Raw genomic sequence first — 57,453 nt, forward strand, 5'->3', positions numbered from 1 at the left:
ACCCTTGGCCAGTAGGCTCGTTGGCGATGTGGTCGAGCCGTGACCTCCCGTGGCTTCCGTTGTCAACAGGCAGGATGCGCAGTCCGACCGAGACGGTCCTCCGCCGGCCCATGCGGTTCTGGATGAGGGCTTTCCTCATACTCGTTGGCTCCGCGATCCCGGCATTAATGACGGGCAGCGCGCGCGCGGAATTCACCGTCTGTAACCAGACCCTGGACGTGGTGAACCTCTCCGTGGGCCAGGATGTCGGCGGCACGTTCCAGACCGACGGCTGGTGGACGGTCGGCGCCAATCAGTGCGTCGACGTCATCCGCGAGGAACTGTCGAACCGCTACGTCTATGTCTACGCGACGGACGTCTTCGGCCACGCGATCCTTGAGGGATCGACCGGCATGTGCGTCGAGAAGCGGCGCTTCACGATCCGCGGCGTCGACGACTGCTGGCAGCGCGGCCATATCCTCGCCCGCTTCCTCGAAGTCGACACGCTCGAGCAGATTCGCTGGACGTTCTTCCTGACCGGACGCGATCCGTGAAACACCAGATCGACCCCGGCTTCAGGCAGAGGAAGCAGTCCTTCGCCGCATGGAAGCGTCAGGCGCGCCTGCGCCGGATCTATATGGGTGTCGCCGGCCTCGTTCTCTGCGCGGCCGGGGCGACCGCATATCTTGTTCGTGACAACTGGATGCCGCGTGACGATCTCGACGAAGAACTCCAGGTCACCGAGGGAATCGAGGATCTGCCGTCCGATGCTCAGGTCTACGTGCCGGCCATCGTCGACCTGCCTGGCGATCCGATGTGGATCACGCTGTCACACGACCCGACGGCGGTGGCGCGGAACAGGGTGATCGATCGGCCCGATGCCCTCGCCGAGAGCGGCGTTCCCGCAAAACTCGAAGCTCTGACCGACGAAATGCTGAGTTCGAGCGAACAGTTCATGACGACGATCCCCTCCAATCAGGAGGATTTCGCCTTCTTCCAGGCGCAGCGCTCGGGCGCGACCGTCGCGGTGCAGGAGCAGCAGGACCAGCCGGCCATACCCGCCGGTGAGATGGAGGAAGATGCCGGGACTTCGCCTGACGCCGATCTCGACGCAGGCTGGGACGACTTGCAGCAAGGCGACGGCGAAGCCCTTCCGACCTTCAAGAAGACCGAGATCGAGAACAACACGACGGTCGCAACCGTCGTCCAGGAGGCGCAGCGCTTCGAGGCAACGGAAGACACGTTCGTGCGCATCCTCGGCACCCGCACCCTCGAGAGCGTTGCGCTCGATGCGCGCTTCAGCCGGGAAGACGCCAGCCTCGCCTCGGCGGCGCTCAAGTCGGTCTTCGGCCGCGAACAACTCGAACAGGGCTTCGTGGTCGCGATGCGCGGCTACCGCCCGCGCCGAGACGCGCCGAGCCTCTCGCTGATGCAGGTCTCGGTCTACGCCAGGAACACTTACGTCGGAACGCTGGTGCGCGGGGACTCAGGCGGCTTCGAGGCGGGCGTCGATCCCTGGGTGTCCAACGACCTCTTCAACTATTCCGGGCTCCCCGACCAGGATACGCTGAAGCGCCAGTACCGCCTGCTCGATGCCATCTACTCGACGGCCGTGCGCAACAACGTGCCGCCCCGCGTCATCGGCGAGGCGATCATGCATTTGTCGCGCGGCAACGACCTCAACCTGTTCGCCGACGAGAGCGATCGGCTTGTGCTGATCTATTCGCAGGAGCCGCGCTCGAAGGACAAGATGACCGGACGGGTGCTCTATGTGGCTACATGGCAACAACAGGAACCTCGACTGCTACGTCTATCGGCAGCCGGACGGCGAGTTCACCTGTGCAACCGGCGCCGGTCAGGTCCAGTCCGTGGCCGTCGCGAGCGGCATGGCGACGCCGGTCAACGGAGTTCTCACATCGACGTTCGGGCCGCGCAAGCACCCCATCCTCAAGACGGTGCGGCTGCACAAGGGCGTCGATTGGAAGGCCCCCGTCGGGTCACCGATCTTCGCGGCCTTCGACGGGCAGGTCATCTATCGCGCCGACAGCGGCGGATACGGCAATCTGGTCAAGATCTCTCACGCCGGCGGGCGTGAAACCCGCTATGCTCATATGCAGCGCTTCGCCGACAACGTCGAAGTCGGGACCAGCATCAAGGCCGGCACCGTGATTGGCTACGTCGGCACGACCGGATTGTCGACCGGCCCTCACCTGCACTTCGAAGTCTACCAGGACGGCACAGCGATCGACCCTCTCGGCAATGTGATGGTCGCCGCCAGGTCTCAGCCCAACATTGTCGTTGCGCAGACGAGCACGTCCGACGCCGAAGCTGTGCAGATCCTCACCAATCGCATCATCCATGTCGAAAGCGGCGGCAGCGCCACAGCCAAGAATCCCAACTCCTCGGCGACCGGCCTCGGCCAGTTCATCTCGAAGACCTGGATCCGGATGATGAACACCTACCGGCCCGACCTCGCCCGCTCACTATCCACGACGGAACTGCTGGCGCTCCGGTTCGATCCGACGATCTCGCGCGAGATGGTTGCGAACTTGGCGCGGGAAGGCGAGGCCTACCTTAAACAGCGCGGGCATGCGATCACTGCCGGACGGCTCTATCTGTGTCATTTCCTCGGCATGGAAGGCGCGCATCTGGTCCTCTCGGCGGCGAAGACCGAGCCGCTGATCAACGTCATCGGCGCACAGGCAATCAACGCCAACGGTTTCCTGATGGGGAAGGATGCAGCCTACGTGATCGACTGGGCAGAGCGGAAGATGCGGGGAGCCAAGGCTACAACGCCCGTATCGTCGCCGCAGTCGCCCCCCACCGTAATCGCCGATCGACCCCTGTCGCCCGAATTCGAGAGGTTCAAGACGGCCGTCGGCGAAATCGTCAAGGCCCTGGACGACAGCATCTGACTCCGCCTACTGGCAGTCGTTCTTCGCCCACCTGCTGAGCGCAACCTTGAAGCGGGTGCCCAGCGGATGCTCGAGCCGCAGCACCGATGTATCCGCAGTGACATAGGTCTTGGCTTGTTCGCAGAGCCGCTCCTTGGTCCACTGGTGGCAGGCGCTGCAATGATTGTCCCAGACCTTCTTGTCGAGGCCCTCGACCGGACTGAAGCGCGGCTTGCCCTGTATGAGCATGGCGAAGCTCTTCCCGTCGATGGCCGGATCGCCGAACTGTACGGGGATATCGAAGAAGATGGCGCTGTCGGTGGCGAGGTCGGGGATCTTGGCTCGCAGCGCCTCGATGGCCGCCTGATCCTGAGGTGGCCCGGGCGCTGCGGTCTGCGCTGGGCCGGGCGGCGCGGGCGCTTCTTCGCCCAGGATCAGCGGAGCCTTGAGGTCGACGGCACGAAGCACGACATCGCCATCGAGCGAACTGACGACCAACGGCTTCTGTTTGCCGCCGGTCGCAGCCTCGACATCGGTGGCTGCTTTCCTGACCGCATCGGCGATCGAGATGTTCGCCGTCCCGATTGCGGCCAGCAGCGCGCCGGAGAACGGCGAGTGATCGCCGACGACCTCCTCCACGACCTGATTAGGTCCGCTGGCCGATGCGATCAGCGTGCCGCGGCCACCGGCGGGCGCCTGCACCTCCGCAAGTCCGAGCTCCGCATTCCCACCCGCATTGGACAGCCGGTCGGCAAGTGGATTGGCGAGACTCGCATCCAGGAAAACCAGCCGCGCGCCGGTCTCGCGTGACATCTGGCGCAGGATGAAATCCAGCTGGACCGCCTCGAAATCGAGCGACGTGTCGTCCTTGAGTTCGGCGTTCACCGGGATCAGATAATTGGCATCGGAGAGCTGGAGGGCGTGCCCGGCGTAGTAGAACATAGCTATGTCTGCGCCGCGAACCTGTCTTGCGAACTGGGCTATCCTCGCCTCCGTCTCGGAGGTCGTGAGATCGAGGCCGACGATGACTTCGAAGTCCAGTTCCCGCAGCTTGTTGGCGATCGACTCGGCGTCGCGGACCGGGTTCAGCAGCCTCGGCGTATGATGATAGGCGGCGTTGCCCAGCACCAGGGCAACGCGCCGCTCGGCGCTTGCGACCGACGCGGTCGCGAGACACGCCGCAACGGAAACGAGAAGCCAGCAGATCAGACGTGTCATCAAATGCTGGCAAGTCACCGGCCGCGTCCCTTCCTCAGTTGATGCGCTTGACGACCTGGAATTCGATGCGCCGGTTCAGAGCCTTGTTCTTTCCGGTGTCGTTGGGCGCCACTGGCTTGGCTTCGTCCTTCAGCACCTGAGAACTCTATTCGCACTGATCTGTGCCAGGCAATCCCTTGTTGGCTGCACTGCAGAAGGGGCTGTAGTAGCAATAGCCGTTCTGGGCGCGCCTGGCTCCCGGGGGGCAACCATCGCGAACCGGCGCAACCCGCCTCGTGACCTTAGCCGGCTCGGATGCGCGCACACGTTTCGGCTTCTCGACCTTCGGCGGTATCTTCACGATCTCCTTCCTGGCCGTTACGTCGGCGCATAGGCCTTTCTTCGAGAGCTTCTGACCGGGCGGGCAGGCGATCGCGACGCACTGGCCATCTTCTTCGACTTCTCCAGGACCGCAGGCCAATGGGCAGACACGGCCGTCCTCGCCACGCAGGCGGCCGAGCAAATCCGGTTGGGGCTCCGCCAAAACCAGCTTCAATCCCGTTCGCTGAGCGTAGTCTTTCAGACCGTCTGCGCTGCTCGCGCCCCAATCGCCATCCGCCTTGCCGTCCATGCAGCCGACACGGATTAGTTCCTGCTGCATCGATCGCGCAAGTTCGACGAGTGCGCCGTCGGGCGAGGTTTCGGAATTTCCTGCGGGCATCCCACCGTCGGTTCCCTCCGCCGTTTGGGTTGCGCCGTTGGTCGCCGCCGCGCCCATCCGCTTGATGACCTGAAACTCTATGCGCCGGTTCAGCGCCTTATTCTTCACGGTGTCGTTGGGCGCCACCGGCCTGGCCTCGCCGTATCCAGCCACCGTCAACTGAGCATTCGGAATTCCGCTGGCGACGATAGCCTCGGCGACAGCCCTGGCGCGGCGTTCGGACAGGCGCTGATTGGATTCGTCCGCGCCGTCGGAGTCGGTGTGTCCCGAAACCTCGATCTGAAGGTCGGGGCATTTGCTGACGACATCAACGACCGCGTCGAGCAAAGGCTTGCTCGCGGTGTCGAGCTGCGCGCTTGCTGTGCGGAAGTAGATGGCACCGGTGCGCGAAATGACCTCGAAGCGGTTCACGCATTCTTCCTTGCTGAACGATGCTTTCGAGGCGTCGGTCGCGACCGGTCCGACATCGGCCGTCGGCGGTGCGGCAGCCGCCACCGCCGAGGGTGCTGCCGAGCCTTCGGCATTGAACACGAAGTCGAACGAGACGGATGCCGTCGGGACGATATTGGTGACGTTGGCCGCAGTCTGCAGCTTCTCGATGTTCGGCAGCAGTCCAAAGTCCGCGACGTTCACCGCCACGGGGCTCTCCGAAGCCACGGAGACCATGTCGTTGGTAATCATCGTCACCACGACATTGGCTTCAAGGGTCTTGTCGACGCCGTGCAGATTGAGAACGAAAGGCAGCTTGGATGTCATGCGCCGCTTGGACGGCAGTTCGGCAAAGGCGGCCGGATCGACCTTCGCCGTGACCTCCGCTTTCGGGAATTTGAAGGTTTCGAAGAACAGGAAGCGCATCCGCACATTGCGCAGGTCGATGCCCGTATCGACGGAGTCGAGGTCGAAAACGACTTTCGCCTGTCCGTCCTGCGTGAGCGTCCCGGCGATGTTGCGGATGCTATTGGTTTCGACGACCGTGTTCTTCTTCACCGACTGGTAGGTCAACTTCGACGCAGCGGCGTTGAGGATCCAGTCCTGCGCATTGGCCGTACCGGCGCTTGCAGCGAAGGCCACCACGGCCGCGACGCGCAGCGCGCGAAGAACGGCGCGCGACGAGGGGTTGGAAAGAATGCGCCAGGCTTGCGGCATATTGACCTCCAACGACCAATCCGATGCCGGGTCCCACCGGCATTGCAACAGCAAGGATCGACAGGAGAATAGCTCAATCACTCATGACTGGCGAGCCTTACGTTACGACAACTGCAATTGCGATGTCGCCAGATCAATTGTCGGTTACCTCGCTCTCCTGAACTGCACCCGGTTGTTGGATCCGCGGCAGGCACTTCCGGGTTACGAGGCTCAAGACGGGAGCCGCCGACGAGCCTTTCAAAAGTGATATCGGCGGCCTGTTGCCAATCGCGCTGTGGGGTCGAACGGTGTTGTAGCCCGATGCGTCGCGCCGGTCTCGTTACCTCGGAGTGGGACGGGAAGTTCGTGAATTATCGTCTCGCGGACGACGGCGTGCTTGATGCCTTCGCCGCCATCCGATCCGTTGCGCAAAGACACTCCGCTGAGGTCGAGAGGGTCGTGCGCGGCTGGTTCGACCACCGGGACGACATGGAACCGATCTTGCGCGAGGAACTGGCGGCCCGAATGAGTGACGGCGCGGTCACCGTCATCGACGTCAACCCGCCAGACGAGTACGCGCTCGGACATCTTCCGGGAGCCATCAACGTCTCCCTTCTCAGCTTGAGGCCAGCGCGGAAGGATTCGACCCAGGCGGGAAGTTGTTGCCTATTCCCGAGGGCCTTGGTGCGTAATGTCGTTCGAAACCGTTGCCGCCCTCCGCCGCAAAGGGCTGCACGAGTGCAGGCTGCAGGACGGCCTCCCCGAGTGGAAGGCAGCGGGCCTCGCCGTTGAAGCTAGCGCTTGATCGAATGTCTGCACGGCGCCCTTCCCACCTGAAACCGACTGTCCGGATGCGGCCCACTCCGGTCATAGGCGCCCGAGACGAACGTCAGAGCCGCGCTCCTGGTCCATTTCAGAGGCAGACGAAGCGACCATGGTAACGGATCGTGGGCCATCCCGCCGATCCGCGTTCCGGTGTGCGAAATTGCTTTCTTTCCTTCCGCTTCGGCCAGCGAAGCGCGGCTATGAGGTCCGCAGAGGAGGACCCGGACATGATCGACAGCCGCCCCAGCTTTATGAGCTTCCGCGAACGGTTGCTGGCAAGGCAGCGCCTTATCGGAACGTTCCTCAAGCTGCCCACCACCCAGGTGATCGAAATCCTGGGGCCGATGGGCTACGATTTCGTGATCATCGACCAGGAACATGCGCCGCTGGATCGCGGCGTGACCGACCTGATGATCCTTGCGGCGCGTGCAGTGAACATCGCCCCGATCGTGCGCATTCCGGAATTCACCGAGGCCAACGTGCTGTCGGTCCTGGATTCGGGCGCTGTGGGCATCATGGTTCCGCATGTCGCCTCGGTCGAGAAGGCGCAGGCCATCGCCCGCAGCGCGCGCTACCGGGGCGGCAGCCGCGGCTTCGCTGGCCTGACACGCGCCGGCCAGTGGGGCATCCTCGGCATGACGGATCACATGCGGGCGCAGGATAGCCATGTCGCGGTGATCGCGATGATCGAAGACCAGGACGCCGTCGCGAAAGCCGGCGACATAGCGCGCGTCGAGGGGATCGACGCTCTCTTCGTCGGCCGGGGGGACCTGACCGCATCGTTTGGCGACGATCCGGAAGCGAGACCGAAAGTGGCCGCCATTGCGCGCGATGTCGCCGCCGCTGCACAGGACGCTGGCGTGCCGCTGATGATGCTGCCCAGCGGAAAGGCTGATTTCGACTTTGCCATCAGCCTCGGCGCAACCGCGCTCCCTTTCTCCAGCGATCATGCCTTCATTCGCTCGTCAGCGGCCGCCGTGCTGAAGGAACATCTCGGCTGAGCAGTCGCCGGGCGCGCGGGAAGCCTCGCATTCGGCACAACAGGGAAGCAGCCTCACGCAGGACGAACTACCCAACGACATGGAGGAGCGGGACGTGCAACCAACCGCCCAGGATCGGATGCAGGCCTTCATGGACCGGGAGGATCTGTTCGACCTTGTAAGACGCGAGCGTTTCGCGCGCGACCAGCGCCGGTTCGACGTGATGAGCGAGTGCTTTCACAAGGACGCCTACGTGCGCACGAGCTGGGCATGACGGGCATGGCGGGGACGCCTACGTGGAAGCCACGCGCAAGCTTATGGGCAGGACCGGCGGCGGCAAGCACTGGGTGTTCCCTGCCTTCGCACAGGTGAACCGCGATCGCGCCACGGTCGAGAGCCCGGCGATGATCTTCAGCCGCGCAACGATCGACGGGATCGAGGTCGATTTCTTCGTCTTCTGTCGCTTCTTTTCCCGGGCGGTACGCGAGGAAGGGCGGTGGAAGATCGCGACGTTCGAAGTCCTCTTCGAAAAGGATGTCATGAAGCCGGTTAACCCGGCCGATCCCCTACCGGTGGATCTTGCGCATCTGGCGACGCTGCGTCCCTCATACAAGTTCCTTGCCTATTTCCAGCAGACGCGCGGTGTCAACGTGAACCCGAACCTGCTCGGCGACGACCGCCCTGATGAACTCGATGCCTTCCACGAGGGGGAGAACCGCTGGCTTGCCGCCGGGTAGGCCGCGCGGCCGCGGCCGATAGGAGCGAAACGTGGCAAGGGACGGGCGGCGGGTTCAACCGTCGCCCGCGCCCCGTCACATATTGCAACCGGTCTTGTCCTCCGCGACGAAGGCCTGCTCGCCGGGCACCTTGCCCGTTAGATTGTAGACGTCGAATTGATCGCTGGACTCCGACGGCTTCTTCACCGAGGCGATGTTGAGGTCGTAGATGACCCGGCCGTCCTTGCGGATGCGTCCGCTGAAGTCGAGCACCGAGACCGGCATTGTCTTCATCTGCGCGACCACAGCCTTGCCGTCTGTGTGCGTGTCCATCTGGTCGACCGCCTTGAGATAGTGCTGGACAGCGGCATACATCATGAACTGGTTCTCGGACGGCACCTTCTTCATCTTTTCCTTGAACCGCTTGGTGAAAGCGCGCGTCACCTCCGACTGGTCCCAGTAGACGCTGTTGGCGGCGATCACGCCCTGTCCGATCTCCAGCCCGAGCGCCAAGGCATTCGGAATCTGGAAGGCGGGCGCAACGAACTGCATCGTCTCGTTCAGCCCAAACTCGCGCGCCTGCTTGATGGAGGTAGACATGTCGTTGCCGGAATTGACGAACGCGATCACGTTCGCGCCGAGCGACTGCGCCTGAAGCAGGTAGCTGGAGAAATCCGGACTGCCCAGAGGATGGCGAACCGCCCCCACGACGCTGCCGCCCTCGCCCGTGACGAGGTCGGTCAGCAGCGCCTGCAGCTGGTGTCCAAACGTATAGTCGGTGACAAGCAGGAACCACTTGTTTCCGCCGCGCTCCACCACGACCTTCGGCGCCGCGTTTCCGAAGGCGAAATTGTCCATGCCCCAAACGACCGTGTTCGGCGAACACTTCGAGCCATAGAGATCGGACGTGGCAGGGCCGATCGGGATGCCGACCTTGTTGGCCGTGCGCGTCAACTCCTGCGCGGCCAGTCCGACGGTCGACGTCGTGAACTCCATCGCCATGTCGACGCCGCGCTCGTCGTACCACTGCCGCAGGATGCTGAGCGCGATGTCGGGCTTGTTCTGGTGGTCGGCAAAGATCACCTCGATCGGCTTGCCCTTTGCCTTCCCGCCATAGTCCTCCACCGACATCCGCACGGCCTCGACGCCGCCTGGTCCGTCGATGTCGGCGAAGGGACCGCTCATGTCGGTCAGCACTCCGATCCTTACCGTATTTTCGTCCGCCATCGCCGGCATTGCGACAGCGACAAGAGATGCAAGCAGAAACGTCCTGAACATTTTTTCCTCCCGTTGAACTGAACTGGTTACAGCCGCAGCGCCGCCTCCCGGCCAGGCGATCAGTGGGCGTTGGCCTCGAACGCGTGCCCCGCATCGCCAAACGCGGCCCATCCTCCATCCACGGAAAGGATCGCGCCGGTGATGTAGCGGGCCTTGTCGGAGGCAAGAAACAGGATGGCGTCCGCAACGTCTTCCGGCGTGCCGAGCCGACCCATCGGAATGCGGCGCTCCAGGCGCGCCGCGTCGGCGACGCCGCGTTCGATCAGGCCCTTGACCATCGCGGTGGCGATGTAGCCGGGTGCGACCGCGTTGACGCGAATGCCCTCGCCTGCCCATTCGCTGGCAAGCGCGCGCGTGAGCGAATGCACGCCCGCCTTGGCGGCGCCGTATGCGTTCCGGCGCGGCAGACCGACGAGGCCCGAGATCGAACCGACATTGACGATCGAGCCGTGTCCTTGCGCGGACATCCTGCGATAGGCAGCGCGGGAACACAGAAAGGTGCCGTTGACGATGACCTTCGTGATGCGGTCGAAATAGTCCATGTCCTGACGGATGGAGGGCTCCTGCGAGCCTATGATCCCGGCATTGTTGACGAGCGCGTCGAGCCGACCGAAGCGGCCCGCGATCAGTTCGAAAGCCGCGTCGACCTGCGCGGCATCCGTGACGTCGCATCCGAGGCCCACATGTTCGGCGCCAAGCTCTACCGCGCGGCCGGCGACCGCGGCGGCGTCGACGTCAAGCAGACCAACGGCATAGCCGGCTGCGGCAAAGGCCTGCGCGCAGGCCCATCCGATCCCGTTGGCCGCGCCGGTAACCACCGCGACATTCCGGATGGACGCGTGGAGAGATTTCTCACGCATCGGCCGCATCCTTGGAGGCAGTCCTGCGGCGCTGCTCGAAGAATGCGCCGATCGTGCCGACAATTCCCTGCCGGAACAGAAGGACGCAGGCCATGAAGACCAGGCCGTTGATGACCATCACGGGAAATTCGCTTTCGGCGAAGAACCACTCCAGCGCAACGATCGCCGCCGCACCGACGACAGGTCCGGTCATGGTGCCGATGCCGCCGACCACTGCGGTGATCACGACTTCCGTCGATGCGAGATAGGTCGCGTCGTTGAGCGTGGCGATCTGGAACAGAAGTGCCTTCAGCGAGCCGCCGAGGCCCGCGATCGCTGCTGCAATCACCAGTATCACCAGCTTGTAGCGGTAGATGTCATAGCCAAGCGACGTCGCCCGCGCTTCGTTGTCCCGGATCGCCAGCACGATCTGGCCGAAAGGCGAGTTCACCAACCGGTAGATGACGAGCATCGCCCCGATCGTGAGCGCCAGGATGAAGTAGTACATCGCCACGCCGCTCTGGAGGTCGACAACGCCAAGCAGCGTACCGCGCGGCACATCCTGCAACCCGTCCTCGCCATGGGTGAAGGGCGCCTGCAGGAAGATGAAATAGACGAGCTGCGACAGCGCCAGCGTGATCATCGCGAACTGGATGCCGCGGCGACGTATCGCGATCAGCCCGAAGACCAGTCCGACCGCTGCGGCCGCAACGACACCAACCGCGACGGACACAAGCGGCGGCAGCTCAAGGGACTTCGCCAGGTAGCCGGTGATGTAGCCGGCCGTGCTGATGAACGCCGCATGGCCGAAAGACAGCATGCCGCCATAGCCGAACAGAAGGTTGAAGGATGCAGCCATCAGCGCCATGCACATCAGCTTCATGAGCAGGAACGGATAGAGCAGGAGCGGCGCGACAAGCGCGGCTCCTATGAGCGCGATTGCCGCAAATGCCTGCAGACGCATCCGCCTGCCGCCCCAAGATGCTGCCAGCATGGATCGTTCGAGTGTCTCGGCCATGGCGGCTACTCCTGTCTGCCGAAGAGGCCCTCGGGCCGAAAGACGAGCACTGCTGCCATGATGACGAAGACGGCCATGCCGGCGGCCTGCGGGAACGCGATCTTGGTCAGCGTTTCGGCGATGCCGAGGAGATATGATGCGGCGATGGTGCCCTTCACGGAGCCCATGCCGCCGATGACGACGATCGCGAAGACGACAACCATGATGTGCGAACCCATGAAGGGGCCGACCTGGTAGATCGGCGCGGCCAGCGTTCCGGCGACCGCGGCGAGCGCGGCGCCGAACCCGTAAGTGGCGGTGAGCAGCAGCGGGACATCGACGCCGAACGAGCGCAGCAGGCTCGGGTTCTCGTTGGCGGCGCGCAGATACGAGCCGGCGCGCGTCTTCTCGATCAGCAGCCAGGTGCCGATGCACAGGACGACGGAGGCGAGGACGACGAACAGCCGGTAGCGCGGGAAATACATGAAGCCGAGGTTCACGGCCCCGGACAGGGCTTCCGGCACGGTATAGGCGCGGCCGGCCGATCCGAACCAGTACCGAAACATCCCTTCCAGAACCAATGTCAGGCCGAGCGTGAAGAGCAGTCCGTACATGTGATCGACGTTGTACAGCCGCGAGATCATCGTTCGCTCGACCGCGGCCGAAACGAGCCCGACCACGATCGGGGAGATGAGCAGCGACGGCCAGAAGCCGATGCCGAAATAGACAAGCAGCAGGTAGGAGAGGAACGCGCCGACCATGTACTGCGCGCCATGGACGAAGTTGACGATGCGCAGGAGGCCGAAGATCACTGTCAGGCCAACGCTGAGCAGCGCATAGATCGAGCCGTTCACGAGTCCGAGAAAGATTTGGGCCATCAGTCCCGACAGGGGAATGTCGAACATTCAGACCCCCAGCGTTTCTTCGAGGAGTTCTTGGGAACTGCCGATCTCCGCCGCAGCAAGTTCGGCCGTCACCTTGCCGCCATCGACGAGGTAGAACCTGTCGGCGATACGGGAGGCGAAGTGCAGGTTCTGCTCGGCGATGAGGATCGAGATGCCCTTCTGCTTGAGCAGCCGGACCACCTCGCCGATCTTCTGCACGATGACCGGGGCGAGACCCTCGGTCGGCTCGTCGAGCAGCATCAGCCGGGCGCCGGCGTGCAGGATCCGTGCGATTGCCAGCATCTGCTGCTCGCCGCCCGAGAGCTGGCCGCCGAGGCTGGATCGACGCTCCCTGAGATTGGGGAACAGCTCGAAAAGCTCTTTGATGCTCATGCCGCCCGACGAGAGCACGGGCGGAAGGACGAGATTCTCGTAGACTGTGAGAGAGTGGTAGATGCCGCGCTCTTCCGGCACGTAGCCGAGGCCCAGGCGGGCAATGTTATGAACGCGAATGCCGATCGCGTCCTGCCCCCATATACGGATCACGCCCTCGCGTGTCGGAAGGATGCCGGTGATCGAACGCAGCAGGGTGGTCTTGCCAACGCCGTTGCGTCCGAGCAAGGCAACGGTCTCGCCTTTGCCGACCGTCAGCGAAAGGCCGTGCAAGACATGGCTTTCGCCATACCAGGCATGTAGGTCCTGAACCTCGAGCGCAAGCACGTCAGGCATCGGCGCCTCCGATATACGCTTCGCGAACCATCGGGTTGGTGCTGACCTCGGCATATGAGCCCTGGGCGATGACCTCCCCTCGCGCCAGCACGGAGATGTCGTCGCAGATGGTCGAGACGACCGACAGGTTGTGCTCGATCATGACGATGGAATGGCGGTCCGAGAGCGAGCGGATGAGCTTGCTGACGGCCGCGATGTCCTCCCGGCCCATGCCGGCCATCGGCTCGTCGAGCAGCAAAACCTTCGGTTCGAGCGCGAGCGTCGTTGCGATCTCGAGCGTTCGCTTGCGCCCGTAGGGCAACAGCCGGGCCTCCACGTCCGAATAGCGCTCGAGCTTGACGATGCGCAGAAGCGAGAAGGCCTGCTCTCTCAACTGCTTGAGGACATCGCGCGAGCGCCAGAACTGGCTGGCCAGCCCCGCCTGTCGCTGCAGGGCCACCTCGATGTTCTGAAGGACGGTCAGATTGGGAAAGACAGCCGAGATCTGGAACGAGCGGACGATACCCTTGCGCGCGATGGCGACCGGGCCGAGCGCGGTGATGTCCTCTCCCCTGTAGGCGATGGTGCCAGCGGTGGGCGACAGGAACTTCGTCAGCAGGTTGAAGACCGTCGTCTTGCCCGCGCCATTCGGCCCGATAATGCCGTGGATGTGGTGCTCTCGAACGGCGAGGCTGACATTGTTGACGGCCAGGAAGTGACCGAACCGCTTGGTAAGGCCATTTACCTGCAAGGCATGGTTCTGGCTTGCCGTCTCCACTGCGCCTCCTCCCCTGAAGCGTTGTTTCAGCGCGGCCGCGCATGTCTCCCTGCGGAGACCCCCTCCCACGCTGGCAACGTCAGACGGATGCTAGGAAGCCCCACCATGAAAGAACAATGCTGTTTTGGAGCTTCACCATAACGCCCCGATATGCTGAAACGCCCGGCAGATAGTCCGCCAGGCGCTTCGATACGGGCCGCGATCTATGGCGCTCGGTCAGTCTTCCTCGACGAAGACCTCGTCGCGTCGCCGCCGGATCTGGGGCATGAAGACGATGAGCAGAACCACCAGCGAGGTGACGAGGAGGCCGAGGCTGATCGGACGCTCGACGAACACCATCGGATCGCCGCCGGACAACAGCATCGCGCGCCGCAGATATTCCTCCAGCATCGGACCGAGAACAAAGCCGAGCAGAAGCGGGGCAGGCTCGCAGTCGAGCTTGCTCAGCCCGTAGCCGACGAAGCCGAAGAACGCCATCGCCAGCAGGTCGAAGCTGTTGTTGCCGATGCTGTAGACCCCGATCGCGGAAAAGCCGAGGATCGCCGGAAAGAGGAAGTGGTTGCGGATCGATAGCAGCTTGACCCACAGTCCGACGAGCGGCAGGTTGAGCACGACGAGCATGAGGTTGCCGACCCACATCGACGCGATCACCCCCCAGAAAAGGGCCGGTTGCTCGGCGGCCAGGTTCGGACCCGGCGCGACACCCTGCAGGATGAGTGCTCCGATCATCAGCGCCATGATCGGGTTGGACGGAATCCCGAGCGTCAGCATCGGGATGAAGGACGTCTGCGCGCCCGCATTGTTGGCAGCCTCCGGACCGGCGACGCCTGGCAAAGCCCCGTGTCCGAACTTCTCGGGCGTCTTGGAGAGCTTTTTCTCGATCGTGTAGGAAGCGAAGGACGACAGCATGGCCCCGCCGCCGGGCAGGACACCGAGGACCGATCCGAGCAGGGGTACCGCGAACGACCGGCCCGGTCCCCTCCTTGAAGTCCTCCTTCGTCGGCATCAGGCTAGTGACCTTTGCCCGCGGCGGCGGATTCTCGTGCTCGTCCTCCAGGCCGCGGAGAATCTCGGCGACGGCATAGATGCCTGCGCCAAAGGCGACGATCGGGATCCCATCCGCGAGGTCGAGCGTACCAAGCGTGAAACGCATGCTGCCGGTATAGACATCGGTGCCGACCGTCCCGAGCAGCAGCCCAAAGACGATCATCACAAGTCCTTTGAGGATCGATCCATGGGCCAGCGCAATGGATGCGATGAGACCCAGCACCATCAGCGAGAAATAGTCGGCCGGCCCGAACTTGAGCGCCATGGCGGTCAAAGGCAGGGCGAAGAGAGCGATGACGAGGGTGGCGAACGAGCCAGCGACGAAGGAACCGATCGCGGCGGCGGCGAGCGCAACGCCGGCACGTCCCTGCTGCGCCATGCGGAAGCCATCGATCGCGGTCACGGCCGAGCTGGCCTCACCCGGCAGATTGATCAGGATCGCGGTCGTGGAGCCGCCATACTGCGCGCCGTAGTAGATACCGGCGAGCATGATCAGGGCGGATTCAGGGGAAAAGCCGAACGTCACCGGCAGAAGGATGGCGATCGTGCCCATCGGGCCGATCCCGGGCAGCACGCCGATGGCGGTCCCGAGAAAACAGCCGATGAAGCAGAACAGCAGGTTCTGCGGCTCAAGCACCGTCTGGAAGCCGATCGCAAGGTGCGCGAAAATATCCATCTGTCTGCCCTCAGCCTGTGAACAGCGTGCCCCAGAAGGGGATCGGCATGTTGAGGAGATAACCGAAGATCAGGACGCAGAAGACCGTGAACCCGATCGAAAGGATCGCCGACTGCCGAAACGTCGCAAGGCGGCTCGCGAACGACACGGCGAAGATCGTGATCAGAAGGGCTGGAACCAGGCCGAGCGTTCGGATCGTCGCGGCGAAGATGACCGGCGACAGCAGGATGAGAATGATCGCGCGCGGCCGCGCCAGGCGAAGCGGTTGCCGGTCGGGGGACGGAGTGCTGAAGGCCACGCCGATCGACAGGATGGCCAGCACGATCGACAGCAGGAGCGGGAAGAAGCCCGGTCCCATGTCGTCCAGGGTGCCGAGGTTCATGTTGAGCGCGGCATGGATTCCCATCGCTGCGCCGATCGCGACGAAAATCCCCGCGAAGATGATGTTCTGCGGCACGCCCGTGCCGGAGCCGGGTCTATCAGACATGTTCCCTCCCCTTGTTGCTCTTAACCGCAGGCTCAGCCTGCGTTGGTATCGCCTGTCCTGACGACGGCGAGTATTTCGGGCGGCATGACCGTCGCCGCGACCTCGCCCTTGAACAGGGTGTTGAAGTGCTTGTGCGCGATCCACCAGCGCTGGTCTTCCCAGACCATCGTCTCCGTGACGTCACAGATGAGATTTGGCGCGGATACCGGCAGGACCGGAACGCCATCCATCGCGTAGATCGTCATGATGTAGTCGATCGTCGCGCGGTCGGCACCCGTCATGTGGACGCGCGGATTGGCGACGAGGTGCCGGGCGACGCGTTCGCCGCGGCCGCGGCGCCAGTCATAGAACGCCTTGATCTCGGCGCGGCCCGCAAGCCTCATCCGTTCGGACTCGAACACGCCATCCTGCGTGAACAGCAAATGCGCGCCGGAGCCCCAGTTGGTGTCGACGTCGCGCCAATAGTCGAGGACGAGTTCGAGGACGCGGCCTTTCTGCTCAAGCTCGCCTGGTGCGGGCGATACGCTCACGACGCCAGCTCCATCTGCCGGCCTGCGGCCTGTTCGAGGCATAGCAGCTGCTCGACGTTTTCCTTCATGCAGCGCTGGATTTCTGCCTCATCGAACCCAAGCGACAGCCAGAACCCTACCGCCTGCCGATAGCGCCCCGTCAGCGAAAGCGATCTGGGGGAAGGCCCGACGTCGAGGCCAAGGATCAGCCTGTCCGGCGCAAGTCGCCGAGCGAACCCAATGCCGGCCGCTTCTACCGAGTCCTGTTGCGGAAGGAACTCGACGAACGCGCCGGCTTCCAGGATTTCGCCAAGATCGTCGAGACCCAGCGCGTTACGCCGGAAAGGATCGCTGACCAGCAGACGCGAAACACCCGCGCGCCGCGCCGCGCAGAACAGCGGCAGGATTTCGCTGACATGAAGCGCGCCGGCATCCAGAACGCCATCTCGATCGGCGATGATGTCGAGAACTTCGAGAGCGTCGTCCCGAACGCGGCCGCGGTCGTCAAGGACCGTTATCGCGCGAGGCTTCGGGCCGCGCGAGGCCTGCCGGCGCGGCCATCGCGTCATGCGCAGATGGTTCTGCGACGAGACGGTCGGCATCGATACGATCCTGCCGCCAAGCATCAGGGCGTGTTCGGCAGCGTAGAAATTGAGCCCGCCGGAGATATTGTTGAGCGTCACGCTGCCGGAGAGCGCGATCCCGCCATCACGAAAGCTCGTCTCCATCAGGAGCGATGCGATCGGCGTCGTGCAATAGGCATCATCACGAAAGACAAGTCCGGCGAGGCCCAACGAAGATGCCTCCGCCGAGACCTCGATGTGATCCTGCCCATAGCCTGGTGAAGGATCACAACGGCAGTTCAGATCCCAGGCCCCGCGCAGCAATCTTGCCGCCGTGTCCCTGAAGTCATCCTGCGTCGGGAGTGTCATAGGCCGAACCTCTGCCGTCCCGTATTAAAGGTCTACTGGTTCGAAATGCCGTATTTCTTGATGATGTCGCGCCAGAGCGCCTCTTCCTTCACCACGACGTCATGGAAGCCTTCGGGTGTCGTGTAGGCCGTCTGCTGGCCGATCGCGCCGAACTTGGCTATCGCCTCGGGTTCCTTGAGATACTCGCCGATGGCCGCGTTCACCTTGTCCACGATCTCGCGCGGCGTGCCCTTGGGCGCCATGATGCCCGACCAGGGGGCGGCAACGAGATCGAGACCGCCCTCGCGGAAGGTGGGCACGTCCGGCAGGACTTTTGCCCGCTGCGCGGAGGCGACGGCGATGGGCTTGATGTTGCCCGCCTGCAATTGCTTCATGTACGTATCGCCGAGGAAGTCGACGGTGATGTCGACGCTGCCCGACAGCATGTCGGTGACGATGGCAGGGCTGCCCTTGTAGGGCACGACCTTCATGTCGACGCCCGCCTTTTCGGCTATCGCCAGTTCGATCATGTGGCCATAGGAGCCGATGCCGTTATTGCCCGCACTCACCTTGCCCGGGTTGGCCTTCATGTATTCGATCAGTTCCGGGAGCGTGTTGGCCGGAAAATCCTTGCGAGCCGCCAGGATGATGTCGCCGACCGAGATCTGCGCGATATGCTCGAAGTCCTCGAGCGGCTTGTAGGGCAGGTCCTTCATCGTGTTGGTGAAATTCGCCGCCGGGCCGGGATAGGCCATGATGAGCGTGTAGCCGTCGGGCGCCTGACGGGCGCCGTAACCCGTTCCGGCCGCGCCGCCCGCACCGGGACGGTTCTCGAATACGATCGTCTGCCCCAACCGCTTTTCCAGGTCGCCGGCGACCAGGCGGGCGAGGAAATCGGAACCGGCAGCGAATGGCATGACAAGCGTGATCGGCTTTGCCGTGGGCCATTCGGCAGCAAGCGCGCCCACTGCGCCGGCAGCGGCGAGACAGAGCGCTACCGTCATGGTTTTCAGGACTCTCATCTGCTTCCTCCCAAGCCGGCGCCGCCAACCGCGTGCCGGACAGTCTAGAACCTAGCGACGCTCCTGCCTCTTTTGGTCCGGGCCCCGGAGCGATTTCAAACCACGAAATAGCATGATCCGGCAGGTGCGCGGACAAATCGCAACGGTGGCCCCTTGCCGCACAACCCGAGGCGCGAAAAGGGCCAGCGTCAGCGCTCGCTTACTCGTTGGAGATATTGTGCTTCTTGATGATGTCGCGCCATTTGGCTTCCTCGTCCACCACGATCTGATGGAACTCAGCCGGCGTGGTGAAGGCAGGGCTCTGCCCGAAGGGCTTCATCTTCGCCTCGATGCCGTCGCTTTTGACGAACTCGCCGATTGCAGCGTTGATCTTGTCGACGATCTCTTTCGGCGTTCCCTTGGGCGCCATGATTCCTGCCCACGGAGACGCCGCGAAATTGATGCCCGACTCCTTGAACGTTGGGACATCCGGATAGTCCGGAGCACGCTTCTCGGACACGACCGCAAGCGGACGGATGGAGCCTGACTCGAACTGCTTGATGTATGTCTCGCCAATGTAGTCGATCGACGCATCGACGCTGCCCGAGAGCATGTCGACGACGAGCGGTCCGCTGCCCTGTACGGGATCATCTTGACGTTGATGCCGGCAAGTTCGGTCAATGCCAGCTGGATCATGTGTCCGCGTACGAGCCGATGCCGACATTGCCGAAACTAACCTTGCCGGGGTTTTCCCTGGCGTAGGCGACGAACTCATCGAACGTCTTGGCCGGGAAGTCCTTGCGAACGCTCAACCCCATATAGCCGACGCTGATCTGGGCAATGTGCTCGAAGTCTTCCAGCGGCTTGTAGGGAAGGGATTTGTACGTGTTGGTGTAGTTTGCGGCCGGTCCGGGATAGGCCGTAATCAGCGTGTAGCCATCGGCGGGCTGTCTTGCGCCATAGGCGGTTCCGGTTGCGCCACCGGCGCCCGGGCGGTTTTCGAAGACCACGGTTTGACCGAGTGTCTTCTGCATCGCATCAGCCACCATGCGCTGAAGTGCATCACCGCCCGGTGCGAAAGCATGAATGACGGTGATCGGCTTGTCGTTGGGCCATTCGGCGCGAGCCATGCCGGACATGCCCAGGAGCGGAAGCGAAAGGGCAATAAGCGTCAGAAGTCTGCGCATTGGTAAAGTCCTCCCCATTACCGATATCGATTTCGGTTGGGGGGACGATAAGCCAGAAGCCGCTCCCCTCGATGAGGAGGCTCCATTGTATTTCAACGCGTGAAATCCAAAGGGGCCACCTTGGACGACCGGATGCCCGGACGCTACCGCATGTCGACGCTGTCCGGAAGCGCGCGCAGAATCCGGTTCAGCCGGTTGGGAGCGAGACAGGTGGCAACACTGACGACTGGTAACCGCGAAGCAGCGGTAGAGGGCCTTCTGAATGGGGCAGTCGACCTGCACTGCCATAGCGGGCCGTCCGTGATGAAGCGCAAGATAGACCATCTCGAAGAAATCGCCGAGGCAGAGGCCGCGGGGCTGCGGGCTGTCCTGTTCAAGGACCACTTCTACTCCGCAACGCCGGTGCTCAACCTGATCAACAGGCACCGCAATGCGGCCTCGAACCTCACCCTTCTTTCAGGCGTGCCCCTCAACAACGCGCTCGGCGGCTTCAATCCGCACGCAGTCGCTCACGGCCTGAGCCTCGGTGCCCGGCTCGTCTGGATGCCGACTCTTTGCTCCAGCAACCACCTGCGCACCGCATTCCGTTATGACCTCTCCGGTAAGCTGGGAATGCGCCAGCCGACGGGTCTCTCCGCGTTGACGGACAGCGGCGACGTGAGGGACGACGTGAAGGAGATTCTCGACATCATCGCCGAGCATGATGCAGTGCTGAGCGGCGGCCACCTGCATATCAGCGAAATGTATCCTCTGTTCGAGGAAGCCAGGGCGCGCGGAGTAACGCGACTGATGGTTGCCCATCCGACCTTCTGGATCGAGGCCGACGTCTCCGACCTAAAGGAGCTGGGCCGCATGGGCGTATACATGGAGCACTGCGCCTGCATGCTGGTGGACTGCCCGACGCGCAAGTTCACCGGCGAGGATCTGAGGGAATATGCGGCGGCGGGCGGCATCGAGCATACGATCCTCGGCTCCGATCTCGGCCAGCCGATCAACCCGACACCCGTGGAAGGCTTCAAGGCGGTCATCGAACTCTGCCTCGACAGCGGATTCTCCGTCGAGGACACACGCAGGATGACGTCGCTCAACGCCTGTCGGCTGATGGGTATCCCGCCGGCGCTTCACTAGCTCGACGCGGCCCGCACGTGCGTCTCCAGATCTTTTCCGCCTTGAAGAGCGGTCCCTACCGCGCCGTGGCCCTCGGCAACGCCGTGTCTATGGTTGGCATCTGGATGCAGAAGGTGGCCGTGGGCTGGCTGGCGTGGGAACTGACGCATTCGCCGGCCTGGCTGGGAGCGGTCACGGCAGCCGATCTCCTGCCTGCCGTCCTGCTCAGCTCATTCTCCGGTTCCCTTGCCGACGGGCGCAACAAGGCGCGGATCGTCATGGTCGCGCAGCTTTTCGCGATGGCGCAGGCTATCGTGCTCGGCGTGCTGACATTGGCCGGAACGATCGAGATCTGGTCGCTGTTCTTCCTGACGCTGACGCTCGGCGTCGCCAACAGTATAGACCAGCCATCGCGACTTTCGCTGCTGCGCGAGATCGTGGAGCCGGAACATCTCGGTTCGGCCGTCACGCTCAATTCCCTGAGCTATCATGTGGCCCGCTTCGTCGCGCCGATCATCGCGGGCTTCCTGATCGTGCAGGTGCATACGGGAGCGACGATCCTCATCTCAGCCGGGACACTCGGCTTCTTCGCGGCATGCCTCGTACGTGTTCCCGCCCCGTCCGCGACGACAGGACAGCCGCGCCAGCGGATGCTGGCCGCGACGGGCGACGGCTACCGCTATGTCTTCTCAAACAGACCCGTGCAGCGTGCCCTGCTCACAATGGTGACATTCGGCGTCGGCGTCGGAGGCGTGAACCAGGTTCTGCCCGCGCTTGCCGATCGGCTGTTCGGACGCGGTGTCGACGGATTCGTCGATCTCGCCGCTTCCTCGGCGCTTGGAGCGATGGCAGCAACGGTACTGCTGCTCGTCTCGCCGTCAAAGGCGCTGGCGCGGGGCTGGATCGTGACATGCCTGCTCCTCGCGGCGATTTCACTGGTCACCTTCACCACGACCCAGAACTATGCGCTGGGTCTTGCGGCTCTCTTTCTTGCCTCGCTCGCCTCGACATTCGCGGGCGTCGGCACGCAAACGGTGCTCAACATCGAAAGCAGGCCGGAGATGCTCGGCCGGGTGATGGGCGTCTACAGCGCGCTGGTGCGCGGCGCGCCGGCTGCCGGCGGGATGCTCATCGGCTTTCTTGCGCCATTGATCGGCTTCGCCGGGGTCATCGGCGCCTGTGCATTCTGGGCCGGTCTCTACGGTCTCCACCTCGCGGTGTCGCGTCGGCCGTGACCGCGATGTCATATTTCATTGTCTGAAACGGCTGTGCTTCCGGCAGTGCTTCCCGCGCTGAGAAGCGTATCGTCCTCCCTGTCGGTGCTGTCGGACCGACATTTCGGTGGGAGGACCGGATATGCTGCTCGACAAGACGACATTGCCCGCGCCCGCTTCGGAGTGGCGCAATGCACCCCTGCCGCGCTGCCGGGCGAACTCTGTTCGAGGCTCGACGGAGATGGCCAACGCATCGTACGAGCCGATCAAGGCCGTGCGGCGCGCGTTTGCAGTGCTGCGCGCGCTTAATGACCTGCGGTTCGCATCGGTTGGCGATCTCCACCGCGAGACCGGGATTTCCAAGCCGACGATCGTGCGCATGCTGGAGACCCTGATCAGCGAGGGATACGTTGCTCGCGACAATCTGTTCGGGGGTTATCGCGTCACCTCGAACGTGCAGAACCTGTCATCCGGCTTCAACGGCACCTCGATCCTGATCGAAGCCGCGCGCGCTTGGACCGTGACGCTGACACGCGACATCAAATGGCCGATCAGCCTGGGCACTGCCTCCGGCAGCGAGATTTTCGTCGACTTCACGACCTCGCCGATCAGCCCTTGGTCCTACCCCTTCGCTGTCCTTCACACCCGCCTGCCGATGCTTCGTACTGCGATGGGGCGTTGCTATCTTGCCTTCTGCACCGACGACGAAAGGGCTGAACTGGCGGATCGGCTTCGCGGCGGCGCGGCAGACGAACTGGACCGCGCCCTGCGCGCCGTCGACCGCATCCGCACGAGCGGCTTCGCCTATCCCGACCCGCAGACCACATCGCGGCGCTTCCAGTTCGTCGCGGTACCGATCATCGAGGGAGGCCGCTGCGTTGCCGCCATGGGCCTCGGTTTCTACCGTCGCGCAGTTCCATCGAACCAGATCATCGAGCGCCTGGTAGCGCCGATGCGCGAGACGGCGCGGCGTATCGAACACGACATCCGCAACATCCGCGCCTGTGTCCACGACAGCGCGGCCGCAGCCTGAACAGCACGAGAGGACATATGAAACGCAAGGTCATCATAACCTGTGCCGTCACCGGTGGTTCGGAATACGGCAAGAACAGCATCTACGTGCCGAAGACACCCAGGCATATCGCCGAGGAAGCCGTCGCGGCTGCGCGCGCCGGCGCGGCCTCCGTCCATATCCATGTGCGCGATCCGGACACCGGCGCGCCGTCGATGAAGTTCGACCATTACAAGGAAGTGGTCGAGCGCATCCGCGACAGCGGCGTCGACGTATTGATCAACCTGACGACGGGCATGGGCGCACGGCACGATCCACCGGTCCAAGAGGGCGACGACACCACCATCTTCGTCAAGCCGCCTCTTGAACGCACCCAGCATGTAATCGCGCTGAAGCCCGACATATGCACGCTCGACGTCGCAACGATGAACTTCGGCTCGAATGCCGTCGTCAACACGCCGCGCCATCTCAAGGCAATGTCGCGGATGATCCAGGACGCGGGAACCAAACCCGAGCTCGAGGTCTTCGATCTGGGACAGATCGGCATCGCGCTGGGTTTGATTGCAAGCGGCGACCTGCCCAAGCCACCCTTCTTCCAGTTCTGCCTGGGGATTCCGGGCGGCGCACCCGCCACCCCCGAGGCCATGCTGATGATGCGCTCGCTGCTGCCAGCCGGCACGCTCTGGGGAGCATTCGGCATCGCGAGAGGACAGATGCCGATGGTTGCACAATCCGTGATCCTCGGCGGCCATTGCCGGGTCGGCCTCGAGGACAATCTCTTCATCGAGCAGGGCGTGCTTGCGAAAGGCAATGCACAGCTGGTCGAGCGCGCGGTGGCGATCGTCGAATCGCTCGGCGAGGCAGTCGCATCGCCGGACGAGGCGCGTGAGATCTTGTCCATCGAAACGCGTCAGGCTGCCTATGCAGCCTGAGCCTATCATCACCGGCAGCCCGACCGCGTTCAACCTGGCCGCGGAAGGCTGGGTGGCGGATACCCGCAGGACATTCCTGTCTTCGCTGACGACCGTATGGCGGCGCGAGGTCGACGGTCTTCCCTGCGTGGGGATATTTTGCGAGCCGGCCCACGACAATGGATCCGGCAAGATGCACGGAGGCATCCTGATGACGCTTGCCGATGTCGGCCTCGGCGCGGTTGTGGGCCATATGCGCAACAAGGATCGGCGGCCGGAGGATGGCCGGATCTACAGCCCGACGGCGCAGCTCGACATGCACTTCATCGACGCGGTCGAAATCGGCGACTTCGTCTACAGCCGTGCCGAACCGCTTCGGCTGACCAAATCGCTCACCTTCGTGCGCGGCACGCTTCAGGTCGGGGAGAAGATCGTCGCGTCTTCGCAAGGTGTGTTCAAGGCGCTGAGGCCGGGCTGACAGCCGGCAATTTCAATCAGCGAAAAGGCCGCCCGAGGCGGCCTCAAAGGGAACGGGGCGAGCCTATCGTCCCGGCAAGCGAGCCTGGCGAGATCCCGTCCACTAGCGGTATGCGGTTCGGGCACGCCTCAATGCATTCGGGAGGCAGACAGATGTATGCAGCAGGAGACCCGCGGGCGAGCATGGCGCCGGCCGCGCCCAGAGCGCAGGTGAGTTCCTTCAAGCAGGCGGAATATGCCCGCTTCTACGAGGAGGCGCCGCAGGAGAGCCGGGACGGCAGCCGCACATGGTATGCCAGGGGCCAGAACATGGTCGTAGCCTACACAGACGGTAGGGCCGGTCTCGAACTCTCGCGGGAAACACAGCCGGACGAATATGTCGTGCTCGTTCCGGCGCGGGGGACCCGCGTGACCGTCACCGTCGCGGGCAAGGCGACCGAGGTGCCGGGACATTCGCTTGTGGTCGTGCCCGCCGGCGCCAGCACCGTAAGGCTGGAGACGGACGGCGTCGTCGTGCGCCTGGTCACGACACGGTCGAAAGACTTGGCCGCGATGTGCAGCAATGCAGCCTCATATGACAGCCGCGATCCGAACGTGCCGGAGTTCGAGCCATGGCCAACGGCCGCGGACGGAGACAGGGTCCGGGTCTACAGTCTGGACGTGCCGGACGAGCCTGGCCGTTTCGGACGCATCTTCCGCTGCTCGACGATCATGGTGAATTACATAAAGCCATCGCCGCCGCGCGATACGTCGAAGATGTCGCCGCACCATCACGACGACTTCGAGCAGTATTCGCTCTGTCTGGAAGGCGGCTATACCCACTACCTGCGCTGGCCCTGGGTGACCGACATGGCCAACTGGCGCGCCGACGAGGCGGAGCACTGCGCCTCGCCTTCGGTTGCCGTCATCCCGCCGCCCGTGGTGCACACATCCCGCAGCATGGATCCCGGCGGCAATCTCCTCGTCGACATCTTCTGCCCCCCTCGCGCCGATTTCTCCGCGAAGGAGGGCTGGGTTCTCAACGCGAAGGACTATCCGCTGCCCGGCACGAGCCGGCCGGCCAAGGCCTGAGCGCCGACAGCAACGAAACTCCAGCAGGCAAGGTAATCAACATGGCTGAGAACACAGCACAGGCAGACGGCAGCCGCTCGGCGGAGATCGCGGACCTTCTCGTCGGCGCAGTCGATCTTCACTGTCATAGCGGCCCCGCCGCGTTCCCGCGCAGGCTCGATCACTACGAAGCGATGATGGACGCGGCCGAGGCGAAATTCGCCGGCGTTCTCTACAAGGATCACTTCTACCCAGGCATGGCGCACGCGATCCTGCTGGAGAAGCTGTTCCCGGATACCGGCGTGCGGCTCTATTCCGGCGTCGCGCTCAACAATGCGAGCGGCGGCATCAATCCGCATGCGGTCGACCATGCTGTGAAGCTGGGAGGCAAGATCGTCTGGATGCCGACCTTTGCCGCCGCGAACCACATCGAGAAGAGCGCTTCGGAGACCAAGAACTATCCGAAGAGCCCGAATCCGATGCTGCCGCCCATCCCGCTGACCGTCCTGGACGAGAACGACAGGCTGACCAGGGAGACCAACGAAGTCCTCGATGTCATCGCGGCCGGCGACATCATCCTCGCGGGCGGCCACCTGAACGTTCACGAGCAGAAGATCATGTTCGCCGAAGCCAAGCGGCGCGGCGTCAGGAAGATGCTGGTGAACCATCCGACCTACGTCATCGGCTGCAGCGACGAGGACATGCTGGAACTGGCGCGTATGGGCGTGTTCCTCGAACACTCGATCTGCATGCTGATCGATTGCAAGGGCCGCAAGCACTCGCCCGACGAGGTGGCGCACATCATCCGCCTGGTCGGCGCCGACAGCACCGTGCTCGGTTCGGACCTCGGCCTCGTCGGCATGCCGCGACCGGTGGAAGGCTATCGCGAGATCGTCGGCACGCTGCTCGACCTGCAGTTCTCGCATTCGGAAATACGCAAGCTGGTCGGCGGCAACGCGCAATCACTGCTTTGAAGCCCGCCGCGAGCCGGCCGTTTCAGCAAAGCAGAGGCGGCTGGCTCCCGGAATAGTTTTCGACATTCCGCTTCAGGAGGCGCACATTGGCCTCGATGCTGGCAACCGTTTCGCGCGCCGGGGCAACGACGACAGCATCGACATCCTCGCGTCGCACCGCCCGCTTGTAGAAACCCACCCCCAGGCAAGCGATGCATTCGCCGGCATCTCGAATCGGCAGCGCCATGAACTGGAACCGCTGCGCCTCCTCGAACATGCGCAAGGTGACGAACGGGTCCTGCAAGGCGTAGCCACGCTTCCTGATCTCGTCGAGAGCCCGCCTGAGGCGCGGCAGGTCAAGGACCGCGTTCTGGCCCGCGGTCCTGGCAAGCTGATCCAGCAGCCGCTCACGCATCGGAGCCTCGCAGAATGCCAGATAGCAGCGACCGATTGCTGTCTCGGTGATCGAGAACGGTCGATTGAGTGTCGGAAACGGAAATCCGTACGGACTGATCGGCGCGGTGGAAAAGTTCACCACCACTTTGCCGTCGACGACGGTGCCTATGCTGACCGGCCACTTGATCCGCTCCGTCAGCGCGATCGCCTGGACACGCGCGGCTTCGATGAGCAGAGGCACGCCGTTGAAGCCGCGACTGAGGGCCTGCACCTGCGACGTCGTGCGGTAGCCGCGAGAGAAGTTGTCGCGCACCGCATAGCCCTCGCTCATCAGCGTTTCGAGCGCGCGGACGATGGTCGGCTTGGGATAGCCAGTCATTCGATGAAGCTGTGCGATCGACCCGTGCTGGAGTTCGTTTAGGCAGCGCAGGACCATCAGAGCCCGCGAGACCGCCTTGACAGGCTGGTAGGACGATCCCGTCGCGTCGCTGTTGCCACGCGGCGAGTTCGCCCTGCAGCGCGGAACAGTCTCCTGTTCGCGCTGATCGAGATTGTCCACATGAGTGGATTCTTCCCTCAAGGTCATGGCTCCTCCCAACCCTTGATGGCGGCGAGCCTGCCGGCGCGCCCGGACGCAAGGCTACTACAAGTCCGATGCGAAGGCACATGCCTTCTGGACAGTCTCTCCCACGAGAGCCGCGATAGCCGGCGCCAGCCGGCCTAGCGTATCTCGCGGCACATGACGCGAGCCGGTGCGCCGTCGCTTCCGGCAATTGCAATCGCAGCGAACACAAACTCGACCCGCCTCCCCGCAAAGGCGGCATGGCCACGCAGATGTTCGCAGATCAGGATCCCGCAGGACAGAAGGGTGCGGTGAACGGGCCAGTCGAATCCCGCCTCGCGGCGATGGTAGACGAGGTCCGGCGTTGCGAAATCGCAGGCAAGAAGCTTGATCTCCCGGTCACGCAGCCACTCGGCCGCCTTCGGCGAAAGGCTGGGATGCCGCTCATACTCCGCCGTCCCGGCCAGCGCGGCCCAGCCGGTGTCGAGTGCCAGTATGTCGCCGGGTCGCAGGTGGGGGCGCGCAGCCTCCAGCCTGTCGGCGTCCAACACCTCGTCGGCTTCGGCATCGATGCGCCACACGACACCCGGGCCGCAGAGGCGGTCCAGCGGAATGTCCTCGAAAGCGGGACCGTCGAGGTAATAGTGGCGCGGCGAATCGACGTGCGTTCCGGCGTGGACCACCGTCTTCAGCATTGTGACGTTGAAGGGATGTTCAGGCATCCGCCGCAGCAACGACGTCTCAGGCACGGGAAAGATCGAGGCGCAGGGAGCACGGCTGTCCAGCGCATGGGAGAGGTCCACCCAGTTCCCCACCGGCACGATCGGATCCTGTGGCGGCAGCTTGTTCCAGCCGAGCCAGCCTCTGCCTCGTTCCACGCAGTGTTCACACATGCAGGCCCTGCCCGATGACCGTCTTTCGCGGCAAAGGATAGCGACCGTTCCGCCTGCGATCCAATTATGGTTTCTGCGCCCGGTATGTCATCGCGATATGCCGAGCGCGGGAAGTCCCGAGGCGTCAGTCTCGACTGGCGGCCTTTCGGATCGCATCGCGAAGCATCTTCGCAGTCAGCTTATCCGACAGCGACGATAGGAAATCGAGGATGAACGGGCGAATATAGGTGGTCGGCCTCAAGGCGAGCGTTGTGCGGCTCGGCGCGAACAGGCGACTTGCGTCGCGCGCGGCAAGTCCCACATCGATCTCGCGGTCGTAAGCCACATTGGTCAGGATCGACAGTCCGAGGCCCATCTTGGCGTAGGTCTTGCTGACGTCGGCATCGATCGCGCTGAGGCTGATCCGCGGTTCGAAACCCGCCCGCCTGAAGGCCTGCATGACCATCCAATGGCCGCTGTAGCGAAAATCATACGCAATCAGCGGATGCGCGGCGAGCGCCTCGTAAGTCAGGTCCGGCACCGAGAAGATCGGATGGTCCTGAAGACCGACCACGACACGCGGAATCTCGGAGAGAGATATTTTCAGCAGATCAGGATAGGGGGTGAGCGTCTCCGGCCCGATCGCGAAATCGGCCGCCCCGTCATCCACCATCTGGCAGATCGTCTCGGGATCACCCTGCTTGAGAACGAGTTCGACGGACGGATAGCGCTTAATGAAGTCGGCCACGATCTTCGGCAGGATATAGCGGGCCTGCGTGTGCGTGGTCGCTATGACCATCGTGCCCTTGTCGACGGATTCGAGATCCAGCTTCAGCGACCGCAGGGCGGCGAGATCGGAGGTTACACGCTTGGCGATTGCGAGCACATGTTCGCCCGGCTCGGTCAACCCGATGATGCGGTTGCGCGTGCGCTGGAAGATGTCGACGCCCAGCTCGCTCTCCAGCAGCTGTATCTGCCGACTTACCCCGGGCTGGGACGTGTTCAAGGCGTCGGCTGCAGCGGAGAGATGGTTCCCCTGCTTAACGATTTCAACGACATAGCGGAGCTGCTGTAGTTTCATCGCCGGTATAATCGAGATGGATGGCAGGATGTCAACTTATTCTGTGTCGGCATACTCGGGCTTGGCTATGGTCCTTGCACCGGACCGAGATCGGGGCACGGAAAGACTGTGCTGCCCGTCAGGATGGAGCGAGGAATGCATCGGAAACGAGATTACGACGTCATCGTCGTTGGTGGCGGCAATGCGGCGCTCTGCGCAGCGATCTCGGCGGCGGAGGAAGGCGCAAGTGTCGTCATACTCGAACGGGCACCGCAAGACGAACGGGGCGGCAACAGCGTCTACACCGACGGAAAATTCCGGGCCGTGTACAACGGACTGTCGGATGTACAGGCGCTTGTTCCCGACCTCACCGAAGACGAAATCGCAACAACCGATTTCGGCGCATATACCGAAGCCGACTTCTTCGACGACATGGCTCGACTGACGAAATACCGGACGGATCCGGAACTGTGCGAAATCCTCGTTCGCAGCAGCCGCGAAGCGCTTTTCTGGCTGAAGGAAAACGGCGTCCGCTTCGTGCCCAACTACGGCCGCCAGGCCTACAGGGTCGACGGGCGGTTCAAGTTCTGGGGCGGCACGACATTGTATGCACAGTCCGGCGGCCCGGGCCTTGTCGAGAGCCTCTACAATCGCGCGAAGAAACTCGGCATCGAAGTGCAATACGAGGCTCCGGTCAGGGATCTCATTCACGACGAGGCTGCCGGCGTCACCGGCGTAAAGGCGCTGCTGGACGGCGAGTTGCGGGAGATCACCGCGAGGGCCGTCGTGCTCGCATGCGGTGGCTTTGAGGCGAACGCCGAGTGGCGCGCCAAGTATCTCGGCCCGGGCTGGGACCTGGCCAAGGTGCGCGGCAGCAGGTTCAACACCGGCGATGGCCTTGCGATGGCCCTGAAGATCGGCGCGCAACCCTATGGCCACTGGTCGGGCTGCCACGCCACGGCTTGGGAACGATATGCGGCGGACTTCGGCGATCTGGCGACCACCCCGCATTACCAGCGGCACAGTTACACCTTCGGCATCGTTGTGAACGTCAAGGGCGAACGCTTCATCGATGAAGGAGCGGACTTCCGAAACTATACCTATGCCAAATACGGCCACGAAGTGCTCAAGCAGCCTGAACAGGTCGCCTGGCAGATCTACGACGGCAAGGTCCTGCACCTGCTGACCGACGAATACCGCACGCGCTCCGTCACCAAGCTGCGCTCCGATACGCTCGAAGGGCTGATCGCGCAGATGGAGGAGGTCGACCGGGACCAGATCCGCCGCACGATCGAGGAGTATAACGCTGCCGTCGACCAGGACGTGCCGTTCAACGCAAACACGCTCGACGGACGCAGCGCGCGCGGACTGAAGGTGCCCCGCAGCAACTGGGCCAACACGATCGACACAGGGCCGTTCGAAGCCTACGCCGTGACATGCGGCATCACCTTCACGTTCGGCGGCGTGCGCATCACCAAAGAAGGCCAGGTCAGCGACACGAACGGCCGCCCCATCCCCGGCCTGTTCGCCGCCGGCGAAATGGTGGGCGGGATTTTCTACTTCAATTATCCCGGAGCGAGCGGGCTCACGAGCGGCACCGTGTTCGGTCGTCTCGCAGGACGACACGCCGCGCGATTCAAGCCGGTTCGGGAAAGGGGCATGTTCGATGCGCAGAGCTACGGCGCGGCATGATCAGCATGCGAATTGGATCATACTGACTGCGGTTTGGTTATTTGTCTCCAATCCGTGCGTCGATAGGCTGTCGGAATCTGGAGGAGAGATCGCGATCGTGCCGGCAGGCCCGATCACCGCAGCCGCAGTTCGGGAGGAACCAGCATGAGGAAATTTCTATTGGCGGTCGCCGGGCTTGCGCTGCTTGCGGGCCAGGCATCCGCGTATCCTGACCGACCGGTTGAGATGGTCGTCGCCTATGCCCCGGGCGGCACGACCGACACGATCGGCCGCATCATCGCGGCCGAGTTGGCGGAGCGGCTCGGCCAGCCCGTGACAGTGGAGAACAGGCCGGGCGCGACAGGCCAGATCGGCTCGCAATATGTCGCGGCCGCCAAGCCGGACGGTCATGTCCTGCAGATCGCCGTCCAGACGACCCATGCGGTCGCACCAACCTTCTACGGCAATCTTCGCTACGACCCCATCAAGGATTTCACGGCGATCGGACAGGTCGTCGGAGCACCGCTGGTGCTCATCACCTCGCCGAAACTTGGCGTGGAGGATGTTCCGGGGCTTATCAAATACATCAAGGATCGCCCGGGCCAGGTGAGCTATGCGACAGGGGGCACCGGCGACGGCTCGCACATGGCGGCGCTTTTCTTCAACAATCTCGCGGATATCGATCCGCAGTTCATCCCGCACCAGGGCGAAGGCCCTGCGATACCGCAGGTGATCGGCGGGCACCTGCCTTACATGTTCGTTCTGGTTCCCACCGGCGCATCCTTCGTGAAGAGCGGGCAGGCCAAGGCGCTCGGCGTCACGGGCGCGCAAAGGTCGCCGACCCTGCCCGATGTGCCGACGATGGAAGAGGCCGGCCTGAAAGGCTACGCGATGGAGACATGGTGGGGCATCTTCGGTCCGGCGGGCATGCCTGACGAAGTGGTGAAGCGCCTCAAGCTGAGCTGGCAGCCATCATGTCCGATCCGGAGGTGGTCCAGCGCATCACCGGCCTGGGCTTCGAGGTGCGTTCGACGTCTCCCGAGGTTTTCACGCAGTTCGTCAAGGACGAGAACGAGCGCTGGGCGCGGATCATCAAGGAAGAGGGGCTTGAGGGCTTCGCCTCCAAGTAGGGCGTGTCTGCAGGGCCGGGACAAACGCCAGACCGTGTTCTTACCCTTCCTCACCGCGGAGGTCTCGTCATGAAGCCGTCAGTCATCGCCGGACTGCCTGTGATCATCCTTGGGCTGCTCGTCAGCGCGGTCGCCGTGACCTACCCGGTCGGCACGATCGGGCGGATGGGGCCGGGCTATCTGCCGTTGTCCTGCGGCATCCTGCTCGCGATACTCGGCGGCGCGATCGCCCTGTTCGACCATGAAGAGGTGGACCGGATCGTCGATGCGAACCTGCTGCGCCCTGCCGCGAGCGTGATCGGCGGTCTTGTCGCCTGGGCCCTCACTGTCGAATGGGCGGGATTGATCCCGGCGACGTTCCTGCTGGTCGGTATCGTCTCGTTCGCGCTCCGCCGTCCCAACTGGTTGAGCATGGCTCTCACGGCCGCCGTTCTGTCGGCGATCGGGGTCGCGGCATTCATCTACGGCCTACATGTGCGGCTTGCGGCGTTCGGAGCCTGAACGATGGATGTCGGCAACATAGTCTCGGGCTTCGCGACCGCCCTGCAACCGAACAACCTGCTGTTCTGCTTCATCGGCGTGACCCTTGGCACCTTCGTCGGCGTGCTGCCAGGCATCGGCGGGCTCGCGGCGATCTCGATGCTGCTGCCGCTGACGTTCTACATGGAGCCGACCGCGGCGATCATCATGCTTGCCGGCATATTCTACGGCGCACAATATGGCGGTTCGACCGCCTCCATCCTGATGAATCTGCCCGGCACCGCTGCGAACGCGGTGACCTGCCTCGACGGATACCCGATGTCGAAGGCCGGGCGCGCAGGCGTCGCGCTCTTTATCACCACGATCTGCTCCTTCGTAGGCGGCTCGCTGTCGATCCTTGTCCTGATGTTCCTGACCCCGGTCGTCGCAGGCATGGCGACCGCCTTCGGCGCGCCCGAATACTTTGCCGTGATGCTCTTTGCGCTGGTCGCCGGCTCCACCCTTTCCAACGGCTCGTTCCTGAAAGGTCTGGCGATGATGGTGGTGGGCATCACCTTCGGGCTGATCGGCATGGACATGCAGACCGGCTATCCGCGTCTGCAGTTCGGCTTCCAGGAGCTTTCGGACGGACTGAGCCTCGTCGCCATTGCAATGGGGCTGTTCGGCATTTCGGAAATCCTGAACAACCTGATCAACAACCAGAGCGCACCGTTCACCGTGCAGTCGGTGAAGCTGCGCTCGCTGATCCCCACGCGCGAGGACCTGCGCGTGGCCGCACTGCCCACCTTGCGCGGCGCGGGAGTTGGCGTGGTGGCGGGCATCCTGCCGGGCGCCGGCCCGACGATCGCATCCTTCATGGCCTATTCGCTCGAGAAGCGCGTGAGCCGCAATCCCGAAAAGTTCGGCAAGGGCGCGATCGAGGGCGTCGCGTCGCCGGAATCGGCCAACAACGCCGCTGTCCAGTCGGAGTTCATACCGACCCTCAGCCTAGGCATCCCGGGAGACGCAACCACCGCCGTGCTGCTCGGCGCGCTGATGATCCACGGCATCGCGCCGGGGCCGGGGCTCGTCAACAGTCACCCAGACTTGTTCTGGGGCCTGATTGCCAGCTTCTGGATCGGCAATGTGCTTCTGCTTGTCCTCAACATTCCGCTGATCGGTGTGTGGGTCTCGATCCTGCGTATTCCGTATCGGATGCTCTATCCCGCGATGCTCTTCTTCATCTGCATCGGCGTCTACTCGATCCAGAACAGCATTTTCGACGTATATGTCGCGCTCGCCTTCGGGGTGCTCGGGCTGATCCTCACCATCCTGAGGTTCCCCAGTTCTCCGCTCCTCCTCGGCTTCATCCTCGGTCCGATGGTGGAGGAGCATATGCGCAACGCGCTGCTGATCTCGCGCGGCAATCCGGTGATCTTCTTCCACAGCTGGATCAGCGCGGTCTTCATCACCGGCACCGCGATCCTCGTCATCTACGGCGTGACGCGCAAGTTGCTGGAGGGCCGGACCGGCAGCCCGGCGCCAGCGGAATGAAAAAGGCCCCCTTGGGACCCTTTCGCTTTCGGTATGCCTGTTTCAGTTCGCGAACGGATCCGCCGGCATGTTTGGCGAGAGGTCGATCACCACAGCCTTGGTTTCCGTGAACTCGTCGAGCGCTTCCATCCCGTTCTCGCGGCCGATGCCGCTCAGCTTGTAGCCGCCGTAAGGCAGCATGTAATGCACAGGCCGGAACGTGTTCACCGAGACAAGCCCGGCCTCGATCTGTGCGGCGACGCGGTGAGCGCGGCTGACGTCGCGCGTCCACAGGCCTCCCACGAGCCCATAGTCCGTCGAGTTGGCCAGCCTCACCACCTCCTCCTCGTCATCGAACGGCATGACCGCAAGCACCGGGCCGAAGACCTCCTCCCGGGCGAGGCGCGAGCTGGTATCCACATCCCGGAATACGGTCGGGCTCACATAATAGCCCTTGTCCAGTCCGCTGGGCCGGCCGCCGCCGGTCAGCAGCCGCGCGCCGCTTTCAAGACCAAGCTGAATGTAATCCCGCGTCTTCGCCAACTGCTCGGCCGAGGTGTGCGGGCCGATATGGGTCCGCTCGTCCATCGGATGCCCGACACGTATCCGCGCGGCCCGTTCCGCCAGCCCGCGGGCGAAGGCGTCATAGGCCCGACGCTGCACGAAGATGCGCGAAGCGAGCGAACAGGATTGCCCGGTCGAGCGAAAGGCGCTGTGCACAGCGACCGAGAGCGCGCGGTCGAGGTCGGCATCGTCGAAGACGATATAGGGCGACTTGCCGCCGCATTCGAACGAGCATCGCTTCAGATTGCCGGCAGCGGCCTGCATGATCTTGATCGCCGTCGAATGATGCCCCGTGAAGGATATCTTGTTGACGCCGGGATGCGCGGCGAGCGCGGCGCCGGCGACCTTGCCGTAGCCGGGAACGACATTGACCACTCCGGCCGGTATCCCTGCTTCCGCAGCCAGACGACCGATCTCCAGAATGCTGGCAGGCGTCTGCTCGGCAGGCTTGATCACGAGGGTGTTGCCGGCGGCAAGCGCAGGACCGAGTTTCCAGCAGCAAAGCAGGATCGGCGAATTCCACGGCAGGATCGCTCCGACCACACCGACCGGCTCGCGGCGGGTGTAGGCGAGCGCGTGCGGGCTGTAGGGAATCTGGTGCCCGTTGATCTTGTCCGCCGCGCCGGCAAAGAACGTCAACCAGTCGGCAGCACGCTGCATCTCGCCAAGCGTGTCGCGCAGCGGCTTGCCATTGTCACGACTCTCGATTGCGGCGAGTTCGCCGGCGTTCTGCCTGACAAGGTCCGCGAGACGATGGATCAGTGCACCACGCCTGCTGGGTTCGAGCCGTGACCAGGGACCGGACAATGCAGCGCGGGCAGCGGCGACCGCGTCATCCACATCTCTGGCGTCGGCCTCGGCGATGTGCGCCCAGACCTCCTCCGTCGCCGGGTCGATCGATTCGATCACCCGTCCGGACTTTGGCCGCACCCATTCGCCGCCGATGAACAGACGGTCGCGAATGAAAGGAGCCAGGTTCCCGGAAAGCGCGGCGGAACCGACGTCGCTCATTCCGCGGCTCCGAGGCGGGCATATTCCGGACGCACCGCGATCCGGGTCACGAAGCTGCGGAAACCGTCGCCATGCGGCACATCGCAGAGGCCGGCTGCGATCGATCGTGCGGCCGAACCGAAGAGCCAGGATGCGTTGCGTTCGAACTTGTCGAGCACATCGGCCTTGAGCAGCGGCGCTTCCGGGCTGCCCGGATGATAGGGCACATGAACGCGGTAGTGCTTGCCGGCGGCGTCTACTTCCAGGATGGCGGGGCAATGGGCCGGGTAATCGGAATCCGGATCCTCGGCGGATTCCACCAGCGCGGCGAGCTTCAGCACCTTCGGATCGCCCAGCCGCTCCGGACGGAATGTCTCGAGGCCCACGTCACCGTAGATGAGCGCCGACGCGACGCCATAAGGCAGGCTGAACCGGGCTTCGTGCGGGGTCTGCGGCCGCTTCTTCCGCTCCTTCGGTTCCGTGACCAGCGTAAGGCCAGGTTCCGCAAGCTTGCAGCCGATGCGGGTGATCTGGCTGACGCCGACGCCGTCGCGGCGGAAGTCCGCGAGGATCTGCTTCGAAGCTTCTATGAAGGCGTGCAGCAACTGACAGCAGGGATAAGGCTTGAACGCCGTCTCGGGCGTATACCAGATCTTGCCGAATCCCGACCCGCCACGCGCGAAGTCGAGCTCGCCGGTGATCGGCTTCAGATGCGCCTTGAAGAATCCCATCTCGCCTTCGAACACGCTCTCCGGTCCCGTGATTCCGGCCCGGGCGAAATCGATGGCGATCAGACCGGCATGGGCGCCCCACCCTCCGTGCAGGATCTTGGAGGTCGAGCCTGTGCGCGTCGATTCCTGGATGCCGGATGCGAAGGTGCCGGCGATGCCCAAGGCATCGACGATGCGCTCCGCCGGAAGGCGCAGGAGATTACCGATCGCGGCGACGACCCCGAACGATCCCAGGAGGGAACTTGTGTGATAGCCGCGCGCCAGGAAACGATCGCCACCCACGAAGCCAAGGCGGATCATCGCCTCGTAGCCGGCAACGGTGGCGGTCAAGACATCCTCTACGCTGGCGTTGCGCGCCTCGCCGGCGGCAAGAACGGCAGGTATGACGGTCGAGCCGGGCCGGGCCAGGGAGGGGCCGTGCTTGTCATCCATCTCAAGTGCCTGGGCCAGTGCGCCGTTGAGCAACGCGGCGAGATCCGCGCGCGCGGTCGTTGCGAGACCAAACAGCGTGGCCCCCTCCGACGCACTCCACTCCTTCGCCAGCGCCGCAGCAGCCTTGCCGCTGTCTTCGCCCGGACTTGCGCCGGCGATGCAGACGCCGATCGAGTCCACGATGTGCAGCATCGCCGCATCGCGCACCTCGGCGGGAATGGCGTCATATCGCAGACTGGCAGCAAAATCGCCAATTGTGCGGGCCAGGAATTCGCTCATATCGTCCTCGCTATGATGGGCGCGAAAAAGGCTGGCGGCGCCAGCGGTAAGGGATGACGCCGCATCTCGAGGCGGCAGTCCAAGCTCAGGCCTTGACGTCCTGCAGCGCCGGGCCAAGCAGGGCGGCCGGGTTCGCCTCGTTCTCGAGGTTGTCGACAATGGTCTCGATCCGGTCCAGCGCGGCCGTGGTGATGACCCGCCCGGCGAGATCGCGGAACTTGGCGCGCAGCGCACTGTCCGGGATCGGATTCTTGAAATGGCCCGGGCGGTAGAGAAGCGAGTGCCTGAACTCTCTGCCGTCCTTCATCGTGACGGCGACGCGCACGGCGCGCATCTCGTCCGGTCCAAGCGCATCGAGTTCGGGATCGACGGTCACGTTGATGCGGTTGGCGAGATCGATGATCTTCGGATCAGCAAGCTTGTGATCCTGGAACTGGTCGATGAAGGCATTGCCCTCGAGCAGCATCACCGCACCAACGAAGGGAAGGTTCATCTGAGCCGCGATCGTCTCCGGCGGGTCCATTGGCTTGTAAGGCCAGCCGCAGTGCACGAACACCATGTTCGTGGTGCCGACATCGACCTTTGCGACGTCTTCTCCGCGTAGATTGTGCTGTTCGCGCAGGATGCGCAGACATTCCGCGGTCGCCTGGCTCGACGCCAAGGACGAGTAGCGCTTGAAGCCGTTCTTGAGGATCTCCCAGTCGGAGCCTAGCCCCCTGGTCGCCCAGGACAGGTCGTATTCGCGCGAATAGGAGGAACAGAAGCCGCCATACTCCGCCTCAAGGACATCGCGCACGCCGGTCAGTCCTTCCCTGGCGCAATAGGCGGCTATGATGCCGTTCTGCGATGCCTTGCCGGAGTGGAAGCGCTTGGCCATGGCGCCGAACTGGGCGGCCATCAGGCCTGCCGCCTGCGATCCGGCAAGGCCGAGCGCCGATATGTATTTTTCGCTGTCGAGGTTGATCAACTTGCCGATGGCGGCCGCCGAACCGAAGGTGGACGTCAGGCCGCAGGGATGGAAGCCGGTGTGGAATGCCGATGGGCTGACGGTATTGCCGATTCGGGTGCCAAGCTCGAAGCCGGCGACCACCGCGAGGATCATCTCCCTGCCGCTGACATTCCCGAAATCCTCCGAGCAGGCCATGACCGACGGGATGACGCCCGCGCCATAGTGCGACATCGACTGGTCGTGGCAGTCGTCGAGTTCGTAGCCCTGCGCGGACGTGCCGTTGATGAACGACGCGCCAAGCACGTCGGCCTTGTGCTTCTGGCCCCATGCCGAAGCCCGTTTCGACTGCCCCAACCCGTCGACGACGCGCGTTACCGCCTGAGTCCAGGGCGTCTGCGCCCCGAAAACGCCGCAGCCGAACGAATCGAGGATGCATCGTTTTGCCATGGCGACCACCTCGGGCGGAAGCGCCTCGTATCGCAGGCCCGAAGCGAATTCCGCGAGAACGCGCGTCTCGCCGACGCCCGTAACTCCCTTGTCGACGGTCACGTTGACGTTCATGAAATGCTCCCGTTGCAATCGTGTTGACGTCCCGGCCCTGGCGCGCGGCGGCGCCGAGCCATGTTGTCGTCATCATCACTTTGCGGGGATCACAGTCCAATCATGGTTTGACGTTGCACTATGCACGGCTCGCATCCTGGGCGATCACGAAACAACCACGCGCCTAAGAGTCATCCGTTCGAGAGCCTTGGGATCGAGCGTAAGTCCGAGTCCAGGACCGGTGGGCACTCTCACCGCTCCGTCCGCGATCGACATCGCACCTTCGGCGACCAGCGGATCAGGCCCCTTCGGCCCCACTCCGAAGGCGAACTCCGCTGCCCCGAACGTCCGTCGCGCGGGGATCGTGGCGCAGAAATGCGCCGAGGCGGCGGCCTCGAACTGGGAGGCGACAGCAAGGCCGCCGCTGTTGATCTGGATGCCGTTCGCCTCGCCGATCGCCGCAATCTTGCGCGCAGGCAGCAGTCCGCCCACCTGGTACAGCTTGATGCAGAAGATATCGACCGCACGTGCCTGGGCAAGCTCGGCTGCATCCTGGATGGTGAACAGGCTTTCATCCGCCATCAACGGCACGCCGCAGGCCTTAGCCCGGATCTCGGCCAGCCCGCGCACGTCGCGCCGCAGGATGGGCTGTTCCATGTAACCGAGATCGAATTCCCTCATCGCGGCCATTGCGCTGATCGTCTCCGGGATCGTCCACCCGGTGTTCGGATCCACACCTATGACAATTCCGTCGCCCACCGCGCGACGCACCGCGGCGAAATTCTCGACGTCGCGCCGCCAGCCGCCGCGTCCGGCTGCTTTCAGGCAAAGGACCTTGATGCCGTATTCTTCAACTGCCTTGCGCGCCTCCTCGATCATGATCTCGACTTCGTCGGCGAGGCTGACGGACCATTCGAGTGCGATCTCATCCTGGCATCGGCCACCGATAAGGTCGTGGACAGGTAGTCCGAGCGCCTTTCCCAAGGCATCGTGCAAGGCGATGTCGAGTACCGCGCGCGCCGCCGGATTGCCGGCGAGGCGCGAAGTCAGCAGGTCGTCGATCGCCTCCATGTCGGAAATCCGCCTGCCGATCATCAGCGGCGCATAGACGTGCTCGATCGCGGAGACGACGCTGTGCGCGGTGTCGGCGACGAAATGGCCGGGGCTGATCGGGCGGATCTGCGCATGGCCCTGCACGCCTTCCGCATTGATGCTCACGAAGACGGGCTTTCCAAGCAGCTGCTCGGCCGGTCCTGTGTCGTAGCTTCCGCTGGAGAATATCCGCTTCACGCGCACGGGAAGCTCGGTGATGCGGATGTCGATACTGTCGATCTTCATGGCAGAGGTCTCAGGCAGCATTCGCGGAGAGCGTCGTATCGACCCGCGGCGCACCGTTCCCACGTGCAATAAGATCGGAAGCGCGCTCCGCCAGCGCGATTGTCGGCGCATTGGTATTGGACGACGGAATGGTCGGGAACACGGAGGAGTCCACGACGCGAAGGCCGGTGACGCCACGCACGCGCAGTTGCGGATCGACGACCGCATCCGCATCGACACCCATCTTGCAGGTGCCGACGATGTGCCACGTCGTTTGCGTCGTCTCCCGGATATACGCCATGATCTCCCCGTCCGTGGAAGCACTGTCCCCGGGACGCGTCTCGCGCACGATAAGCTTCCGAAGCGATGGCTGGGCTGCGATCCGGCGCACTTCCTTGATGCCCTTCAGCAGGACTTCCGCATCTTCGGCCTCCTCCAGATAGCGCGGATCGATGCGAGGATGGACGAACGGATCCGCCGAGGCGATGTGCACATAGCCGCGGGATTTGGGCTTCAGCCCCATCACGCCAACGGTGAAGCCGGAATGCGCGTCCAGTCCGTCCTGGGGCCGTCTCGCATAGCGGTCCTTCCCGGAAAACGGCTGAAGCTGCAGCTTGAGGTCCGGGGAGGTCTCGTCCGGACGGCTGCGCATGACGGTGTGCGCGGTCGCAGAACAGATCGACAGCAGTCCCTTGCCCGTCAGCATGTATTTCAATCCCTGCCGGACCTTGAACACCGGGTTCTGCAGGACATCGTTGATGGTAATCGGCTCGGAGCACTGGAACGTGAGGCGCGTATTCGGATGGTCCTGCATGTTCTCGCCGACACCGGAGAGCTCCTTCACGACCGGGATGCCATGTTCGGCCAGGACATCGCCGCGGCCGATGCCGGACAGTTCCAGAAGCTTCGGTGACTGGACGGGCCCAGCGGAAAGGATCACCTCGCGCGACGCGCCCGCGACCACCGTCTGTCCCTCGCGTCGGCATTCTATGCCCACGGCGCGACGGTCCTCCATCAGGACACGGGCGACTTCCGTGTCCGTCCAGACGACCAGATTGCGCCGGTCGAGCACCGGCCGCAGGTAGGACGCGGATGTGCTGCTTCGATACCCGCGCCGTGTCGAGTATTGCAGATAGGCGGCGCCCTCGTAGTGCCCGTCATTATAGTCGGCGACAATCGGATGCCCGGCCTCGCCGCTCGCCGCGACATATCCGTCGGCCAGCTTGTCGAAATGATCCAGGCTGGTGACCCCGATGGGGCCGTCGCGTCCCCGCAGCGCCGGGTCGCCGCCGCCAAACGTCTCCATGCGGCGGAAAGCAGGAAGCATGTCGTCCCATCCCCAGCCGGGAGCGCCCATGCCTTCCCAGGAGTCGTAGACCCAGGGATCGCCGCGAACGTAGACGTTGCCGTTGATGGAGCTCGAGCCGCCGAGCACCCGGCCGCGCGTCCACAGCTGGGTCCGATTGTTCAGCGCCTTTTGCGGCTCCGTGACGAACGGCCAGGTCACGGCGGGATCTTTCAACAGATTCACCACCATCAGCGGAACACGAAAATTGATGCTGCGATCGGGACCACCGGCCTCGACCAGCAGAACCCGGACAGAGCTGTCGGCGGAGAGCCTGTTGGCGAGCACGCAGCCGGCCGATCCCGCCCCTACGATGATGTAATCGAACCTGTTGCCGTCCCGGTCGCCAGCGTCTGCCATTTCGGAACTCCATCCCGCCGGCCGAGGCCGGCTTTCATTCGGGCAACCTCGCGGCAACGCAGCCGCTAGGTCTGCACCGCGAACGGATCGCGGTCGTCTTCGGAAAAATTGATCATCACATTCTTGCTGACGAGGAATTCGAGCATCCCTTCCTGCCCGCGCTCGCGACCGAAGCCGCTGTCCTTGACGCCGCCGAACGGCGTCTGCGCGGCGACGGCCCGATAGGTGTTGACCCAGACCATGCCCGTACGCAGCTCCCGGGCGACGCGGTGCACGCGGTTGATGTTCTGCGACCAGATGCCCGACGCCAGGCCGAAGGACGTGTCATTGGCGATCCTGACCGCTTCCTCTTCCGTGTCGAACGGAATGACCGAAAGAACGGGACCGAAGATCTCCTCGCGCGCGAGCGCCATCTGGTTGTGAACGTCTGCGAAGATCGTTGGCTTGACGAACAGGCCCTGAGACAGGCCGGCGCCGGTGGCGCGCTCGCCCCCGGCCATCAGACGCGCGCCCTGCCCCTTCGCGGACTCGATGAAATGCATCACGCGATCGAACTGCGGCTGATTGGCCACCGTCCCCATCTCCGTCGCCATGTCCGACGGATCGCCGAGCCGTATGCGCCCTGCGCGATCGACCAGCATGTCGACGATCTGGCTGTAGACGGAACGTTGGACGAGCAGGCGCGATCCGGCGATGCAGGTTTGCCCGGTAGCCGCGAAGATGCCGGCGAGAGCGCCGTTCGCCGCCTTGTTCAGATCCGCATCCTCGAAGATGATGTTGGGAGATTTTCCCCCTAGCTCGAGGATCACCGGCGTCAGATTCGCGCCGGCCGCGGCGGCGATCTTGCGTCCGACTCCGCCCGAGCCGGTGAAGCTGATCTTGCCCAGCCCGCCGCCGCCCACCAGCGCTTCTCCCGTCCGGCCGTCGCCTGTCACGACATTGACGACGCCGGCAGGGAACCCCGCTTCCTCGACCAGTCGCACGAATTTGAGCGTCGTGACCGATGCATGTTCCGACGGCTTGATGACGACGCAGTTGCCGGCCGCCAGCGCCGCAGGCAGCTTGTTGCCCAGAAGCGCCATCGGCGAGTTCCACGCTGTGATGATGCCGACGACGCCGAGCGGCTCCAGCGAGGCGTAGTCGAACATGTCCGGACGATCGAGCGGTATGACCTTGCCGAAGATCTTGTCGCAATAGCCGGCGTAGAAGCGGAACGTGCGCGCAAGGAATTTCAGCTGGCTGGTCGTCTCGCGGATGACCTTTCCATTGTCACGCGTTTCCAACGCGCCCATTTCGGGGGCGTTGGCTTCGATAATGTCGGCAAGACGGTTGAGCAACCTTGCGCGCTGCAGTCCGCTGGTCCGGCTCCATGTCCGGTCGAAACATTCGCGCGCCGCAGCGACCGCGGTGCGCACGTCGCTCGCGTCCGCCTGGGAAATCTCTGCCCAAGGCTGCTGCGTGTAGGGATTGTAGGTTGGAAAATAGGCCTTACCCGCCGGTTCGCGCCATTCTCCGGCAATGTAAATTCCGTGACGCTCCAATGCCAATGCGACTGTCTCCTCCAAGCATGCAGCGGCTGACCCTACGACCAGCTCGGCATTCAGAATAATGCTTTGATAGTGTAGCAGTATGCATATCGGGCATCCCGCAAGTATCAATTTCATTTCCAGCCAGAGTGGACATGCGGCACCCCGGAGGGAGGCGAATGCGGCACGATCTTCGAATGGGCGCGGCGGCAAGCCATTGGAAAGGCTGCCAAACAAAAAAGTCCACGGGATGGACCGAGGGGCATAGAATATGATTGCGGGTTCTGGTCACCACACAGGCGCCAGTTGCACTCCGTCATCTATGGATCCGACCAGCGAACAACGGCCATCGCCGCGACATGAATGAGCCCGCTCAGTGGTCAAGCGTTCTCAGTTTCGGAGAAGGTCCCTATCACCTAGGCAGCTATCTCCGCTAGCCGGTCCGCAATCGCCTCGGACGGCTCTGCCGGGCAGCTCCTCGTTACCATATGTTGGTGCGTCTGGGTGAACTGACTTCCTCGCCACCCTCGGTGACGGATGGTCTGCTCGCCCTAGGCCCGACGGCGCTGCATGAAATCGGCGACCACGATCTCTGCGATCTTGACGAAGCGTGGTGCGGCTCCCTCGGGGCCGACAGTGCGCCAGTTGCAGCGGGCGCCCTCGATCAATAGCGTCAGCGCGTCGACAAGCAGTTCGGCATCCGCAACGCCGGCATCGCGGCAAAGCTGGATCACGCGGGTCCGGTAGAGCTTCCTGATGTCCTTGACGAACTTCTGAGCCGGATGCTCGCTGTCCACCAACTCTGCGGCCGCATCGAGAATCTCGCAGTTGCAATGCTCCATGGTGAGGAAGTCACCCGCGCGGTGCACCCAATCGTTCAGCTGCGCCTTCGGATCGCCGGGATTCGCCGCCTCGATGTCCGCCCAGAAGGCTTCGGCCTCTGCCGCAGCTTCCTTGAGGCACACGACGATCAGATCGTCCTTCGAGCCGAAATGGCGGTAAAGCGTCATCTTGTTGCTGTCGGCCGCTTCGGCGATCGCGTCGACGCCGATGCCGTTGATGCCGTGCTTCCTGAACAGGTCGCGCGCTGCGTCGATGATGCGCTCCCGTGGCGGGGGCGGAGGTTTGACAGCAACCGTCATGATCGTTTCCTCGCTTTCGATCTTCTCGTCGGATCGCTCTTGACAATGTTACCAAGGCGTAACATCTACTGTTACTAGATAGTAACATCGTCGTCGCAAGTCAACAATGTAGGCCGTTCGGGAACACCGCGTAAACGCGTGTGTCGCGATGGCTTGCCGGTCAATCGGAATGGCAGACGCCGTCGAGCGGCCTGGGAAGGAATTTCAGCATGGTGGGGTTCTTCATCCAGCGGCCGATCTTCGCGACCGCAATCGCGATCATCATGGTGCTGGCCGGCGGCATCTCCTATTTCCTGCTGCCTGTTTCCCAATTCCCGGACATCACGCCGCCCCAGATCGTGGTCGCCGCAAACTATCCCGGCGCGAGCGCGCAGGTGGTCGCCGATACGGTGACCACGCCGCTCGAGCAGCAGCTCAACGGCGTGCCCGGCATGCTCTACATGTCGTCGACCAGTTCGAACGACGGCTCGGCCCGCATCACCATCTCGTTCCAGGTCGGCTATCCGATCGACATCGCCGCGATGGATGTGCAGAACCGGGTCTCGCAGGCTTCTCCGTCGCTGCCCGCGCTGGTCAACCAGACCGGCGTGACCGTCATCAAGCAGAACCCGAACTTCAACGTCCTGGTCAACCTCGGCTCCCCGGACAACTCCGTCGACTTCACCACGCTCAGCAACTACGCCTATCTGCAGATCCTCGATCCGATCAAGCGTCTGCCGGGCGTCGGCGACGTGCAGTTCTTCGGCGAGCGCCGCTATTCCATGCGCGTCTGGCTCGATCCCGACAAGATGGCGAGCCTCGGCGTGACGGCGGTCGACGTCCAGACCGTCATCCAGGAGCAGAACATCCAGGTCGCGGCCGGCAAGATCGGCCAGGCGCCCGCGCCGGCGGGCACAGCCTTCGAGATGCAGGTCAACGCCGTCGGCCGCCTGAGCGACCCGCAGCAGTTCGGCGACATCGTCCTTCGCGTGGATCCGAAGACAGGTGCGGCGACACGCCTGCGCGACGTGGCGCGCATAGAGCTCGGCGCCCTGCTCTACTCCTCGTCCTTCAGCCTGAACGGCCAGGACAGCGTGGTCCTGGCCATCCTGCAGGCGCCGGGCTCGAACGCGCTCGACCTGCAGAACAACGTCAGGGCCAAGATGGAGGAGCTCTCCGAGCGCTTCCCGTCCGGCATGACCTACAACATGTTCTACGACACGACGCGGTTCGTCTCCGCTGCGATGGAAGACGTCGTCAAGACGCTGGTCGAGGCGCTCGTCCTCGTCGTGCTGGTCGTCTTCATCTTCCTGCAGAGTTGGCGCGCCACCTTGATCCCAATCATCGCGATTCCGGTATCGCTGATCGCGACGCTGACGGTCATGTACCTGCTCGGCTTCTCGCTCAACATGCTCTCGCTGCTCGGCATGGTGCTGGCGATCGGGCTTGTCGTCGACGACGCGATCGTGGTCGTCGAGAACGTCGAACGACAGTTGGAGGCGGGACTACCGCCGCTCGCGGCGGCGAAGAAGGCGATGCACGAGGTCACGGGGCCGATCATTGCCACGACCGGCGTGCTGCTCGCGGTCTTCGTGCCGGTCGCCTTCATTCCCGGCGTAGCAGGCCAGCTCTACAATCAGTTCGCCCTGACGGTCGCGATTTCCTTCGCGATCTCAGCGTTCAACTCGCTGACGCTCAGCCCGGCATTGAGCGCGGTGTTCCTGCGCTATCGCGGCGAGTCCCAGTTCATCCTGTTCCGCTGGTTCAATGCCGGCTTCCACTGGATGTCGCATGCCTACGCCGGCAGCATCAGGACATTCGTCCGCTGGCGCTGGCCGCTGCTCGGCCTGTTCGCGCTCGGACTGGCCGGCACCTACACCCTGTCGCAGCGCATCCCTTCGACCTTCCTGCCGGTCGAGGACCAGGGCTACTTCTTCGTCGTGCTGCAGCTTCCCGACGGCGCGTCGGTGGAGCGCACCGCCGCGGTGGCGAAGAAGTCCGAGGAGATTCTGCGCAGCCTGCCAGGGGTTGAATCCGTCGGCTCGGTCGTCGGCTTCTCCTTCCTGAGCTTCGCCAACCAATCGAACGCCGGCGTCCAGTTCGCCGTGCTCAAGCCGTGGGACGAGAGAGGCCCAGACGAGAGCGCGACGGCTTTGCGCACGATCGCGCAGGGCAAGCTCATCCAGATACCCGATGCGCTGGTGCTGGCCTTCGACCCGCCGTCGATCCAGGGTCTCGGCACGACCGGCGGCTTCGAGTTCCAAGTGGAGGACCTGACCGGACGCGGTGCCGTGGCGCTCGACGAGGCGACGCAGGCCCTCCTGGCGGAGGCTCGCAAGCAGCCGGAGCTCAACCCCTTTGCGCTGTTCACAACCTTCAGCACCTCGACGCCGCAATATTCCTACGACCTCGACCGAAACAAGGCGAAGCTGCTTGGCCTCAGCCTGCCGGACGTCTTCTCGACATTGCAGATCTATCTCGGTTCGCTATACGTCAACGACTTCAACCTGTTCGGGCGCACATTCCGCGTCACCCTGCAGGCGGAACCGGATGCGCGCGCCTCGGCGACCGACATCTCCCGCCTCTATGTGCGCAGTTCGTCCGGCGACATGGTGCCGCTGAGCACGCTCGGCCAATTGAAGTCGATGGCGGGTCCGGAGACGATCACCCACTACAACAATTACCCGTCCGCGCTGGTGAACGGCGCGGCAGCGGAAGGGTTCAGTTCGGGCCAGGCCGTGGCCGCGATGGAACGCGCCGCCGCGACCGCCCTGCCGAGGGACTTCTCCTTCGAATGGACCGGCATCACCTATCAAGAGATCAGGGCGGGCTCGATCGCCAATCTGGTCTTCGGAATCGCCATCGTCTTCTGCTTCCTCGTGCTGGCTATGCAGTACGAAAGCTGGTCGATGCCCTTCGTGGTGCTGCTCGCGGTTCCGCTCGCCCTGCTCGGCGCACTGCTCGCGCTGTGGGTGCGCGGAATGCAGATCGACGTCTACTCGCAGATCGGCTTCGTGATGCTGATCGGCCTCGCCGCCAAGAACGCGATCCTCATCGTTGAGTTCGCCAAGCGGCGGCGCGAGGAAGGCGTGGAGATCGTCGCCGCCGCGATCGAAGCCGCGCGCCTGCGGCTGCGGCCGATCCTGATGACGGCCTTCGCCTTCATTCTCGGCGTCGTGCCGCTGATGACCGCGACCGGAGCCGGCGCGGCCAGCCGGCAATCGATCGGCACCACCGTCTTCGGCGGCATGCTGGTTGCCACCGTCCTGACCCTGGTCTTCGTGCCGATCTTCTATGTCGTTCTTGAATCCTGGCGTGAGCGCCTGTCGCCCCGCTTGCCCGCCCCACATGCAGAGCCGGCGGAATAGAATCGGAGTTTTGAAATGCGCAGTATCAAATATGGTCTCCACGGAACCGTCCTCGCGCTGGCAGTGGCCGGCGGCTATCTTCTGGCGCAGAACGGCTGGAACGTCGGCGGCACTGCCGCCGGCGCGGCACCATCTGCACCCGCACCTCAGGCAATGCCGGTGCCGGTGGTCAGCGTCGTCAGGCAGACGATCCCGATCTATCTCGACTACGCCGCCCGGACGGAAGCGATCCGCAACGTCACCCTTCAGGCAAAGGCCTCGGGCTACCTGCAGCAGCAGCTGGTGGCCGACGGCACGGACGTGGAGGCCGGCGACCTTCTCTATAAAATCGACGCGAGCGACTATCAGGCCGCGCTCGAGCAGGTGAAGGCGCAGATCAGGCGCGACGAGGCGTCTCTCGACTACCTCCGCTCGAACCTGACGCGCGGCAGCGAACTCGCGTCCAGCGGATATCTCGCCAGGGACGGCTTCGACCTGCGCCAGAGCGCCATGCGCCAGGGCGAGGCATCGCTGGCAATGTCGCGCGCCGCCGAATACACCGCCGAGCTGAATCTGCGGAATACGGAAATCCGTGCACCCTTCGCCGGGCGGCTCGGACGCAACCAGGCGCCGGTGGGAGCGCTGATCACTAGCTCAGCCGGCACCCCGCTCAACACTCTGGTCCAACTTTCGCCGATCTACGTCACCTTCAATCCGAGCGAGACCGAGCTTGCGGAGATCCAGAAGGCGTTCGCGAACGGCACCGTGGACACTGAGGTCTTCGTTCCGGGCAGCGGCCAGGAGCCCCGCAAGGGACGTCTGACGTTCATCGACAACGCCGTGGAGCGCAACACCGGAACGGTCGTGGCGCGCGCCACGATCGAAAACGCCGACTTCTCCCTCCTGCCGGGTCAATATGTCCGCATTCGCCTGCATCTCCGGGAACTGCCGAACGCCCTGATGGTGCCGCAGACAGCGCTCGGCTCGAGCCAGTTCGGCAGGTACGTCTATGTGATTGGCAAGGACAATGTCGTGGAGCAGCGGATCGTCTCGCTCGGACCTGCGAACGGCCCTCTTGTCAGTCTCACGTCGGGAGTGTCCGAAGGCGACCAAATCATTTCGGGCAATCTGCAAAAGATCTTCCCCGGCGCGCCCGTGAAGCCGATCAGCGACGGCGATCAGCAATCCTGACATGCTTAAATTGCTTTACATAACCCGATTCATGGGAGTGTTCTGAAGAGGACTTACGTCGGCACAGGCGATGTCTGCTCGCGACGAGATCACTGTCCAGACCTTGGGCGCCGCATCGATGCCGCAAGGCGCGCTCTTGCTGCCGGAGGCGAAGGGGCGGCGAGCCGGCCCAGCTTGCATCCGCGGCCAAAAGGTCGTTTTCTGTACGGATGAAATCGCACCGATCCAACGGCAGCGGTCGCCGAGTCCCCTTTGCGAGGGTTCATAAATGTCCATTCATCGCACGATCGTGCCTGCGGCTGCCGAACTAGCGGAGAACACCGCCGCACCGTTCGAACAGGCGAAAGCCATGCCGAAATCGGTCTACACCGCGGAAGATTTCGCGGCGCTGGAGCTCGAGACCATCTTCGCCGGCGAATGGCTTTGCGCCGGGCGTGCCGACGCGCTGAAAGGACCTGGCGACTATCTGACGATGGAGATCGCCGGCGAACCGATCGTCGTCCTGCGCGACCGCGACGGCAAGCTGCGTGCGATGTCGAATGTCTGCCGACACCGCATGTCGACGCTGTTGCAGGGAAGCGGGACGGTGCGCGCCATCGTCTGCCCCTACCACGCCTGGACGTACAACCTCGACGGCACGCTGCGCGGCGCGCCGGCCATGGGAAAGAACGAGACGTTCCATCGCGACGAGATCCGCCTTCCACCGGTGCGGTGCGAGGAATGGCTGGGCTGGATCATGGTGACGCTCAACCCCGACATACCGCCGCCTTCGGAGCGGTTGAAAGCCGTCGAGGACCTGGTCGGATATCTCGACATGGGCGCCTACACCGAAACTTTCCGGGAAACACATCGCTGGGACACCAACTGGAAGGTGCTCGCGGAAAACTTCATGGAAAGCTACCATCTGCCGGTCTGCCACGCCGGCACCATTGGCGGTTCGACCGATCTGAACACGATGGTCTGCCCCGAAGGCACCAATACGTTCAACTATCACACGATCCTGCGCAACGATCAGGTCAAGCTCTGCCTCGCGCATCCGGACAACACCGTGCTTACCGGCGACGAGCGGCGCACCACGTGGCTGCTTGCCATCTATCCTTCGCTGCTGATCACGCTGACGCCGGGCTATTTCTGGTACCTGAGCCTGCACCCGCATGGGCCGGGCCAGGTCGACATCATCTTCGGCGGCGGCATGTCGCCCGACTATATGGCCGATCCCGACGCGCCGAGCCAACTCGCAGCGGTCAAGAAGATGCTTGATGACGTGAACCAGGAAGACCGTGGCTGCACGGAGAAGGTCTTCAAGGGCCTCAATGCACGGCTGGCCGGGCCGGGACCGCTGTCGCATCTCGAGCGGCCCAATTTCGAGTTCGCACAATATATCTCGCGCCGCGTGAACGGGCAGGCTGGCTGATCATCTGCCGGCGTCACGCCGGAGCGCCACGCAGTCGGCCAGGAGACACAGAATCTCGAAGGCGATGTTCGCCGCCAACAGCGCGGTGCCGCCGCCGACATCGAACGGCGGTGAGACCTCCACCACGTCCGCCGCGACCAGATCGACATCCTTGAGGCCGCGCAGGATGGCATTCACCTCGCGCGGGAGAAGACCGGCGACCTCAGGCGTGCCGGTTCCCGGCGCGAAGGCCGGATCGACGCTGTCGATGTCGAAGGACAGGTAGGTCGGGCCGCTGCCTGCCACGCGGCGCGCTTCCGCGGCGACACCGTCCGGTCCGAGCGCGTCCGCCTCCTCGATCGGAATGACGCGAATTCCCTGCGACGCCGTCCATTGCTCGTCGTCGGTCGAATAGATCGAACCACGGATTCCGATCTGGACCACGCGGCGGGGGTCGAGCAGCCCTTCCTCGATGGCGCGACGGAACGGGGTTCCATGCGTGTATTTCAACCCGCCGAAATAGCTGTCCGCCATGTCCTGGTGCGCGTCGAAATGGATCATGCCGACCGGGCCGCTCCGTGCCGCGGCGCGCAGCAGCGCCAGCGAGGACAGGTGGTCGCCGCCGATGGCGAGCGGCACGGCGCCTGCCTGGACGATCCTGTCGGCGAACGCCGCGATGCTGTCCAGCGAGCGGTGGAGGTCGATGGGGTTTGTCGGCGCGTCGCCGAGATCGGCGACCTTGCACAGGTCGTAGGGCGAGCGCTTGGAGACGCCATGGACGCGCCGGATCATCCCCGACATGTCCCGCACCTGGCGTGGTCCGTGGCGCGGACCGGGACGGTTGGTCGTGCCTCCATCCCACGGCACGCCGAAGATCGCGATATCCACGAGGGCGGGATCTTCTATCACCGGCAGGCGCATGAACGTTGCCGGCCCGGCGAAGCGCGGAACGGCGATGGAATCGACTGGCGCGAATGTGCGTTCGTTCATGCGGATCTCCAGGCTGCAGAATAGCTTAACCGGGTAGCCCGGCCTTGCAACCCGTGTGATATCGCCTGGGTACTTGCCTAGTTTTTTTGCATTACCAAAAAGTGCTCAAGGATTGACAGCTCGGTCCTGATCGCATCAGTTAGACAAGATGTCGGAGGCGGCCCGGCCCCTCGCAGAACCCGATAACGGAGAAGTTCCATGCAGAAGCGTCTGTTCCTCAAAGCAGTGCTCGGGCTGGCCGTGCTGTCCGCCGCATCGCTGCCCGCGCTCGCGGAAAGCGCGCTGGACCGGGTCAAGGCCGCGGGCGTCCTGAAGGTCGGCACGGAAACGGCTTTCGCGCCTTTCGACTTCATCGATGAAGCCGGCGAGCATACCGGCCTCAACGTCGATGTTTTCGCGGAGGTGGGCAAGGAACTGCGAGTGAAGATCGAATGGGTCGAGCTGCCGTGGGACGGCGTTCTGCCCGCCCTCGAGGCTGGTCAGTTCGACATGGTCGCCGGCCCGGCCACCATCACCAAGGCGCGCCTTGAGCGCTACCGGTTCCTTTCCCCCGTCGCCGAAGCAACGGTCGCCTTCCTGAAGGGCAAAGGCGAAGCCGATATCACCAAGCCCGAGGATCTGGCGGGCAAGACGGTCGGGGCCGGCAAGGCGACCGCGCAGCTCGCCCAGGTCCAGGAATACAGCAAGACGCTGGCGACCCCGATCGAAACGCGGGAATATGTCAGTTTCAACGAGGCGTATGCCGACCTTGCCGCCGGCCGCATCGCAGCCGTCGGAAATTCGCTGCCGAACATCGCCTATGTCGCATCGAAGCAGCCCGACGTGTTCGAAGTGGTCCTGCCGCCCTTCGGCAAGAAATCCTATTTCGGCTTCATCGGCACCAAGAAGCCCGACGACCAGCCGTTGCTCGACGCGGTGCAGGCCGCCCTGGTGAAGATGAAGGGGGACGGCCGCATGGCCGAGCTTCAGAAGAAGTGGTTCGGCACCAGCTTCGACACGCCGGATGAAGTTCCGGAGCCGAACTTCTGACGACAGGATGCCAGATCCCTTTCGGCTTCCCTTGATCGCCTGGCCGCCCGTCTCGGTCGCGGGCAGATGGCACGACTCGATTTCCGAGCACGGCGCATGACGATGCGGCTATTCGAGCTGATGCTGGTGGCGGCCGGGCGCACCATCGTCATCAGCGCCATATCGATCATGCTCGGCCTGCTCATCGGGCTTTGCGTGTGCGCGGCGAAATTGTCCACCCGCCGCCTGCTGTCGGTTCCGGCCAGGATATTCATCAGCTTCTTCCGCGGCGTGCCGCTGATCGTGCAACTGCTGCTGATCTACAATCTGCTTCCCCAACTCGGGCTGTTCGTGCCGAGTGTGATCGCGGCGGTGATCGGCCTGTCGCTGTGCACCGCCTCCTACCAGGCGGAAAATTTGCGGGGTGGTTTCCTGAGCGTTCCCAAGGGGCTGGTGGAGGCGGGCGATATGCTCGGCATGACGCCGTGGCAGCAGTTCCTACGCATCCGCGCGCCAATCGCGCTGCGGCTGACGGTTCCCGCGTTGGTCAACGAGGCGATCCTGATCCTCAAGGCCTCGTCACTGATCTCCGTAGTCGGCGTCATCGAACTGACCCGAATGGCGCAGAACCTGTCTGCGTCGACCTACAACCCGCTCCTGTTCTACTCGGTCGCCGGCGGACTCTATCTCGTCATCAACTGGGCTGTGGCCGGTGGCGGCACACTCGCGGAGCGCTTCATGAAGGTCGGCCGTATATGAGCCTCGATTTCGGGCTGATGGCAGCGCAGATGCCCGCCATCCTGGCCGGATTGCGCATAACCTTGCTGATCTGGATCGCATCGACGCTGCTGGGCTTCGCGCTCGGCTTCGCGATTGCGGCCGGCCGGCGGTTCGGGCCAAGGCCCCTCGCCCTGGCACTGCGCGCCATCGTGGAAGTGTTGCGCGGCACGCCGTTCCTGGTCCAGATATTCCTGCTCTATTTCGGCGGGCCTTTCATCGGCATCAGGCTCGAGCCCATACCGGCCGGCCTGATCGGCCTCACAATCTATGCGTCCGCCTATTTCAGCGAGATTTTCCGGGCAGGATTCAACGCGGTTCCGAAAGGGCATATCGAGGCAGCCGAATGCCTGGGACTGACGCAGTCGCAGATCGTGCGGCGTATTTTCGTGCCGGAAATGACGGTGCTGGTGCTGCCGCAATGCGTGAACTGGGCGATCCTCCTGATGAAGGAGACTGCGGTCCTGTCCGTGATCGCGGTGCCGGAGATGACGGCGGTCATCAGCACGCTCGGTTCGCAGCAATATGCCTTTGTCGAGGCCCTGTTCCTGCTTGCGGTGTTCTACTGGGTGCTGGTCGAGCTTTGCGGCCGGCTCGGCCAGTATGGCGAGAAGCGCCTTTCTAAAGTACAGGTTCGCAGTATGACGTCCGCAGTCAGCATCCGCCACGTGTCGAAACGGTTCGGCGACAGCGAGGTGCTGCAGGATATCTCGCTGGAGGTCCCGCCCGGGGCCACGACATGCCTGATCGGTCCGTCCGGCTCGGGCAAGTCGACGCTGCTGCGCTGCGTCGCTTTTCTGGAGGAGGCCAGCGCGGGCACGATCCTGATCAACGGCCAGCCGCTTGGTTTCGCCGACGACGGCAACGGCCGCCGCCGGCTGAGTCCGCAAAGCATCCATCAGGTGCGCTCGCAGGTCGGCATGGTCTTCCAGCAGTTCAATCTTTGGCCGCATATGACAGCGCTGGGCAATGTTTCCGAAGCGCTTGTCACGGTGCGCGGGTTGAGGCGTTCGGAGGCGGAAGAGCGCGCCATGGCCCAGCTTCGCCATGTAGGCCTGGAAGACCGCGCGAAATACTACCCGTCCGAGCTTTCGGGCGGACAACAGCAGCGCGTCGCGATCGCCCGCGCGCTCGCCATGGAGCCCAGCATCCTCCTGTTCGACGAACCGACCTCAGCCCTGGATCCGGAACTGACCGGAGAGGTGTTGAACGTCATGCGCAAGCTTGCGGATGAAGGCATGACCATGATCGTCGTGACCCACGAGATCGGTTTTGCGGCAGGCGTCGGCAAGCTGATCGCGTTCCTCGACCATGGCCGGCTCCTGCTGCATGGCTCGCCGCAGGAGGTCTTTGGCGGTCCGCGACATCCGCGGCTGGGCAATTCCTGCAGACATATGACCGCGGAATCGCCCATCTGGGCGGAAGCGCCTAGGGCAGGCATGACGACGAGTCGATGCCTGGTTAATGCCGGCCAGAGGCTCGGTCTCCTGATCGAGTATCAGCTGTCGCTTCCCTACGCTCGCAAGCCGCCATTCTGCAATTAGCCCCGTAACGGCCGCATCAAATCATTTCCTCAGCAGGATGAGGTTGAATGGCGCCAAGGGCCATACTGGTGGATAGCTGACTGTCTGCTCTCGATGGACGGCCGGAAAGCAGACGTCTTGTCAGCTCGTGGTTCACCGATGTGTGGCTCGGGGACGCAGAGGTTTGCCGGTCGGGATGGCTAACTCGGAGGGCCAATTGCCGAGAAGAGCCGCTCCATCGAATGTTGTCTGCAGGAACTTCATGAGGGTGGCTGCAGGGTCCTTCGCCCGCCGGACCGCTTCATATGGGAGCAGGAATTCCCCCAGGTCGTGTCCCACACGGCTTCCCCCGGCGAAACCTCGATCGCGGGATATCCCTCTACCACGGGATAGGTGTAAGCGTAAAAGCTGGCTTCCGAGCTGCCGATACCACCAGGCCAGAACCCGGCCGAGGCACACTGATGATCATAGGCATCCCGGGTCACGGCGTCTGGCAAACCAGGAATATTGCCTGGATGCATAGGCGCGGCACCCCCTGAGAACCGCGTGACCGCCAGATCCATTGCGCCCCAAAACAGATGAACGGGACTGCTCTTGCCGATGAAGCCGGTGCGATAGGTCTTGTAGACGGAGTCAACGAGGACAAGAGCGCGAAAGTAGCGTGCGACCGCGTCCGCGTCGTAGGGTCTGGGGCGGGTGTCCTGGCTGAACCGGACAGGGTCAGGCACTTCGCTGGGTAGATCGCTGAAATGCGGCGTGCCGCCGAGACTTGCAACAAGATCGGCAAACCGGGCCTTGAACTCGGCGACCGTCCCCTCCTTCAGGGGAAGAACGGCGCGCTTTCCATCCGTGCTGCGACCGATCACCAGATGATCAACGAGATCGAAGTCAATCTGGATGCCCGAGCCGTCGGGGATGAGAGAGGTCGTCAGACCACGCACGTCGACGTTAAGGTCGCGTGCCAGGAGTGGTTTTGCCAAGGCGTATGGGCTAGGCGATATTTGCCCACGATCTGCAGATAGAGGTGCAGCGCCTTGCAGGTATCCTGCCAATCCAAGTAGTGAAGTTCTGGCCACTCGGTCACTGTGTCTCCGGGTCTTCGGTCGGCTTGACCGCCTTGCATTCGGAAATGGTGCAATACTCCAGTGACGCATGACGAGGCGAGAGTAAGGACGAACTATGACCGATACCAATGCCATCAATTCTTCAGTCCCACCCTCGGGTCCGGATGTGTTGAGTGCCTCGCCACTGGCGGCTGGTGGGTTCACCTGCGCCGGTGCGCCCAATGCGGCCATGTCGGCTGTTGTGACTCCTCGGTGTCCAAACATGCCCGGGCGCATGCCACAAGCCACGGCCATCCAGTGGCCCAGTCCTTTGAACCGGGGGAGGACTGGTTCTGGAACTACGAGAAAGAGGAGCCGGTTGATGGTCCGGTCCTCAAGCCGCCACACCACCGGCCGCTTGACCAGCCCGTGCCGGGGCCGGAGGGAAGCGTGCCGGCCAATTGGCGGTCCCTGTTGATCTGACCGAGCACGCTCCGCCCGCGCTTTGACCCGCCTCACGGCGCAAGGCGAAGAAACGGTGCGTAGAACCTGACGTTCGGTGGCAGGTCATCGCCTTCACGTTGTCTCAAGTGAGTTATTCCTACTGCACATCAACGGCGCGTCGGCGGAGCTCTTGGTTTTGACCTTTCGAGATCAATCACGAGCAGCGGAGCGCGAGTTGGCCACTGAGAGTGTGGAGTTGGCGCGGTAGCGCAGCCCGTCGACGAGCAGCGCCACCATGCGCCCAGCCCCCGCTGCGGCGGCTTCGTCGCGCACCGTCATGTAGAGGCTACCGATAGCGTTCAGCAGTTCATAGGCATCGACGTCAGGCCGCACCGCGCCGGCCGCCACTGCCCTATCGAGCAGCCCCTGCAGCGCCGGCACCAGCCGCTCATTGCGATGCGCCGGCAGACTCTCATAGGCCGCATCGCCCGCATACAGCGCCGCTGCGAGTCCGCGCTTGGTCGCGATGAACCCTACATAGACATCGAACCATCTCGTCAGCGCCTCGAACGGCGGATACTCGGCTGCCAGCACCGCCGCCGCATCCGCGCAGGCGTCAATCTCGCGCCGGAAGACCGCCGCGATCAGATCCGCGCGTCCCGGAAAATGCCGATAGACCGTGCCGATCCCGACCCCGGCCTTTTCCGCGATCTCCCGCACGGGAGCATCGACTCCGGACGCCGCAAACACCGCCTTGGCCGCTTGCAACAGCGCGTCGAGGCTGCGTTGGGCGTCGGCGCGCACCCGCTTTCCCGTCGGCTCTTTCACCGCGATTGCGTCGTCAGCAGTTTCGACCACAAATACCCCTTGCAATACGGAACAATGTTCCGTATGTATTCGGAACACGGTTCCGTTTCTATAAGGATTGTGCGGCACCCCTCCCGTGGCAACTATTCAATCGAAGGGAAACGGCTATGGCCGAAGAGCGCATCGCCCTCATCACCGGCGCCAATCAGGGCGTCGGCTTCCAGACCGCAAAGGAGCTGATCGCGGCCGGCAACACGGTTCTCCTCGGCTCCCGCAATGCCGAGCGTGGCGAGGAAGCCGCCAGACAGCTCGGATCAGGCGCCATCGCCATTCAGATCGACGTCACGGACGTGGCATCGATCGCGGCTGCAGCTGGGCGCATCCGCTCCGAATTCGGCCGCCTCGACCTGCTAGTCCAGAACGCCGGCATCTCGACCACGAAGAAGCGCGAGCCCGGCGAGTTCCTGCAGGATTACGCCACCAACAATACCGCCAGCACCGTATCGATCGAGGAGGTCCGTGCCATCTGGGATACCAATGTCTTCGGCGTGCTCGCGGTGCACCAGGCGATGCTGCCTTTGCTGCGGCTCTCGTCGGACGCGCGCATCGTTATCGTCTCGAGCGGTGTGG

At 63.6% G+C, this 57,453-nt stretch carries 52 protein-coding genes and 4 pseudogenes (2 of these 56 cut by a window edge); 28 read left to right on the top strand and 28 right to left on the bottom strand.

The window, feature by feature from the left end; translation table 11 throughout:
• The 4 genes from LRS09_RS06145 to LRS09_RS29990 form a co-directional block, all read left to right on the top strand.
• A protein-coding gene (locus LRS09_RS06145) for a serine/threonine-protein kinase (protein ID WP_257804922.1) crosses the window boundary here: on the top strand, window positions 1–15 show its 3' portion. It extends 2,085 nt beyond the left edge of the window; only the last 15 of its 2,100 coding nucleotides appear in the window; the start codon falls outside the window, past its left edge; it ends in the stop codon at window positions 13–15.
• A 152-nt stretch (window positions 16–167) separates the two neighbouring features.
• Window positions 168–533 (top strand): DUF1036 domain-containing protein, encoded by a 366-nt coding sequence (locus LRS09_RS06150; protein WP_257804923.1) that lies wholly within the window; start codon window positions 168–170, stop codon window positions 531–533.
• Window positions 530–2,074 (top strand): hypothetical protein, encoded by a 1,545-nt coding sequence (locus LRS09_RS06155; protein ID WP_308240286.1) that lies wholly within the window; start codon window positions 530–532, stop codon window positions 2,072–2,074. The genes LRS09_RS06150 and LRS09_RS06155 overlap by 4 nt, the downstream gene beginning before the upstream one ends.
• Window positions 1,983–2,894, top strand: a complete 912-nt coding sequence (locus LRS09_RS29990) for a M23 family metallopeptidase (RefSeq protein WP_308240348.1) — start codon at window positions 1,983–1,985, stop codon at window positions 2,892–2,894. The genes LRS09_RS06155 and LRS09_RS29990 overlap by 92 nt, the downstream gene beginning before the upstream one ends.
• Window positions 2,895–2,900: 6 nt before the next feature.
• Here the strand turns inward: LRS09_RS29990 and LRS09_RS06160 are convergent, their stop codons facing one another.
• Window positions 2,901–4,091 carry a caspase domain-containing protein gene (locus LRS09_RS06160; protein WP_257804924.1) on the bottom strand — a complete coding sequence of 397 codons (1,191 nt, stop codon included), beginning with the start codon at window positions 4,089–4,091 and terminating at the stop codon, window positions 2,901–2,903.
• A 145-nt stretch (window positions 4,092–4,236) separates the two neighbouring features.
• The gene (locus LRS09_RS06165; protein ID WP_257804925.1) at window positions 4,237–6,018 is read right to left on the bottom strand and encodes an OmpA family protein; all 1,782 of its coding nucleotides are present in this window, start codon (window positions 6,016–6,018) and stop codon (window positions 4,237–4,239) included.
• A 423-nt stretch (window positions 6,019–6,441) separates the two neighbouring features.
• On the opposite strand from LRS09_RS06165, the gene LRS09_RS06170 reads away from it, so the two are divergent.
• From LRS09_RS06170 to LRS09_RS06185, 4 genes are all read left to right on the top strand, one after another.
• The gene (locus LRS09_RS06170) at window positions 6,442–6,708 is read left to right on the top strand and encodes a rhodanese-like domain-containing protein (RefSeq protein ID WP_257810137.1); all 267 of its coding nucleotides are present in this window, start codon (window positions 6,442–6,444) and stop codon (window positions 6,706–6,708) included.
• A gap of 260 nt (window positions 6,709–6,968) precedes the next feature.
• Window positions 6,969–7,742 (top strand): HpcH/HpaI aldolase/citrate lyase family protein, encoded by a 774-nt coding sequence (locus LRS09_RS06175; RefSeq protein ID WP_257804926.1) that lies wholly within the window; start codon window positions 6,969–6,971, stop codon window positions 7,740–7,742.
• A 94-nt stretch (window positions 7,743–7,836) separates the two neighbouring features.
• Complete coding sequence (locus LRS09_RS06180) at window positions 7,837–7,995, top strand: hypothetical protein (RefSeq protein WP_257804927.1); 159 nt, start codon at window positions 7,837–7,839, stop codon at window positions 7,993–7,995.
• Window positions 7,996–8,017: 22 nt separating this feature from the next.
• A complete protein-coding gene (locus tag LRS09_RS06185; RefSeq protein ID WP_257804928.1) occupies window positions 8,018–8,458 on the top strand; it encodes a nuclear transport factor 2 family protein in 441 nt (146 codons plus the stop codon).
• Window positions 8,459–8,533: 75 nt separating this feature from the next.
• Here LRS09_RS06185 and LRS09_RS06190 read toward each other — a convergent pair whose 3' ends face one another.
• The 13 genes and pseudogenes from LRS09_RS06190 to LRS09_RS06250 form a co-directional block, all read right to left on the bottom strand.
• Window positions 8,534–9,715 (bottom strand): ABC transporter substrate-binding protein, encoded by a 1,182-nt coding sequence (locus LRS09_RS06190; RefSeq protein WP_257804929.1) that lies wholly within the window; start codon window positions 9,713–9,715, stop codon window positions 8,534–8,536.
• A gap of 59 nt (window positions 9,716–9,774) precedes the next feature.
• Window positions 9,775–10,575 carry an SDR family NAD(P)-dependent oxidoreductase gene (locus LRS09_RS06195; protein WP_257804930.1) on the bottom strand — a complete coding sequence of 267 codons (801 nt, stop codon included), beginning with the start codon at window positions 10,573–10,575 and terminating at the stop codon, window positions 9,775–9,777.
• Window positions 10,568–11,572 (bottom strand): branched-chain amino acid ABC transporter permease, encoded by a 1,005-nt coding sequence (locus LRS09_RS06200; RefSeq protein WP_257804931.1) that lies wholly within the window; start codon window positions 11,570–11,572, stop codon window positions 10,568–10,570. The genes LRS09_RS06195 and LRS09_RS06200 overlap by 8 nt, the downstream gene beginning before the upstream one ends.
• 5 nt (window positions 11,573–11,577) lie before the next feature.
• Entirely contained in the window at window positions 11,578–12,456 is an 879-nt protein-coding gene (locus LRS09_RS06205) for a branched-chain amino acid ABC transporter permease (RefSeq protein WP_257804932.1), read from the bottom strand.
• Window positions 12,457–13,164: an ABC transporter ATP-binding protein gene (locus LRS09_RS06210; RefSeq protein ID WP_257804933.1), complete on the bottom strand. Its 708-nt coding sequence runs from the start codon at window positions 13,162–13,164 to the stop codon at window positions 12,457–12,459.
• Window positions 13,157–13,921 (bottom strand): ABC transporter ATP-binding protein, encoded by a 765-nt coding sequence (locus LRS09_RS06215; protein WP_257804934.1) that lies wholly within the window; start codon window positions 13,919–13,921, stop codon window positions 13,157–13,159. The genes LRS09_RS06210 and LRS09_RS06215 overlap by 8 nt, the downstream gene beginning before the upstream one ends.
• Before the next feature lie 216 nt (window positions 13,922–14,137).
• A pseudogene (locus tag LRS09_RS06220) lies at window positions 14,138–15,644 on the bottom strand (tripartite tricarboxylate transporter permease).
• A 10-nt stretch (window positions 15,645–15,654) separates the two neighbouring features.
• Complete coding sequence (locus LRS09_RS06225; protein ID WP_257804935.1) at window positions 15,655–16,131, bottom strand: tripartite tricarboxylate transporter TctB family protein; 477 nt, start codon at window positions 16,129–16,131, stop codon at window positions 15,655–15,657.
• 32 nt (window positions 16,132–16,163) lie between these two features.
• Complete coding sequence (locus tag LRS09_RS06230; protein ID WP_257804936.1) at window positions 16,164–16,661, bottom strand: nuclear transport factor 2 family protein; 498 nt, start codon at window positions 16,659–16,661, stop codon at window positions 16,164–16,166.
• Window positions 16,658–17,572, bottom strand: coding sequence for a DUF6282 family protein (locus LRS09_RS06235; protein WP_257804937.1), 915 nt, complete (start codon window positions 17,570–17,572; stop codon window positions 16,658–16,660). Before LRS09_RS06235 ends, LRS09_RS06230 begins: the two co-directional genes overlap by 4 nt.
• Window positions 17,573–17,604: 32 nt before the next feature.
• A complete protein-coding gene (locus LRS09_RS06240; protein WP_257804938.1) occupies window positions 17,605–18,573 on the bottom strand; it encodes a tripartite tricarboxylate transporter substrate binding protein in 969 nt (322 codons plus the stop codon).
• 199 nt (window positions 18,574–18,772) lie between these two features.
• Window positions 18,773–19,165: a tripartite tricarboxylate transporter substrate binding protein gene (locus tag LRS09_RS06245; RefSeq protein ID WP_257804939.1), complete on the bottom strand. Its 393-nt coding sequence runs from the start codon at window positions 19,163–19,165 to the stop codon at window positions 18,773–18,775.
• A gap of 79 nt (window positions 19,166–19,244) precedes the next feature.
• Entirely contained in the window at window positions 19,245–19,739 is a 495-nt protein-coding gene (locus LRS09_RS06250; protein ID WP_257804940.1) for a tripartite tricarboxylate transporter substrate binding protein, read from the bottom strand.
• 210 nt (window positions 19,740–19,949) lie between these two features.
• On the opposite strand from LRS09_RS06250, the gene LRS09_RS06255 reads away from it, so the two are divergent.
• The 7 genes from LRS09_RS06255 to LRS09_RS06285 all read left to right on the top strand — a co-directional run bounded on the left by LRS09_RS06255 (window position 19,950) and on the right by LRS09_RS06285 (window position 26,484).
• A complete protein-coding gene (locus tag LRS09_RS06255) occupies window positions 19,950–20,867 on the top strand; it encodes a DUF6282 family protein (protein ID WP_257804941.1) in 918 nt (305 codons plus the stop codon).
• Between the two features lie 17 nt (window positions 20,868–20,884).
• A complete protein-coding gene (locus tag LRS09_RS06260; RefSeq protein ID WP_257804942.1) occupies window positions 20,885–22,081 on the top strand; it encodes an MFS transporter in 1,197 nt (398 codons plus the stop codon).
• A 220-nt stretch (window positions 22,082–22,301) separates the two neighbouring features.
• Window positions 22,302–23,093: a helix-turn-helix domain-containing protein gene (locus LRS09_RS06265; RefSeq protein ID WP_257804943.1), complete on the top strand. Its 792-nt coding sequence runs from the start codon at window positions 22,302–22,304 to the stop codon at window positions 23,091–23,093.
• A 17-nt stretch (window positions 23,094–23,110) separates the two neighbouring features.
• Window positions 23,111–24,004 carry a 3-keto-5-aminohexanoate cleavage protein gene (locus tag LRS09_RS06270; RefSeq protein ID WP_257804944.1) on the top strand — a complete coding sequence of 298 codons (894 nt, stop codon included), beginning with the start codon at window positions 23,111–23,113 and terminating at the stop codon, window positions 24,002–24,004.
• Window positions 23,994–24,461, top strand: coding sequence for a PaaI family thioesterase (locus tag LRS09_RS06275; RefSeq protein ID WP_257804945.1), 468 nt, complete (start codon window positions 23,994–23,996; stop codon window positions 24,459–24,461). The genes LRS09_RS06270 and LRS09_RS06275 overlap by 11 nt, the downstream gene beginning before the upstream one ends.
• Window positions 24,462–24,613: 152 nt before the next feature.
• Window positions 24,614–25,531, top strand: a complete 918-nt coding sequence (locus tag LRS09_RS06280) for a hypothetical protein (protein WP_257804946.1) — start codon at window positions 24,614–24,616, stop codon at window positions 25,529–25,531.
• Window positions 25,532–25,572: 41 nt separating this feature from the next.
• Entirely contained in the window at window positions 25,573–26,484 is a 912-nt protein-coding gene (locus LRS09_RS06285; RefSeq protein ID WP_257804947.1) for a DUF6282 family protein, read from the top strand.
• A gap of 22 nt (window positions 26,485–26,506) precedes the next feature.
• Here LRS09_RS06285 and LRS09_RS06290 read toward each other — a convergent pair whose 3' ends face one another.
• The 3 genes from LRS09_RS06290 to LRS09_RS06300 all read right to left on the bottom strand — a co-directional run bounded on the left by LRS09_RS06290 (window position 26,507) and on the right by LRS09_RS06300 (window position 29,374).
• On the bottom strand, window positions 26,507–27,445 hold the full coding sequence (locus tag LRS09_RS06290; protein ID WP_257804948.1) for a helix-turn-helix domain-containing protein: 939 nt from the start codon (window positions 27,443–27,445) through the stop codon (window positions 26,507–26,509).
• A gap of 134 nt (window positions 27,446–27,579) precedes the next feature.
• Window positions 27,580–28,299 carry a cyclase family protein gene (locus tag LRS09_RS06295; RefSeq protein WP_257804949.1) on the bottom strand — a complete coding sequence of 240 codons (720 nt, stop codon included), beginning with the start codon at window positions 28,297–28,299 and terminating at the stop codon, window positions 27,580–27,582.
• A 139-nt stretch (window positions 28,300–28,438) separates the two neighbouring features.
• Window positions 28,439–29,374, bottom strand: a complete 936-nt coding sequence (locus tag LRS09_RS06300) for a LysR substrate-binding domain-containing protein (protein WP_257804950.1) — start codon at window positions 29,372–29,374, stop codon at window positions 28,439–28,441.
• A gap of 135 nt (window positions 29,375–29,509) precedes the next feature.
• Between LRS09_RS06300 and tcuA the strand changes: the two genes are divergently transcribed.
• From tcuA to LRS09_RS06320, 4 genes are all read left to right on the top strand, one after another.
• Window positions 29,510–31,045: an FAD-dependent tricarballylate dehydrogenase TcuA gene (tcuA, locus tag LRS09_RS06305; RefSeq protein WP_257804951.1), complete on the top strand. Its 1,536-nt coding sequence runs from the start codon at window positions 29,510–29,512 to the stop codon at window positions 31,043–31,045.
• A 144-nt stretch (window positions 31,046–31,189) separates the two neighbouring features.
• Entirely contained in the window at window positions 31,190–32,227 is a 1,038-nt protein-coding gene (locus tag LRS09_RS06310; RefSeq protein WP_257804952.1) for a tripartite tricarboxylate transporter substrate binding protein, read from the top strand.
• Entirely contained in the window at window positions 32,224–32,655 is a 432-nt protein-coding gene (locus LRS09_RS06315) for a tripartite tricarboxylate transporter TctB family protein (protein WP_257804953.1), read from the top strand. Before LRS09_RS06310 ends, LRS09_RS06315 begins: the two co-directional genes overlap by 4 nt.
• Before the next feature lie 3 nt (window positions 32,656–32,658).
• A complete protein-coding gene (locus tag LRS09_RS06320) occupies window positions 32,659–34,167 on the top strand; it encodes a tripartite tricarboxylate transporter permease (protein WP_257804954.1) in 1,509 nt (502 codons plus the stop codon).
• Window positions 34,168–34,209: 42 nt separating this feature from the next.
• Here the strand turns inward: LRS09_RS06320 and LRS09_RS06325 are convergent, their stop codons facing one another.
• From LRS09_RS06325 to LRS09_RS06355, 7 genes are all read right to left on the bottom strand, one after another.
• Window positions 34,210–35,721 (bottom strand): aldehyde dehydrogenase, encoded by a 1,512-nt coding sequence (locus LRS09_RS06325; RefSeq protein WP_257804955.1) that lies wholly within the window; start codon window positions 35,719–35,721, stop codon window positions 34,210–34,212.
• Window positions 35,718–37,142 carry an MmgE/PrpD family protein gene (locus LRS09_RS06330; protein ID WP_257804956.1) on the bottom strand — a complete coding sequence of 475 codons (1,425 nt, stop codon included), beginning with the start codon at window positions 37,140–37,142 and terminating at the stop codon, window positions 35,718–35,720. The genes LRS09_RS06325 and LRS09_RS06330 overlap by 4 nt, the downstream gene beginning before the upstream one ends.
• An 85-nt stretch (window positions 37,143–37,227) precedes the next feature.
• A complete protein-coding gene (locus LRS09_RS06335) occupies window positions 37,228–38,652 on the bottom strand; it encodes an MmgE/PrpD family protein (protein WP_257804957.1) in 1,425 nt (474 codons plus the stop codon).
• Window positions 38,653–38,796: 144 nt separating this feature from the next.
• On the bottom strand, window positions 38,797–39,969 hold the full coding sequence (locus LRS09_RS06340) for a mandelate racemase/muconate lactonizing enzyme family protein (protein WP_257804958.1): 1,173 nt from the start codon (window positions 39,967–39,969) through the stop codon (window positions 38,797–38,799).
• 10 nt (window positions 39,970–39,979) lie between these two features.
• Entirely contained in the window at window positions 39,980–41,653 is a 1,674-nt protein-coding gene (locus LRS09_RS06345; protein WP_257804959.1) for a GMC family oxidoreductase, read from the bottom strand.
• Window positions 41,654–41,718: 65 nt separating this feature from the next.
• Window positions 41,719–43,200, bottom strand: a complete 1,482-nt coding sequence (locus LRS09_RS06350) for an aldehyde dehydrogenase (RefSeq protein WP_257804960.1) — start codon at window positions 43,198–43,200, stop codon at window positions 41,719–41,721.
• A 530-nt stretch (window positions 43,201–43,730) separates the two neighbouring features.
• Window positions 43,731–44,321, bottom strand: a complete 591-nt coding sequence (locus tag LRS09_RS06355) for a TetR/AcrR family transcriptional regulator (RefSeq protein ID WP_257804961.1) — start codon at window positions 44,319–44,321, stop codon at window positions 43,731–43,733.
• Window positions 44,322–44,530: 209 nt separating this feature from the next.
• Between LRS09_RS06355 and LRS09_RS06360 the strand changes: the two genes are divergently transcribed.
• The 3 genes from LRS09_RS06360 to LRS09_RS06370 all read left to right on the top strand — a co-directional run bounded on the left by LRS09_RS06360 (window position 44,531) and on the right by LRS09_RS06370 (window position 50,252).
• The gene (locus tag LRS09_RS06360; protein ID WP_257804962.1) at window positions 44,531–47,668 is read left to right on the top strand and encodes an efflux RND transporter permease subunit; all 3,138 of its coding nucleotides are present in this window, start codon (window positions 44,531–44,533) and stop codon (window positions 47,666–47,668) included.
• Between the two features lie 15 nt (window positions 47,669–47,683).
• Window positions 47,684–48,838, top strand: a complete 1,155-nt coding sequence (locus LRS09_RS06365) for an efflux RND transporter periplasmic adaptor subunit (protein WP_257804963.1) — start codon at window positions 47,684–47,686, stop codon at window positions 48,836–48,838.
• Window positions 48,839–49,106: 268 nt separating this feature from the next.
• Window positions 49,107–50,252 carry an aromatic ring-hydroxylating dioxygenase subunit alpha gene (locus LRS09_RS06370; RefSeq protein WP_257804964.1) on the top strand — a complete coding sequence of 382 codons (1,146 nt, stop codon included), beginning with the start codon at window positions 49,107–49,109 and terminating at the stop codon, window positions 50,250–50,252.
• On the opposite strand, the gene speB is transcribed toward LRS09_RS06370, so the two are convergent.
• A complete protein-coding gene (speB, locus tag LRS09_RS06375; protein ID WP_257804965.1) occupies window positions 50,253–51,221 on the bottom strand; it encodes an agmatinase in 969 nt (322 codons plus the stop codon).
• Window positions 51,222–51,419: 198 nt separating this feature from the next.
• On the opposite strand from speB, the gene LRS09_RS06380 reads away from it, so the two are divergent.
• From LRS09_RS06380 to LRS09_RS06395, 4 genes and pseudogenes are all read left to right on the top strand, one after another.
• Window positions 51,420–52,250 (top strand): transporter substrate-binding domain-containing protein, encoded by an 831-nt coding sequence (locus tag LRS09_RS06380; protein ID WP_257804966.1) that lies wholly within the window; start codon window positions 51,420–51,422, stop codon window positions 52,248–52,250.
• A 96-nt stretch (window positions 52,251–52,346) separates the two neighbouring features.
• Window positions 52,347–52,988: an amino acid ABC transporter permease gene (locus LRS09_RS06385; protein ID WP_257804967.1), complete on the top strand. Its 642-nt coding sequence runs from the start codon at window positions 52,347–52,349 to the stop codon at window positions 52,986–52,988.
• 29 nt (window positions 52,989–53,017) lie between these two features.
• Window positions 53,018–53,596, top strand: a pseudogene (locus LRS09_RS06390) (amino acid ABC transporter permease); the annotation flags it as partial.
• A 51-nt stretch (window positions 53,597–53,647) separates the two neighbouring features.
• Window positions 53,648–54,438: pseudogene (locus LRS09_RS06395) on the top strand (amino acid ABC transporter ATP-binding protein).
• Window positions 54,439–54,682: 244 nt separating this feature from the next.
• Here LRS09_RS06395 and LRS09_RS06405 read toward each other — a convergent pair.
• Window positions 54,683–55,652: pseudogene (locus tag LRS09_RS06405) on the bottom strand (DUF5996 family protein).
• Between the two features lie 22 nt (window positions 55,653–55,674).
• Between LRS09_RS06405 and LRS09_RS06415 the strand changes: the two are divergent.
• Complete coding sequence (locus LRS09_RS06415) at window positions 55,675–56,055, top strand: UBP-type zinc finger domain-containing protein (RefSeq protein WP_257804971.1); 381 nt, start codon at window positions 55,675–55,677, stop codon at window positions 56,053–56,055.
• Window positions 56,056–56,226: 171 nt separating this feature from the next.
• Here LRS09_RS06415 and LRS09_RS06420 read toward each other — a convergent pair whose 3' ends face one another.
• Window positions 56,227–56,874 carry a TetR/AcrR family transcriptional regulator gene (locus LRS09_RS06420; RefSeq protein WP_257810138.1) on the bottom strand — a complete coding sequence of 216 codons (648 nt, stop codon included), beginning with the start codon at window positions 56,872–56,874 and terminating at the stop codon, window positions 56,227–56,229.
• 116 nt (window positions 56,875–56,990) lie between these two features.
• On the opposite strand from LRS09_RS06420, the gene LRS09_RS06425 reads away from it, so the two are divergent.
• Window positions 56,991–57,453, top strand: partial view of an SDR family NAD(P)-dependent oxidoreductase gene (locus LRS09_RS06425; protein WP_257804972.1) — the 5' portion only. The gene runs 299 nt beyond the window's last position; 463 of the gene's 762 nt are visible here — the first part of the coding sequence; it begins with the start codon at window positions 56,991–56,993; the stop codon falls past the right edge of the window.

The sequence above is a fragment of the Mesorhizobium sp. J428 genome, from assembly GCF_024699925.1.
Classification (GTDB): domain Bacteria; phylum Pseudomonadota; class Alphaproteobacteria; order Rhizobiales; family Rhizobiaceae; genus Mesorhizobium_A.

Excerpts from the sequence above, each read along its gene's own strand:
- LRS09_RS06150 (WP_257804923.1), top strand. The coding sequence starts at position 168 with ATGACGGGCAGCGCGCGCGCGGAATTCACCGTCTGTAACCAGACCCTG.
- LRS09_RS06160 (WP_257804924.1), bottom strand. The coding sequence starts at position 4,091 with ATGACACGTCTGATCTGCTGGCTTCTCGTTTCCGTTGCGGCGTGTCTC.
- LRS09_RS06170 (WP_257810137.1), top strand. The coding sequence starts at position 6,442 with ATGAGTGACGGCGCGGTCACCGTCATCGACGTCAACCCGCCAGACGAG.
- LRS09_RS06175 (WP_257804926.1), top strand. The coding sequence starts at position 6,969 with ATGATCGACAGCCGCCCCAGCTTTATGAGCTTCCGCGAACGGTTGCTG.
- LRS09_RS06190 (WP_257804929.1), bottom strand. The coding sequence starts at position 9,715 with ATGTTCAGGACGTTTCTGCTTGCATCTCTTGTCGCTGTCGCAATGCCG.
- LRS09_RS06195 (WP_257804930.1), bottom strand. The coding sequence starts at position 10,575 with ATGCGTGAGAAATCTCTCCACGCGTCCATCCGGAATGTCGCGGTGGTT.
- LRS09_RS06200 (WP_257804931.1), bottom strand. The coding sequence starts at position 11,572 with ATGGCCGAGACACTCGAACGATCCATGCTGGCAGCATCTTGGGGCGGC.
- LRS09_RS06205 (WP_257804932.1), bottom strand. The coding sequence starts at position 12,456 with ATGTTCGACATTCCCCTGTCGGGACTGATGGCCCAAATCTTTCTCGGA.
- LRS09_RS06210 (WP_257804933.1), bottom strand. The coding sequence starts at position 13,164 with ATGCCTGACGTGCTTGCGCTCGAGGTTCAGGACCTACATGCCTGGTAT.
- LRS09_RS06225 (WP_257804935.1), bottom strand. The coding sequence starts at position 16,131 with ATGTCTGATAGACCCGGCTCCGGCACGGGCGTGCCGCAGAACATCATC.
- LRS09_RS06235 (WP_257804937.1), bottom strand. The coding sequence starts at position 17,572 with ATGACACTCCCGACGCAGGATGACTTCAGGGACACGGCGGCAAGATTG.
- LRS09_RS06240 (WP_257804938.1), bottom strand. The coding sequence starts at position 18,573 with ATGAGAGTCCTGAAAACCATGACGGTAGCGCTCTGTCTCGCCGCTGCC.
- LRS09_RS06245 (WP_257804939.1), bottom strand. The coding sequence starts at position 19,165 with ATGCTCTCGGGCAGCGTCGATGCGTCGATCGACTACATTGGCGAGACA.
- LRS09_RS06250 (WP_257804940.1), bottom strand. The coding sequence starts at position 19,739 with ATGCGCAGACTTCTGACGCTTATTGCCCTTTCGCTTCCGCTCCTGGGC.
- LRS09_RS06265 (WP_257804943.1), top strand. The coding sequence starts at position 22,302 with ATGGCCAACGCATCGTACGAGCCGATCAAGGCCGTGCGGCGCGCGTTT.
- LRS09_RS06270 (WP_257804944.1), top strand. The coding sequence starts at position 23,111 with ATGAAACGCAAGGTCATCATAACCTGTGCCGTCACCGGTGGTTCGGAA.
- LRS09_RS06275 (WP_257804945.1), top strand. The coding sequence starts at position 23,994 with ATGCAGCCTGAGCCTATCATCACCGGCAGCCCGACCGCGTTCAACCTG.
- LRS09_RS06280 (WP_257804946.1), top strand. The coding sequence starts at position 24,614 with ATGTATGCAGCAGGAGACCCGCGGGCGAGCATGGCGCCGGCCGCGCCC.
- LRS09_RS06285 (WP_257804947.1), top strand. The coding sequence starts at position 25,573 with ATGGCTGAGAACACAGCACAGGCAGACGGCAGCCGCTCGGCGGAGATC.
- LRS09_RS06290 (WP_257804948.1), bottom strand. The coding sequence starts at position 27,445 with ATGACCTTGAGGGAAGAATCCACTCATGTGGACAATCTCGATCAGCGC.
- LRS09_RS06300 (WP_257804950.1), bottom strand. The coding sequence starts at position 29,374 with ATGAAACTACAGCAGCTCCGCTATGTCGTTGAAATCGTTAAGCAGGGG.
- tcuA (WP_257804951.1), top strand. The coding sequence starts at position 29,510 with ATGCATCGGAAACGAGATTACGACGTCATCGTCGTTGGTGGCGGCAAT.
- LRS09_RS06310 (WP_257804952.1), top strand. The coding sequence starts at position 31,190 with ATGAGGAAATTTCTATTGGCGGTCGCCGGGCTTGCGCTGCTTGCGGGC.
- LRS09_RS06315 (WP_257804953.1), top strand. The coding sequence starts at position 32,224 with ATGAAGCCGTCAGTCATCGCCGGACTGCCTGTGATCATCCTTGGGCTG.
- LRS09_RS06320 (WP_257804954.1), top strand. The coding sequence starts at position 32,659 with ATGGATGTCGGCAACATAGTCTCGGGCTTCGCGACCGCCCTGCAACCG.
- LRS09_RS06325 (WP_257804955.1), bottom strand. The coding sequence starts at position 35,721 with ATGAGCGACGTCGGTTCCGCCGCGCTTTCCGGGAACCTGGCTCCTTTC.
- LRS09_RS06330 (WP_257804956.1), bottom strand. The coding sequence starts at position 37,142 with ATGAGCGAATTCCTGGCCCGCACAATTGGCGATTTTGCTGCCAGTCTG.
- LRS09_RS06335 (WP_257804957.1), bottom strand. The coding sequence starts at position 38,652 with ATGAACGTCAACGTGACCGTCGACAAGGGAGTTACGGGCGTCGGCGAG.
- LRS09_RS06340 (WP_257804958.1), bottom strand. The coding sequence starts at position 39,969 with ATGAAGATCGACAGTATCGACATCCGCATCACCGAGCTTCCCGTGCGC.
- LRS09_RS06345 (WP_257804959.1), bottom strand. The coding sequence starts at position 41,653 with ATGGCAGACGCTGGCGACCGGGACGGCAACAGGTTCGATTACATCATC.
- LRS09_RS06355 (WP_257804961.1), bottom strand. The coding sequence starts at position 44,321 with ATGACGGTTGCTGTCAAACCTCCGCCCCCGCCACGGGAGCGCATCATC.
- LRS09_RS06360 (WP_257804962.1), top strand. The coding sequence starts at position 44,531 with ATGGTGGGGTTCTTCATCCAGCGGCCGATCTTCGCGACCGCAATCGCG.
- LRS09_RS06365 (WP_257804963.1), top strand. The coding sequence starts at position 47,684 with ATGCGCAGTATCAAATATGGTCTCCACGGAACCGTCCTCGCGCTGGCA.
- LRS09_RS06370 (WP_257804964.1), top strand. The coding sequence starts at position 49,107 with ATGTCCATTCATCGCACGATCGTGCCTGCGGCTGCCGAACTAGCGGAG.
- speB (WP_257804965.1), bottom strand. The coding sequence starts at position 51,221 with ATGAACGAACGCACATTCGCGCCAGTCGATTCCATCGCCGTTCCGCGC.
- LRS09_RS06380 (WP_257804966.1), top strand. The coding sequence starts at position 51,420 with ATGCAGAAGCGTCTGTTCCTCAAAGCAGTGCTCGGGCTGGCCGTGCTG.
- LRS09_RS06385 (WP_257804967.1), top strand. The coding sequence starts at position 52,347 with ATGACGATGCGGCTATTCGAGCTGATGCTGGTGGCGGCCGGGCGCACC.